Here is a 57,671-nt window from a genome sequence, read left to right on the forward strand (position 1 = left end):
GCTGTGGGCAGGGGGTTGACGGTGATCTTTACCACTGTAGGTGCTCCGTCACATGTGCTTGTCCGCGGTGTAACCGTATATTCAACAATTTGAGGAGTATTCGTAAGATTAAGTAACGGCTGTGCAATCACAACGCCACTCCCATCGGAATGACCCGTTACATTTTGGTTAGGAGATACCACCCAGCTAAAAGTGGTTCCTGCAACATTATTGGGGTTAACTAAATTAACGCTTGTGGCTTGTCCACTACATACCGATTGGCTAATATGGTCGGCAGAAACATCCGGAACAGTATGAACTATAAAAGTAAATGTATTACTTATTGAAGGATCAATACAACTTCCCGAATAAACCAATCGTTGGTAGTAAGTAGTAGAAGTTAATATGGGATGTGTATAATCTTGGTTTGTTTCACCCTGAAGATCAGAATAATTTATTCCATCTATAGATACTTGCCATTGATAGGAATAACTGCCATTGCCACCTGTTGGAATAGATCCAGTTAAAAGCTCACTCGCTGCTGCACCGCACGATGATGATGTGCCAGATATCCTGTTATTCTTGATCTCGGGAAAATCATTAATTATGACGGTATTAATAATAGGTCCGCAATCCACCTCGGCGTCATGAAGCTCTAATTGATACGTTCCAGCCTTTAAACCTGCAGGATTTGGGAGATTAGAAGTAAATCCATTAGGTCCTGTCCAGGAATAAGTAAAAGTGCCACTTCCTCCACTTACGTTCGAAAGGATAGCGCCATCGCTGCCTTGATAACAACTCACGTCTTCCTGGACATAATCAAATACAATTAAAGGTTTTTCTGTTATAACAATAGGTACCCATCCTGTGCTACAACCTTGTATCGCATCGGTGACATTTACATAATAAACCCCAGCTCCCAATGAATTTCTTACTGGCAATATGTTGGACACATCGTCTTGCCACTGGTAAGAGTAATTGCCGCTGCCACCTGTAGGATTCACACTGATCGTCCCGTTTCTGGCGCCAAAACATTGTTGGTCGTTTACTGTGTTGGCAACTAATAAAAACGGGTATTTATTCTTTATTGTCAATAAGCCCTCGTCTGTTTGATTGCCGTCACTCACTTCATAGGTAATATATAGCGGACCTTCAAAACGCTGGCCAGCCGTCGGGATAAATGTAAAATCACCGTTTGACTGTATTGTTACAGTTCCTTTCGCTGTATTATATCCTCCTTTTATTTTAAAAGTTAATGGATCGTTGTCTGCATCGCTATCCGGATTACCTACCGGCCCTGCCACACTGCCAGATAATGATGTCGCGCATTCGGTAATTTCATAAACATCATCAACTGCAACGGGTGTGTTATCATCGTCCAGTATGGTTAAAATATGTTGCGGTATCGCGCCGATAATAGCTTTATTGTTATCGACACTTATTAGTTTAAAAGTGACGGTTTCGGTGTTTTCTACGATCGCATCATTTACCATGTTAAGCAATACAGTTGCTTCTGATTGGCCTGGAAAAAATTCAACATAACCTGATGTACCAGCGCTTCCTGAAGGAAAAGTGTAGTCACCATTGATAACTGCCGTTCCGGGCGATGTGGAAAAATTAACCTTCGTATATGTAGCTGCCGGTGCGGAAAGTTTTATTTTGATTTCTGCGGTCGTTGTCTCGTTTTCTCTTTTCTGGGAGGCCGCTAATTCAAATGTAACCGAAGGAATAGGTGTGTCATCATCGATGATCAAGCCATCTGCCTTATCCGTGCTTATGTTAATTCCGGATGTGTGAATTTGTACGCTGAAAGCTTCGTCATATTCTGCGATATTATCCTGCAATATGGGTATAAAAATATCGACATATTCGTCTCCAACTTGAATAGTCGACGAGCCAGTGGGATAACTGTTAGAAGGGAAATCTTGGGTATTGGCTACGGTTGAAGCTGCAGACTGACTAATAACATTATAGGTAAAAGTAAGGGCTGTCGTTTTGTCTATTGTTCCGCTTGGCCCTGGGTCGCGACTCACTCGAAAATAGAATGGAGTGGTAGAGCCGCCTGTTCCTTCAGCCTTCACAGCATCCAACGGTTTTATGTTGATACTTATTCCCGGGCAAATTCCTCTCGTTACTTTAACTTCGTCAGTACATCCGGCATAATCTGATTTTAGTAAAAAATAATAATCGCCATTTACAATCATACCGGAAATGTCACCGGAGGTTGCATTAAGTCCGACATTAACGGGGTTACCGGGTTTTGCCTCCCAATGATAGCCAGTGCCGGCATCACCCAGATCGTAGGTGGTTTGAAATGAGCAGATCGATGCATCATTGCCGGCATTACCAATCTGATCACGGGTAACAGATGTGGTTGATTTACATCCTGCGGCGTTGTAAAGCTCAAAAACATAAACACCGCGCGCGGTCATTCCAGTGATGTGACCAGCATTGTTAATTGTTGCGTTTGCCGGCCCTGATAAAAAGCGCCAACTCTCAGATGGTTTAGCAGCAGCAATATCTGTTGTGGTCGAACCATTACAAATCGAAACATTAGGAGGTGCAACAGTTTGTTCAAACGCATGTACTGTTATCTCTTTTTCCGCGGATATACTACAATCTTCACCTATTAAATTAGTTGGATCAGTCGCTATTTTTACCCGGTATTTATCACCGTCCATAGTGAGATTTATAGGAATATTTCCATAAACCGCGGTATACACATAGTTTTGATTCTGACTATCGTATTGTGGATTTCCCTGTTTGGGCGCGGATATATCTGTCCAGGTAGTTTCTCCTGCTTTTTTGCGTTGAAAGATGTAGTAAGAATAGGTATTGATAGAGGATTTTATTTGTGCCTCCAAAGGCAAGGTTCCATAACTGCAGAAAGGAGGATCTAATCCAGTTGCAGGATAAGTTATATCCAAACCACATATAGCCATAGAAATATCATCCAGTCCAAGGTCATTGCCCGTTGGTATACTAGTTGCATTGTCAATTCGCAGATCAATAGTTGCCGGGGGATTTGGACCTGAATACCATAAGCCACCAACTTTAACCCACTGAGGAACGTTATTAGTTGCCGCAGTTGAATAGGCAATCTTCCCGGAAGTTGCGACGTGTTCTCCGTTAATGAAAAAACTTATGTTTGGTTCTGAGCCCGGATTGTTTTGTGCTGCATATGTATTACCGGGGAGAACATTAATAACCCAAGCCGAAAATTCATACATGGTATTAGGACAAACAGCAATGGAATTGGCTCGATAAAAAGTGGCTCCGACAGAAGTAGACGGTGAAGCACCATTAACAACCATGAAATAGCCACCATCTCCGGTATGATCAGAGGCAATCCAATCGTTTTTTAAACAATTTTTTTGTGATGTAAAAGGCACACCAATTGTTTTAAGAAACGTATATGTGCCCTCCGGACCTAAACCTCCACTTGCCGATGCATAAGTATATCCTGTTAATTCGGGATGAGGATTGCCTAAGTTTTGTGGGGGGGACGCTACATTACTTCCGTTATTAATACAATTTACTGTTGTACTGGGAACGATGTATGGCTGACTAAAAGTACCTGACGCACCTAATAAATTTGGACCTAATTGTGAGTTTTGACATATTGAAGATGTGCTGTTAGTTTTAACCGGTATGGTATATATCGCTGACGACGCGGAAGATAGACCTTGATTGTCTTTTACCGAAAACTTAAAAACAACGTTGCCGGGAGATGCACCGGTTACGTCATATTTCAGGTTTTTTGCATCAGCTGGTGTAAGAACTTGATTTAAAAGAACTAAAGAACCGTTAAGGTATAATTTCCCCGCTGTCGGCAATTGGGTAATTTTAAATGAACTAATTGAACCATCACTGTCATACCCGGAAAGAGGAAGAATACTTACCAATCCCGAAATATTTTGAATAGGAAAATTGAAAACATCAGTGGCTTGAGGCGGTTGATTTACAATTGGCGGAGGATTTACGGTTACGACCACATCATAAACCGCGCTCGCACAACCATTTGCAGTTAAAGTATATTTATACGTAACGTTTATCGGCGCTGTAGTGGTATTCACTAACGTTTCACTTATACTTCCAGATCCGGCCCCTGCAGTGTTACTAATTCCTGCAACAGCTGCCCTTGTCCATGTAAATGTTGTTCCAGATACAGAGCTAACCGGCGTATAATTAAAAACGGCATTACTTGCAGTGTTAGGAGGACTTACGGAACTTGTTAGTTTAGGAATTGGGTTTATAGTGACCGCGACATTTTGTTTGTTTACTTTAGTCAGATTGGTTAATGTAAATTCATAGTTTAAAGTAACCGGCGAATTTGTTGTGTTAACAAGCGATTCATTGATAGACGGTCCTATACCCGTTGTCGCAGGATTGGTTATTCCGGCCACAGCATCCCGTTTCCAGGTAAAGGTGGTTCCAGCGCGGCTAGTAGCGAAATAATTAAATGTTTGGCCACTACAAATGGAAGCGGTTAGGGGACTTGTTAATAGAGGGTCGTTATCGTCATCCGCTATTGTGTAAATGAATTGGGTTATCGGGCCTAAATCAGTAATGTTGCCGTTTGCATTAGTAAGATTAAAAACAATGGTTTCATCGTTTTCCTTCAGATTGTCATTAAATATTATCAGATTAAATTCAAATTCGGCCGAGGCTGGCAAAATCCCGTTAAATCTAATTTTCTTACCAGGAGGCTCATTGGTTATCTCGTAATCGACTCCCCTTGTAGCGGTCCCTCCAATTGTATAATCGATATCTACACCTGTTAAATTTGTGAGGTTTCGGAATAAAATCACTTTTACCCTGGAGGTAGTAATACTCTCAAATTGAACGTTTGATGACACGGCAAAGGATGCCTTCTGCTTTCCGGTACTGCTGTAATCTTCGAAGATGTTAATTGTATGTGTAGTAATAGCACCGAGTGTCGCATTTGTCGGTGTCCCTAAAGAGAGTTTAAGATTTTCATCAGGCTCTTGATACGGTAGATTATTTTTTATACTAACTGTAATAATTTTTTTAGTCTCTCCAGGGTTAAATACAACAGGGCTGGTACCACTTGAAATTGAGTAATCAGCCCCGTCTGCCGTTCCTGATAGAGTATAAGGAACGACTACGGAAGATGCAGACGGTTCGCTTAATGTCAGGGCTATGTTGACTAGATTGGGCTCAGCAATCTCCATAACATTCGTCTGAATTATATCGAAAGAAACGGTCGGTGTTGCAAAAAACCAGTGTTTAGGTGAAAAACCTTTTGGCTTTATCAAGTAAAAAGCGTCTGATTTATCCGAAATTCGCGTTGATTTTACTATTAGGGGACCTGCCGTAGAAACGCAATCGCCAAAAAATAAAAATATAATCCCTAATAAACTAAAGGCAATGCTTTTGCAATGTCTCATTTAATTGTGATAAGTGTGGTTTTAAGGCGTTATTCAAATTGTGCGATTATGTGCTATGAAGTAATTTCTCACAATTGCACATGAATCGATACAATATTCACAAAACAATATACGTTAAAACCTATTGTTTTGATTCAAAAAATATTTTTTTAATGCGACTAATATTCAAAAGGTTGGTGTGAGTTGCGTTTTTCAGTTTCAATAAATCGATTAAACTCTTCCTATATTCTAATTTTTTAAACTGAATTTGATTCGTGAAACACCTACTTAAGGCGTTTTCGTCTTTCAACTCTACGGCTATTTTTTTATTTTTGTAAGACATGCGAAGACGCCTGTCATACATCGTATCATTCTTATTTCTTCTTGCCTTTAGCTTGCAGGTGCTCCTTCCTGCGTTGACAGTAATGGTGGTAGAGGGGAGTGAGTTAAAACAATCTTTTGAAAAGGATGTGAACGCCGGCAACAAGACTGAGGACTCGGAGGCAGGAAAGGAAATACGCGAGCTTTATCTGCATACCGATTTGCTGAAATTACGCCTGCCTGTTTACCGGGTAATTAATATTCATTCTGTTTCAAACGATCAGCACCGCAGTCCTTCGTATTTCCCGGCAGTTCCAACTCCGCCGCCCAACCGGATGATCTGACCCTTCAAGATCATTAATTTTCATTTTATCAATATTAATTTTTTCTTATGACTAAGTTTATAAAGGTCACTTTGTTGGCCATTGCTTTATTTTCATTCAACCATCTTTCAGCCCAAACGTTAAATGACTCTCAGCTGAAACAAAATATTGTACCAATAGAGAATCCATTATCAGTAATTAGCCGGATCAATCCGGTTATCTATCAATATAATGTAGACGAGTATCCGAAGATGAATTTACCAAAGGGAAAGCAAACAGGATTTTTAACAGAGAACCTGAGTGCTCTGGACGCGAACCTGGTAAAGAAAACCGCACACATGGTACCTGCGGGGAAGAACTCCTTTAAAAATGTCCAGGTAGATGAGGTCAATCTTCAGGCTTTAATTCCTGTTCTTGTTGGTGCGATCCAGGATCAGCAGAAGCAGATCGAAGCTTTAAAAAGTGAGCTTCGGTCTAAAACAAGCAGTAAATAATAGGTAGAGAGACTGTTTCGAAAGAGACGGTCTCTGTTACATTGTTGCCTGGTCTGAGTTTGCGCTCTTAGGCATCCAAGCCTTGGCAGGCCCTTATAATGTTTACATCAGTGGGTTGACATTCTTCCATTCTGCGCCTGAAAAAGGGCTTATTTCGGCGGTAATTTTTTTATCTGTAGTAAGATATCAGAGATTTTCTCCGGTAATTTTTCATTAAATATCTGTATGTAATCCGATGTTTATCCGAAGAAAATCCGAAGAAAGGAGAGATTTAAGACCTATCTCGCTACCATTACCCAGCCTGAAAGTGTGTTTTTTCCATTGCGGGGATTGATGACATAATAATAAGTACCTACAGGAACTTGTTCGGAATTCTTTTTTCCATCCCAGGGTTGCGAATAGCCGGTTGAGCTAAATACCTGCATACCGTAACGGTTATAAATGTTAACGGTTACACCGGGGTATGAATCTAGGTAATTAATAGTCCAGACATCGTTTACGTTGTCACCATTAGGTGTAAATGTGTTCGGAATTATCACATCGGGTAGAACCTTAACCACGATCTGGTCAGAAAGCGTACAGCCTTCAGCAGTAGTGATGGTAACGGTATAAGTAACGTCTTCAGTCGGTGAGGCGGTTGGATTTTTTATGTCAGTTCTGTCGAGCCCCGTTGCGGGCGACCAGCGATAAACAAGGTTGTTTCCTTCGGCGGTTATATCAAAGGTTTTTTGTCCTCCCTTTAAGATGTAAAGTATGCCGCCTGCTTTGAGTTGCGGTGCGAAAACTTTCACCTGTTGGCCATATAAGTCGCTCTGGCAGCCTGTTGAATTAACAATGCTAAGCTGCGCATTATACGTACCTATTTGCGAATAAGTGTGCTGAAACGGCTCGCCCGAATTACGTGTTAAGATCGTATCTCCCAGATCCCAGATCCAGGAAGTAATGGCTCCTTCGGGTGTTGTTGACTGGTCGCTGAAAGTTACCGTATTGCTGGTGCAGGTGCCATCTGCTGCCATGAACATTGCTTTTGGCGGGTCTTTGATGTGTGCAGTTCTTATTGCTGGATCACCAGAGCAACCGGTGCCATTATCGACGATTAATTTTACCTGGTAGTCTCCCGAAATTTTGAAGCTGTGTTTAGGATTTTGATCCGTTGATACTTCGCCATCGCCAAAATCCCAAAGCCAGCCAAGGATAGGCTTTCCGTTAGATACGGTTTTGTCGATAAAATCAATAGGTGTATTTGGACAAGTTGCCAGCGGCTGTTCAAAAGCAACGACGGGCGGATCGTATACGTCGAAGTCAAAAGAGAGTTCCTGCCCGCCCTGGTTGCATTGATTTGCATCAAGATATTTAGCCGCGATTCGTATCGTTCGCTTTCCGGGAGTTTCGAAAACTTTGGTTTTGGGAAACAAGTATTGGTAAAGAATACGGTCGCCGCGGGTAATTGGCAGTGCTCTTGGATTTGTTTGCACCACTCCAGGATCATTTTCATCAAACCTCCAGGTTAATTCCGCCGCTTCGTCGGGCAGGATGAGCTTAAAGTTAAAGTCTTCCCTGGTACAAGCATTGGTTAATTCAATCTCTGTATTGGGTCTTATCGCGGTGATAGATTGAATTGATGCTAAATTAGTCCCTGCCGAGTATGCATACGATTCGAATGTTCCGAATCCATAAGCTATAGCGTTGAAACCATCGTCGGCTGTCAGGTTGAAATTATTAGTGCCATAACGGTTCAGGTTGAGCTTTAAGTAGGAGTAAGCGGGGTTGGCTGCAACCGGTGTAAAGCCTGCCGTCGGGGGCGCGCCGTTGATTTTAAAACTGGCAGCTGCGGCGGTCTTTATCAGAACATTGAGATATTGCTCCTCTATATTTTCACGCCGCGATGAGTAAACAGTGATATCTTTAATGTTGTATTCGATTGGGTTAAGAATTACCATGTCGGGGTCACTTAACCCTCCGCCCGCGCAGGATTGCGTCAATGAATATTGGGCAACGGCAACTGGTTTGCTGCTTGTTATAAATAGTGGTACGTTGCTCGGCTGGTTCGGCTCATAAAAGTTACCGCTGTTTAAGGTGCCAACGAGATTGCCGTTAACACGAACTTCTGTACCATTTTCCCTGGCGAGTACACGGTAATAATCTCCGAATATACGGGCATTAAGCCCGCCGGAGCTTTTATCGCTGAACGGAATAAATCCATAAGTTGAACCCCAGCTTTCAACCGGGTAATTTTGCTGGTACAACGGATCCGACGACGGTTCTCCGGCGCAGGAACCTATCAAAACATTTGTATGGCCACTAAATAATGCAAATCGTTTACAGGAAGAGGTAGTTGAATCTACAACCACTTCCGTACCGGTTAAATCATTATAAGAAGTTAATTCGTAAACATCGCCAGCCTTGTTTAATAATACGCCGCCGCTCACCAGGTCAGAACCGCCTTTCCTGATTCTTATGCGCGTATCTGGTTCCGTTGCCACAACGATAAGATAATTTGAGCCGCCGTCACGGTTGGGGAAATTATAATAGTTCATGCTGAAATATTGCTGTCCCATCGCCTCAACCGGTAGAATCAAAGAGGCGGCGGACCGGGCACCCGCGAAGATGTGACCGTAAACGACAATTTTTGGCTGCCCCGGATCTACTGTGATATGAATCCCCCGGTTTAAAACCTGGCCCGCCTCGCTTTCATCAATATATGCTGCGTACCTGGGAATTGGTATTTCGGTAACCGTGTTCGCCTGAACAGAAAATGGACGTGTGTAACTGCCTACCTGGATTTTTCCTGATGAAGCTTCCCGGCTGGTGACAAACAATGAATAGTCCGCGAGCCTGTTCTGACTTGGGACATGGGTTGGGAAAACTGCATAAAACTCGTCGCCTTCGTTAGAGGAACTTTGGGCCGTACTTATTCCGGGCAAAGATCCGACAATCATTAAGCCCAATATAAACCTGACAAGACTTTTGTAAAAAATGCTTCCCAAAGTGATACAGTTTATAATGTAAGATGTGGTAGGTTGTGAGGCAGGATATTAGGTTAGCTAAATTTAACCATAGCCAAAAGTAAAAGCAAGAGAAATGATGTTGCAAATTATAATGTGTATCATAATGAGAAACCGTTCTTTTGCAAACTTTATAAGTTTCTCTGTATTTTAGTATAATCAAGCTGAGCACTATGAAAACTTTTACAGACTTAGAGCAGGGACGGCCGCGGGAGGATTCAGAAATTTCTGAAAAATTCAATACTGTATTTATAGTAATGATTTTAGCGTCCGTTTTTATTGCTAGTCTCACCGCTTTTGTCAATTAGCCGTATCATTAATTTCCTTCTACATACTTAGTATTCTAATAATTTCTCCTATAATTGAGGCTGCCTTAATTCTGAATTATTAATGAAGGTCTCCATTATAACCGTAACCTACAATGCTGAACGGTTTCTTGAAAAGTGTATTAAAAGTGTTTTATCGCAATCTTATCAGAATATTGAGTATATTATAATTGATGGAGAATCTACCGATTCTACATTGTCCGTCATTGAGCCATTTCGTAGCCATATACCAAAAGTTATTTCAGAAAAGGATGACGGCATGTATGACGCGCTTAACAAGGGAATCAGTCTTGCACAGGGAGATATAATTGGTATTTTAAACGCAGACGATTTTTTTGCATCAGATGATGTTGTGGAAAAAATTGTGCAGAGTTTTGAAAAAAGCGGGGCAGAGGTGCTTTACGGTGATCTGGATTACGTTGATCAGTTCGATACAAATAAAATATTGAGAAAATGGCGCACCAAACGCTATTTCAAGGGTGCTTTTCAATGGGGATGGATGCCTGCTCATCCAACTTTTTACGCAAAAAAATCCCTGTTCGAAAATTATGGTGCTTATAATCCACAATTCGGGAGCGCCGCGGATTACGAGCTGATGCTTCGTTATATGCATAAGTTCAAGGTTAAATCGGTTTTTTTACAGGAAGTATTGGTAAAAATGCGAAACGGCGGTATGAGTAACAGTTCTCTCGGTAACAGGATAAAGGCAAATAAAAAAGATCTTTTGGCAATGAAAGTCAACCAGATACAATTTCCTCTATTAGCAGCCATTATGAAACCGCTTCGGAAAGTTCCTCAATTTATCGGCTTTTAAAAATTAAAGGCAACTTCTTGATTAATTAGCACGTACTAGCCTTAGTTATTGTGAATTTGTGTGAATTACGGGGAATTTTTTTCACAGGACTGAGAACTTATTGCAAGTTATTTAAAGCTAAAATGCGCCCTTCATTTTGAATCAGCTTTGGCGCGGTTTTAGAATAAAGTCGACATATAATTTTTATGCTACAATACATCTCCTCGTCTGAAACCTTCAAATACATTACAATTGTTTTGTTTTCAATGGTGCTGGTATTTCTTTCAATCCCGTCTATTATCCACGTTGCGCAACAACGTTCGATCTTTGACGATATTGATGTCGAAAGAAAAAATCATAGCCATGGTATTGCAAGGTTAGGCGGGGTAGCGATTTTTTGCAGCTTCATGATCACCTGCCTCCTCATCTCAAATATCAACGGATTGAGTGATGTTAATTATCTACTTACAGCTTCAATGGTATTATTTGTTGTTGGTTTAAAGGATGATATGTGGGGTGTTAATCCAAGCACAAAATTCGGGATGCAGTTTATCATCGCGGCGATAATTGTGATTCTGGCGAATGTACGCCTGACAAGTTTTTACAATATCTTTTTTATTCAGGACTTGCCGTATGTACCCAGCGTGGTGTTCTCTATGCTGGTTATCATGTTTCTTACCAATGCCTTTAACCTGATTGACGGGATTGATGGCCTTGCAGGCACTACTGGACTTATCGTTAACGCAACGCTGGGATTGATGTTCGCACGGATGGGGGAGATTAGTCTTGCCTGTATCGCCTTTTCACTGGCGGGAGCGTGTATCGGTTTTTTACGTTATAACCTCACACCGGCTAAAATATTTATGGGTGATACAGGCTCGTTGTTGCTTGGATTTGTATCTGCGGTACTTTGCATCAAATTTATAGAGCTTAATAAAACCGGTGTTAACCATGCGTTTGTTTATAAATCTGCCCCGGCAATTGCAATGGCAGTTTTAATCGGCCCGATATTCGATGCATTCAGAGTGTTTTCGATTCGTCTCCTTAAAAGAAAATCTCCGTTTTCAGCGGATCGTAACCATGTTCATCATCGCATGCTTAACATCGGTTTTAATCATCTTCAAACAACAGGTATACTCGGCGGATTTAATGTTTTAATGATTTTCATCGCGCTCGGATTCCGGGACATCGGCAACTTTTGGTTAATAGCCCTGCTGTTTTTTATCTGTGTGCTGTTCAATTTGTTTTTGACTTTTTTTGTGCGGTCGAAAGAACGAAACAGCTATTCATTCAATAACTTCCTTTGGTAAACTTTTTTGAGCGGAGGCAGTTTGTAAGTTATGAAATCTGCTGAAGTAAAAGTTAATGATATTCTCGTTAAGTATATAGTGAAGCCGGTTATAGAGCCGGCTTTTTCTTTGGTTTTTGTCCACGGTTTTCCGTTTGATAAATCAATGTGGCATGATCAGCTTGCCAACCTTCCCGTTAATGTCCAGGGTATCGCATATGATGTAAGAGGACTTGGTGAATCAGAATCGGGGAGCAAGTTTGTAAATATGAACGTCCTTGCTGAAGATCTGATTGGTTTTATTAAAGCGCTCAATTTAACAAATGTGGTGGTTTGTGGTATTTCCATGGGCGGTTATATTATTCTAAGGACATTGCAGCTTGAGCCAAAATGGTTTAAGGCGATAATCCTTTCGGATACGACTTCTTTTGCTGATACGAACGAGTCGAAGCTTAATCGTTTTGCAGGTATTGAAACTTTGCAAAACAGCGGAACGGAGGTTTATGCGGAAAATTCACTTAAAAACCTTTTTGCAAAATCTACTTTCGATTCGCAACCAGGAGCGGTATCAAAAATCAGGGAAGCTATCTTTAGAAATTCGGTGGACGGTATGTGCGCAACATTGCTTGCGCTGGCTTCAAGAACCGATACCACGGATGTGCTTGAACGAATTACAGTGCCCACTTTGATTATGCGGGGTGAAGAAGATCAAATCATAAAATCTGAACAGGCGAATGATCTGCACGAAAAGATTGGCGGCTCTGAATTGGTTATAATTCCTTCTGCGGGTCACTTGCCCAACCTTGAAAATGCCAGGGCCTTTAACAGTGCAGTAGCGAACTTCTTAAGCAAAAATTTTCTACTGGCATCCGGATAAAACAATTCTTATGAAAATTGTTATTGGCAGTATGACTAGTATTGAACAATTGCTTGATGAAAATAAGCTGGTTTATCTCACTGATTCTGCACCTGGAATCAGCCGGGTAAAAAAAGGGGCTGAGTTCATCTATCTCGATAAAAAAGGCGAAAAAATAACCGATGAAAAACTGCTTAAGCGTATAAAAAGCCTCGTTTTGCCTCCCGCATGGACAAATGTGTGGATTGCGCCCAAGGCGAATGCGCATTTGCAGGCAACGGGGATTGACCAGGCAGGCCGGAAACAATACCGATATCACCAATCCTGGTGCCAGTCGCGAAATGAAAACAAGTTTTTTCACCTGCTCGAATTTGGAAAAAACCTGCCCGATATACGCCGGACGCTCGAATCGGATATAAAAAGGAAATCGTTCGATGAAAGGAAAGTGCTGGCTATTTCCGTGAGTTTTATGGCAAAAACACTTGTCAGAATAGGCAATGAATCATATAAGCAGCTTTACGGAAGCTATGGACTAAGCACACTCCGAGATAAGCATGTTAAAATTTCGGGTTCTAATTTGAAGATATCATTTAAAGGAAAAAAAGGAGTGATGCATGATATCGACCTGAAAGATAAGCGCCTTGCTAATCTTGTAAAGAAATGCCGGGATATTCCCGGGCAGGAACTTTTTCAATATTACACCGCGGCAGGTGAACACCGTTCTATCGATTCTGGTATGGTGAACAATTATATCAGGGAGATAACCGGCTGTGACTTTACTGCCAAAGATTTCAGAACCTGGTCTGGAACAATGGAAGCATTACGTAATTATGCTGTTTACGAGTACCCGGAAAACGAAACGAAGCGCAAAAAAGTAACTGTCGCCGTATTGGATGAAGTCGCGAAAAAGCTTGGTAATACCCGCAGTGTCTGTAAAAAATACTATGTTTTTCCGGCACTCACAGAAGCGTATGAGCACGGCGATCTTGAACCTTTTCTGAAGAAGATTCGAAACAATTCGCGCCTCACTGCTGATGTGGGGTTAAATGCTGATGAAAAAGTCTTGTTAAGTTTCCTCAGATCAGAGCAAAAGAAAAAAGCTGCGTAACATTAAACGTCTTTAGGTTTAGAATTTTGATCACCAGGTTTTACCGGCTGTTCTTCCGTCTCATGCCGTTTAGCAACGTTGCCGAAGTTCGCGTTATCCTGGTCATAAGTTTTATCGTCGGGTTTAACAACAGCTTCGTTATCGTCTTGCGGGTGTTTTATTTTCTTTTCGCCTGAATCTTTTGGTTCGAATTTTTCTGGTTTATCGCTTTGATTATTGATCATCGTTTTTCTTTTACAAACTTGCTGTGGCGGAAAATGTTTGCTTCCTATAAACTGTTGCAACGCTTCGTCGTTGAAGTAAAATATACGTTTTCCTGACCAGCGATCGCTGAAAAAGTAATAGCTTTGCCTCATTGAATATAGTATAATGAGAGTCGCTATTAATGGGTTTGGACGGATCGGGCGGAATGCACTGAGAGCTCTTTTGGAGAAAAAAGGTGTGGATGTTATCGCTGTAAATGATCTTTCCGATACCCGGACGCTCGCACACCTTTTTAAATATGATTCTGTTCATGGAATATTTAACGGCGAGGTATTTTCTGATGACCAGTCGCTTTTTGTAAACGGAAAAGCCATCCGGGTATTTGCAGAAAAAGATCCCGCCAAACTGCCATGGTTGCAGCTTGATATCGACATTGTCATCGAATCAACCGGTAAATTCCTTAGCAGGGATCTTGCGTCAAAACACCTCGCAGCAGGCGCGCATCAGGTAATTATTTCAGCCCCTCCGACAGATAAAAGCATCCCAACAGTTGTTCTGGGTGTAAATGATAAGGATATCGATCTCACGGAATCCATTTTATCAAATGCGTCATGTACGACGAATAATGTTGCTCCAATGGTAAAAGTGCTCCATGAGAACTGGAAGATTATCGACGGATATATTACAACCGTTCATTCAATGACCGGCGATCAGAGCCTGCATGACGCCCCGCATAAAGATTTAAGAAGAGCAAGGGCGGCTTCGGCATCGATTATTCCAACAACAACTGGCGCTGCAAAGGCCATCACAGCAATATTTCCGCAATTGGAAGGAAAACTTGGCGGTGCGGGAATCCGCGTTCCGGTGTTAAACGGCTCATTAACCGACTTTACCTGTATACTTGAACATCAACCGACCGTTGAAGAGATTAACGCAGCTTTCAAAACAGCATCGGAAACGAGTCTGAAAGGTATCTTAAAATATACGGAAGATCCAATCGTATCTGTGGATATAATTGATAATCCGTATTCATGCACATTTGATTCATTATTGACATCGGTAGTCGGCGACCTGGTAAAGGTTGTAGGATGGTATGACAATGAATCGGGGTATTCCAATCGCCTGGCCGACCTGGTACAGAAAATCGCTAACCATAAAGCCGCTTCCACACTGGAAGAATCGCATATAAAATGATAAAATTTATTTCAGGAGAAGATACTCTTCACATTCGGAATCAGGTATTACGGAACAACTTATTAACGCCACAGGAATGCATTTTTTCGGGGGATGATGAAGCCGGATCATTCCATCTCGGTTATTTTGATGATGAAAAACTGGTTTGCATCGCAACATTCCACAAGCAGAATATAGTTGAACGTCCCGAATTGTTTCCTCAGGTTTCCAGTCATTTAAATAATGACAATAAAAACGTTTACCGTTTACGGGGAATGGCAACGCTGCCGGAGTATCGTGGAAAAGGAATCGGAAACCAATTAGTTAATTTTGCAATTGTATATTTACGCGGCCAAAAAGTAAACGATTTGTGGTGCGACGCCCGAAAAGTTGCTTACCGGTTTTACAAAAGCCTGGGCTTCGAATTCATCTCCGAGGAATTCGAAATCCCGAATATCGGCCCGCATAAAGTAATGTATCTGAAAATTCAATAATTACACTTTCAAAATGAAAACAATCGACAATCTTAACTTCTCTGGAAAAAAAGCTTTGATACGCGTTGATTTCAACGTTCCGTTGGATGAAAACTATAATATTACCGATGACAACCGGATTCAGGGCGCTTTGCCAACAATTAAAAAGATATTAAAAGACGGCGGTTCTGTTATCCTGATGTCGCATTTAGGCCGGCCAAAAGACGGACCGACCGAAAAATATTCGTTAAAGCATATTGTGAAACATTTATCGGATGTACTGGGCGTTGACGTGCAGTTTGCAGACGATTGCATTGGTGAGCAGGCGAAAGAAAAAGCTGCCAATCTGAAAGCGGGTGAAGTTCTGTTATTGGAGAATCTTCGCTTTTATAAAGAAGAAGAAAAAGGAGATGAAGCGTTCGCTGAAAAGCTTTCCAAATTAGGCGAAGTTTATGTGAATGACGCTTTTGGTACCGCTCACCGCGCTCATGCTTCTACAGCAGTTATCGCCAAATTCTTCCCTGACGCAAAATATTTCGGCTACCTGATGGCCGCTGAATTGAATAATGCAGAAAAGGTATTAAACGGTGCCGAAAAGCCTTTCACAGCGATCATGGGTGGCGCAAAGGTTTCTGATAAAATTGAGTTAATCGAGCAATTGCTTGGGAAAGTTGATAATCTGCTTATCGGCGGCGGTATGGCTTACACGTTCTTTAAAGCGCAAGGTGGAAAAATTGGCAATTCACTGGTAGAAGCTGACAAACTCGACCTGGCGTCAAGCCTGATTGAAAAAGCGAAGGCAAAAGGTGTGAAACTGATCCTTCCGGTTGATTCGATTGTTGCAGATAAATTTTCGAACGACGCGGCCACAGATATCGCCAAAAACGATGATATAAAAGATGGCTGGATGGGATTGGATATCGGTCCGGAAGCCGTTGAGCAATATGAATCGGTGATCGCAAGTTCAAAAACGATCTTATGGAACGGTCCGATGGGCGTTTTCGAAATGAGCAAGTTCGAATCGGGAACAAAATCAGTAGCCGAAGCAGTTGTAAAAGCGACAAAAGATGGTGCATTCTCATTGATCGGTGGCGGCGATTCTGCTGCAGCAGTGGCGAAATTTGGATTTGAAGATGAAGTGAGTTACGTATCAACCGGTGGCGGTGCGCTGCTGGAATACATGGAAGGAAAAGAACTTCCGGGAGTTAAGGCAATAAACGACTAAGTAATAAATCAATAAAGCATCAGAATCGCCGGCTTAATTTAAGCAGGCGATTCTTGTTTACGCGCATTGCGTTGGTGTACTAATATTTTAAACCTTATCCGATAAATTATCGGACGTGCCGAAAAAACCGCAACACTTTCAGAGCAAAACGTAACCGCTTGTTGATTTCTGCCGCGCCTGCCATTTTTAAAATTATCTTATCTTTCGCGTTATTTCAAAAAGAATCAAACAAGCTGCAAATACATTCAATGAAAAAAAATCTATTCCTTTTTATATTAATTATCGCCGCTCAATTACGGCCGGCCTTTTCCCAAACTGACGATGCGGCTTTCGTAAAAGAGAATTACCAAAAGTTCGAATACCAAATACCGATGCGCGACGGGAAAAAGTTATTTACCTCAGTATATGTACCGAAAGACAGGTCGCAGAAATATCCCATCATGATGGATCGCACACCTTATAGTGTTGCGCCTTATGGAAAAGATGTTTACAAGCGATCCCTCGGGCCGTCCGAGCTGTTTTTGCATGACAAATTTATTTTTGTTTACCAGGATGTTCGCGGCCGTTGGATGTCCGAAGGGATATATGAGGAGATGACGCCGCAAAAACCTGCCTACAACTCTCTGAAAGATGTAGACGAAAGTACAGATACTTACGACACCATCGATTGGCTTGTCAAAAACCTTCCCAACAATAGCGGAAAAGTAGGTGTGTGGGGGATTTCATATCCCGGTTTTTATACCACAACATCATTGATAAGCCGGCATCCTGCCCTGGTTTGCGCTTCGCCGCAGGCACCAATCGCCGATTTATACCGCGACGACGCTTATCATAACGGCGCTTTCATGCTTGCCGCTAATTTTGGTTTTTATCCTTTTTTTACCAACAGGCAAGATAGCATACCAACACAGCGGCGAGGCTCGTCTTTCGATCCGGGAACGGAAGACGGTTATTCCTTCTACCTGCGTGCAAATAATCTAAAAGATCTTAACACAACGTATTACAAAGACAGTATTCGTTTGTGGAACGAGATGGTTGATCATCCGAATTACGATGAACACTGGCAAAAACGTAATGTGCTGAATCATTTGAAAAATATTAAAACAGCCGTTCTGGTGACTGGTGGGTGGTATGATGCTGAAGATCTGTATGGAGCGATTAAAACCTACAAAACTATTGCAAAAAACAACCCTGCCACACCAGCCTATTTTGTTATGGGGCCATGGGTACACGGGGGTTGGGCGAGGGGAGACGGTGACCATCTTGGAGATGTTGACTTCGGCCAAAAAACCGGGCCATTTTACCGCCAGGATATTGAGTTTAAATTTTTCAGCCACTATTTAAAGGGGACGGCGGCTTTAGATCTTCCAAAGGCAATCATGTTTGAAACTGGAACAAATCAGTGGAAGAAGTATGACACATGGCCGCCCGCAGAAGCCAAAGAAGAGAAACTGTTTCTGATTCCTGGCGGAAAGTTGTCATTCTCCGCTCCAACCCAAACGGCAGCATTTGACGAATATATTTCGGACCCCAATAAACCGGTGCCATTTATTAATTCGACAGATATGGATATGAAACGGGAATATATGACAGCCGATCAACGCTTTGCTTCATCAAGGCCCGATGTGCTTACTTATCAAACGGAAGTTTTAGATCATAATATTACAATTGCAGGTGACATCTGGGCAAATCTGAAGGTGTCGATTACTGGAACCGATGCTGATTTTGACGTGAAAGTGATCGACGTTTACCCGGATTCAGCCAAAAATAATCAGTATACCGGAAAAGATGTATACATGTCGGGCTACCAGCAAATGGTACGCAGTGAAGCGATGCGCGGAAAGTTCAGAAACAGTTTTTCCAAACCAGAACCGTTTATTCCTGGAAAGGTAACGCCGGTAAATTTTGAACTGCAGGATGTGCTTCACACTTTTAAAAAAGGTCACCGGATTATGGTGCAGATACAAAGCACCTGGTTCCCGCTAACCGACCGGAATCCACAGCAATTTCTTGATATACCAAAAGCAAAAACGTCTGACTTTAAAAAATCCACCAATCGCGTTTACAGCACGAAAACACAGCCAAGTTTTCTTACTGTACGAACACTGAATTAGTGAGTTAGCAATACATACACAAAAGCCGGCCAGTATGCCGGCTTTTGTCGTTTTTAAGGTGAAGTGGGAAAAATAATCTTGTTGAAAACTTTTTGTGGGGAAAAGTGGTAGTATGTGGAAATAATATATTTATTTTTACATAAGATTTAATGGATAAAACTATACATGTCCCACTTCTTAGGAGAGTTTGATTGTAAGCTTGATGCTAAAGGCAGGTTGATGATACCATCAAACCTGAAAAAGCAACTTCCTGATGCAGAGAAGGATGGGCTTGTAGTGAACCGTGGTTTTGAGAAGCACCTGGTGGTTTATACCCGCAAGGAATGGGATAAGATCGTTGATGATTTGTCCAAATTGAATCAATATGAAAAGAAAACCAGGGAATTTATAAGGTATTTCACTCGTGGCGCTACTGAGCTTTCGCTTGACGCCTCAAATCGCGTTTTGTTCCCCAAGGCTTTATTGGATTATGCTGGAATCGGTTCTGAAGTAGTTCTATCTTGTCAATTTAACAAGATAGAGGTGTGGGATAAAAACGCCTACGATAGCCAGATGGATAACGAACCTGAAAATTTTGCTAACCTGGCCGAGGAGGTGATGGGTAATCTGGGAAGGAGGATCGATGAGTAATTACCATACCCCGGTTATGTTGCGTGAATGTATTGATGCGCTGGCTATTAAGCCGGATGGTGTGTATGTTGATGTGACTTTTGGCGGCGGCGGTCATTCACGTGAAATTTTAAAACACTTAACTGAAAAGGGCAGATTGCTGGCTTTTGACCAGGACGTAGATGCCCAGCAGAATATTCCAAACGATGATCGGTTAACCTTTATAGATCAGAACTTCCGCTATTTGAAAAACAACTGCCGTTTACACGGGGCTCCAACCGTTGATGGTATTCTGGCTGATCTTGGTGTTTCGTCACACCAGTTTGATCAGCCAGAGCGGGGGTTTTCTACGCGTTTTGATGCAGACCTGGATATGCGGATGGATCAGCAATCGGCTTTGACTGCCAGGGAAGTTGTTAATAATTACGGAGAAGATCAGCTTCATAAGATTTTTGGTATTTACGGCGAGATTCAAAATGCAAAAAGCCTCGCCCGTTCTATTGTAACAGCGCGGCTGAATCAGTCAATTGATACGATAGTGGATTTGAAATCGGCAATTGTTAATCATATTCCCAAGGGAAAAGAAAACAAATATCTGGCGCAGGTTTTTCAGGCGCTTCGTATCGAAGTAAATCAGGAACTCGAGGCTTTGCAGGATTTTTTAAGCCAGTCGGTGGATGTTTTGAAGCCGGGCGGGAGATTGGTGGTAATGTCTTATCATTCTCTTGAAGACAGGCTGGTAAAAAATTTTATTGCTAAAGGGAAATTTCGCGGAGAGGTGGAAAAGGACTTTTTTGGCAACGAAATAAAGCCACTTGTTGCAGTATCGCGAAAAGCCATTACAGCAGGTGAAGAAGAAATTAAGTTAAATAACAGGGCACGGAGTGCGAAGCTCAGAGTTGCTGAAAAAATAATAAACAGTCGGAGAGACTAATTTTTAAGGTATGAGTAATCGTTTTAAAAACGAATTATTTGAGGGGGAAGTGGAGCAGGAAGTTCAGTCTGAGTTGAAAAATGAAAAGACTGAACTTCCGCGAAACTTCGTGACGAATTTTTTTTCTGACGGTTTCATTTCTAAAGATTACGCTACGCAGATGCTGCCTTTTATCATTTTTCTGGCCTTCTTGTGTATGATATATATCGGTAACAGGCATTTCGCCGAAACCAATATCAGGAATATCGACAAGGTTAGTAAAGAGGTGAAGGAGCTGAGTTGGGATTTCAAAACGCTGAAGGCCGAACTAATGCTTAAAAGCACGCAGACAGAAGTTGCCAGGCGTGTGGATACTCTGGGATTAAAAGAGCCGGTTGAACCGCCGGTAAAGATTGTTTTAAACGAACAGGAGCAATAATGAATATTCGTACCGACATATTGTTGCGTGTATACATCGCCTTCGGGTTGATTGTTTTGTTTGCGTTTGCCGTAGTGGCGAAACTGTTCCATGTACAGTTTGTCCAGGGGAAAAAATGGACGGCAATGGCCGACAGCCTTTCAACAAAATATGTAAATGTCGAAGCTGTTCGGGGTAACATTTATTCTGTTGATGGAAGTTTGCTGGCTACATCGGTGCCAGAGTACGAATTAAGAATGGATCTTCTTGCCGGAGGTATTGAAAAGGACGATGTTTTTTATGAGAAAGTTGATTCACTTGCCTATAAAATGTCGGCTTTCTTTGGTGATAAATCTGCAAGGCAATATTCCCGTATGCTTCGCGAGGCGCGCCGCGAACGCTCGAGGTATTTTCTGATCAGGCGCAAGGTAACGCATAACGAGCTTTCAAAAATTAAGAAATTCCCGATTTTCAATTTGGGAAGATATAAAGGCGGGTTGATCACTGTTCAGATGAACAAGCGAATACTGCCATTTCAAACTTTGGCGGCCAGAACGATCGGGTATAAAAACGAAAATGTTCAACCTGTCGGTTTGGAAGGCGCTTACGGCCGTTATATTGATGGTGAAACAGGTAAGCGCCTGATGCAGCGTATTGCTGGTGGAATCTGGATGCCGGTAAATCGGGACATCGAAATTGCGCCGAAAGACGGAGCGGATATTATTTCGACAATTGATATCAATATGCAGGATGTCGCGCAAAATGCATTGTTGAAGCAATTAGAAAAAAGTCAGGCTGATCACGGTTGTGTGGTGATGATGGAAGTGGCTACCGGCGAGATCAGGGCTATAGCGAATTATACAAGAACTGTTGACGGCGATTATAAGGAAAAATTTAATTACGCCATTGCCGGCAACCAGGATCCTGGGTCAACTTTTAAGGTCGCATCGTATATGTCGTTGCTAGAAGATCACAAGGTTGATACAAATACCCGTGTCGAAACTGGTAATTACAAAATACCAGGGCACCTTATCAAAGATTCGCACGGAAGCATCGGCGTTGTGTCGGTGAAAAGAGCCTTTGAGGAGTCGTCAAATTCGGCGGTTGCAAAACTGATTAATACGGCATATCATGATAATCAATCACAGTTTACTGACCACCTGTATGAGTGGGGTTTGAACGAGAAGTTAGGCCTTCAAATACCCGGGGAAGCGCAACCAGTTGTTAAAAATCCCAAAAACCGGAGCTGGAATAAAAATATGACATTGCCGCAAATGGCTTATGGTTATGAGATGCAGCTTACGCCACTCAAAATGTTAACATTTTATAATGCGATTGCTAATAACGGTAAATATGTCTCCCCTATATTTGTCCGCGAAATTCGAAGGTTGGGTAATACCGTTGAGCAATTCAAAGCCAGGGTCATAAATGATAAAATATGCTCTGATGTGACGTTAAAGAAAATGAAGGAGATGCTTGAAGGCGTTATTACGGAAGGAACGGGAAAAGGAATTATTTACAATCCGGCGTATAAAATCGCGGGCAAAACTGGTACCGCGCAGGTTGCAGACGCTAACAAGGGTTATAAAGCAAAGAAACAATACCAAGCATCATTTTGCGGCTATTTTCCTGCCGACAAGCCGAAATATTCGTTGATCGTTGTGATCAACGACCCTAAAAATGAATACTACGCCGCATTGGTAGCAGGTCCTCCTTTCCGCGAGATAGCTGATAAAGTTTATGCCAGCGATCTGGACCTGTATGAATCACCTGTGCGGGAAAAGTTCGTCGGAAATACCAAGATGCCGTCATCGAAACTTGGGTCAAAGCACGCTACCCAGCAGGTTTACAGCGCTTTTGGAATTAAAGCTTTTTACGCTTCCAATAATACCAACTCGATAGATACTAACAATGGCGTTTACATTAAGGATGTTGATTACAGGGAAGGTAGTGTGCCAAATGTTGTGGGTATGGGATTGCGGGACGCCTTATTCGCAATAGGCAATGCCGGACTAAAGCCTGTTGTAAAAGGAAGTGGAAAAGTTGTGAGCCAGTCGGTAGCTCCCGGGATGAGAGTTGGAATGCATTACCCCTTACAAATTGAGTTACAATGAAGCTGCTGAAAGACATATTGTTCGGAGTTAATGTGCTGGAAATTCTGGGGCCCGAGTCAGCTGAAATATCTGAGATCATTTTCGATTCGCGTAAAGCGACACATGGAGTTTTGTTTGTAGCTGTAAGAGGTACGGTTACAGATGGACATCAATATATCGGTCAGGTTATAAATGAGGGTGTTAAGGCTATAGTTTGTGAAAGCGCACCTGGCGATATACAGCCTGAAATTACCTATGTGCTGGTATCAAATTCCGCTAAGGCGCTGGGGGTAATGGCATCGAACTTCTATGACCAGCCATCGGCGAAACTGAAACTTGTTGGTGTTACCGGAACCAACGGGAAAACGACAATTGCAACCCTGCTCTACAAGCTTTTTATTGAGCTGGGTTATAAAACTGGTCTCCTTTCAACGGTAGAAAACCAGATTAACGGAGTAATTATCCCGTCAACGCATACGACGCCGGATCAAATCGCTTTGAATGCCTTACTTCATGACATGGTGACCGCAGGTTGCGATTACTGCTTTATGGAAGTAAGCTCCCATGCCGTAGCTCAATCACGCATCGAGGGATTGTATTTTACAGGTGCGGTGTTTTCAAATCTTACACATGATCATCTCGATTTTCATAAAACTTTCAGTGAATACCTGAAAGCAAAAAAAGCTTTTTTCGATGGCCTAGACCGTTCGGCTTTTGCTTTAACGAATGCCGACGACAAAAACGGGGCGGTCATGCTGCAAAATACAAGGGCGCATAAAAAAACATACGGCTTGAAAAATCTTGCCGACTTTAAGGGAAAGCTGGTTGAAAATCATTTTAGCGGGCTGCTTTTAAATATCGACGGCGAAGAAGTCTGGTTTAAACTGGTAGGAAGTTTTAATGCCTATAACTTACTGGCTGTTTACGGTGCAAGTATGCTGCTGGAACAGGACAGGAACAAGGTTTTGACAATTCTTAGTCGTTTAAGCGGGGCGGAAGGCCGATTTGACTATGTCTCCTCGGGAAGCGGAATAATTGGCATTGTCGATTACGCACATACTCCGGATGCCGTTCAGAATGTTCTGAGCACGATTCACGATATCCGCAAGGGAAATGAGCAATTGATTACCATTATAGGCTGTGGCGGCGACCGTGATAAAACCAAACGTCCGGTTATGGCGCAAACTGCCTGCGACTGGAGCGACAAGGTTATCCTGACATCTGATAATCCACGAACTGAAGATCCGGAAGCAATTCTTGCCGATATGGAGGAAGGAGTAACTCCTAACAACAAGCGGAAGGTTCTTCATATTACCGATCGTAAAGAAGCTATTCGAACAGCTGTTCACCTTGCCAAGCCTGGGGATATAATTCTTCTTGCCGGTAAGGGACATGAAAAATACCAGGAAATAAAAGGAGTTAAACACCCTTTCGACGATAAAAAGATATTAAGTGAACAGTTAAACCTAATTACCCATCAGGAAAACTAAGCGATGCTATATTACCTTTTCACATATCTCAATAAAGAATTTCATCTTCCGGGATCGGGAGTATTTCAATATATATCATTCCGCACAGCGATGGCGGTTATCTTCTCATTGTTCATAACTACCGTTTACGGAAGCAGGTTGATCAGATTTTTGAGAGCCCAGCAGGTCGGTGAAACGGTTCGTAACCTCGGGCTGGAAGGCCAGATGCAAAAACAAGGCACCCCAACAATGGGTGGACTAATTATTTTGCTCGGTATCCTGGTGCCGACGTTATTGTTCGCCAAGCTGGATAATATCTATGTTATCCTGATGATCGTAACCACGGTATGGACAGGTATAATCGGCTTTGTTGATGATTATATTAAGGTTTTTAAGAAAGACAAAGAAGGCTTAGCGGGACGTTTTAAGATTATGGGGCAGGTTGGTCTAGCCCTTATCATCGGCTGGACAATGTATTTTCATCCTGATATCGTAGTCCGCCAACAGGTGACCTTGCCGACAACCAATACCGCGCCGCTTGAAGTGCAGCAGCGCGGAACCGATTATTACTTCACGCAGAACGTCAAGTCGACCAAAACAAACATTCCATTTTATAAAAATAATGAGTTCGATTACGCCAAGGTGCTGAAGTTTATCGGTCCTGGTTATGAGAAATATGCCTTGCTTGTATTTCTCATTTTTGTAATCGTGATCATTACCGCTGTTTCAAACGGTGCAAACATAACGGATGGAATTGATGGCCTGGCCACGGGAACATCGGCGATAATAGGGATTACCCTGGCAATACTAGCGTATGTATCCGGCAATACTGTAATAGCCGATTACCTGAACATTATGTATATCCCAAATTCGGGTGAACTGGTGGTTTTTGCGGGCGCGTTCGTTGGTGCATGCGTCGGCTTTTTATGGTATAACTCTTATCCGGCCCAGGTTTTTATGGGCGATACGGGAAGCTTAGCGATCGGCGGGATTATTGCCGCGTTCGCGATCATGATTCGTAAAGAATTGCTGATTCCGATTCTTTGCGGAATTTTCCTGATCGAAAATTTGTCTGTCATTATACAGGTATCATATTTCAAATACACTAAAAAGAAATTTGGGGAGGGAAGAAGAATATTTCTGATGTCGCCGCTGCATCACCATTATCAAAAAAAGGGTTATCACGAGTCCAAGATCGTTACCCGTTTTTGGATCGTCGGAATTATCCTGGCAGTTATCACGATTGTAACGCTTAAACTACGTTAATGAACGAGAAGAAACTCATAGCTATAATAGGCGCCGGCGAAAGCGGAACGGGTGCTGCTATTCTTGCTAAAAAGCAGGGCTATGAAGTTTTCGTATCTGATTTTGGAGAAATTGCGGAGGTGTACAAGCGGGAGCTTTCTGAGAATTCTATCCAGTTTGAAGAGAAAAAGCATTCGGAGGATACCATATTCCAGGCTGTTGAAGTAATAAAAAGTCCAGGTATCGCAGACAAGGCGCCGATAATAAAAAAATTGCAGGCCAGAAATATTCCTGTGATCTCGGAAATTGAATTTGCAGGCAGATATACCCAGGCTAAAATGATCTGCATAACTGGTTCGAACGGTAAATCAACCACGACATTGCTTACCTATCACATTCTAAAAAATGCCGGATTAAATGTCGGTTTGGCTGGAAATATCGGTAAAAGCTTTGCCAGGCAGGTCGCGCATGAAAATTTCGAATGTTACGTTCTGGAGATTAGCAGCTTCATGCTCGATAACATGTACCAGTTTAAAGCCGACGTTGCGGTTTTACTAAACATTACCCCCGATCACCTTGACCGATACGATTACAAAATGGAAAATTACATTGCTTCCAAATTGCGTATTGTTCAAAATCAGCAAGCTGATGACGTTTTTATTTACTGTGAAGATGATCCTGAAACGGTAGCAGCGCTTAAGCATTGCAATCTTAAATCAAAAGACTATCCATTTAGCATACAGAGCAAGCCTGTTGAAGGAGCTTATCTGGATAATAACCAATTAATCATTAACCTGAAAAATCAAAATCAATTCACCATGTCAATCAACGAACTAGCTTTACAGGGCAAGCACAACATTTACAATTCAATGGCTTCAGGAATTGTAGCAAAGGTGCTTGAGCTGCGCAACGAATCCATCCGCGAAAGCATGGGGAATTTTAAAAATATTGAACACCGGCTGGAGCATGTTGCCCGGATTTCAGGTATCGATTTTATAAACGACTCTAAAGCCACGAATGTCAATTCAACCTGGTACGCTCTTGAAAGTATGACGACAGATGTTGTCTTGATTCTTGGCGGAGTGGATAAAGGGAACGATTACAACATGCTGAAAGACCTGGTAAAGAGTAAAGTTCGCTCCATCGTTTGCCTTGGCAAAGATAACAAGCGTATTCACGATGCATTTGAAGACGACGTAGATGTAATCGTAAATACGTTTTCAGCTCATGAGGCCGTAAATATGGCCTACCATATGGCCCGTAAAGGCGACACTGTTTTACTTTCGCCGGCATGTGCAAGCTTCGATCTTTTCAGAAATTACGAAGATCGCGGCAACCAGTTTAAAAAAGCAGTAATGGAACTCTAAACGTATAAACTATGAATCAGCTTATACAAAACATGCTTAATAAGACCAAGGGCGATCGCTGGATATGGCTTATCGTGATCCTTCTTTCCATTTGGTCGTTGCTGGCAGTTTACAGTGCTACAGGAACGCTGGCTTATAAACGCGGTGTAGGTACGGAGGCTATCCTGATGAAGCACTTAATGTTTGTAGTGGGCGGTTTAGCGTTGATGTATTTTTCGCATTTGCTTGATTACAAGTATTACGCCGGAATTTCTAAGCTGCTAATGGTAATTACGATCCCATTGCTGCTGTATACTTTGCTTTTTGGCGCTAACGTGAATGAAGCGAGCCGCTGGGTTACTATTCCGTTGATTAACCAAACGTTCCAGACTTCCGATATGGCTAAACTGGCGCTGATTACTTTTCTTGCCAGGACCTTAACCCGGAAACAGGAAAATATCAAGGATGTAAAAAAAGCCTTTTTGCCGATTATGGGTTCGGTTTGCGTGGTATTTATTTTGATCGCATTAGCTAACCTTTCAACGGCTCTGATGCTGTTCGGCGTAAGTATTTTGCTGCTGATCATCGGACGTATCAGCGTAAAGCAAATTGCGATTGTCTGTCTGGGTGGCTTGGTGTTGCTTACGGCAGTGGTTTTTTTAGGGCCGCGACGTAAGACTTACGTATCCCGTATCGAGGTATTTATGCATCCCGAAAAGGCAGATCCTGATAAATCGTTCCAGGCAAACCAGTCGAAAATTGCGATTGCTACCGGCGGTATTATGGGTAAAGGGCCAGGCAATAGTACTCAACGTAATTTTTTACCGCATCCGTACTCCGACTTTGTTTATGCACTGATTATCGAAGAATACGGACTTGTCGGCGGTCTGGCACTCGTTGTTTTGTACCTGTTGTTTTTGTGGCGTTGCATATTGATTGTCACACAAAGTCCGAAAGCATTCGGTGCACTCCTTGCGGCAGGACTAAGTTTTAGTCTCACCATACAGGCATTTGCCAATATGGCGGTTGCCGTGGGTTTAGGACCTGTAACGGGTGTTCCGCTGCCTTTAGTAAGTATGGGAGGAACTTCGATCCTTTTCACTAGCGTGGCATTCGGAATTATTCTTAGCGTTAGCCGCGATATTGATGAGAAAAAAGCGGACAGCACAACATCTGATAAAGAAAAGAATAAAGAGAAAAAAGTAATCATTGGAGAAATTCCAGCGATGGCTTAATTGATATATGGCACTAAAAGTAATCATAAGCGGTGGAGGTACTGGCGGACATATTTTTCCGGCGGTTGCAATTGCGAATGCTTTAAAGCGTTTGCAGCCCGACATTGAATTGCTTTTTGTTGGCGCCAACGGACGAATGGAAATGGAGAAAGTTCCCGCGGCCGGTTACCAGATCATCGGTTTGGATATCCAGGGATTTCAACGGAAATCTTTATTGAAGAATTTGCTTCTTCCAATAAAAATCGTGAAGAGCTTATTAAAGGCCCGCTCTGTTATAAAAAATTTCAAACCCGATGCGGCTGTCGGCGTGGGAGGATATGCTTCCGGGCCATTGCTTTATGCAGCTTCCGGGTTAAAAATTCCGTACCTAATCCAGGAGCAAAATTCCTATGCGGGAGTTACGAATAAGTTGCTGGGGAAAAAGGCCGAAAAAATATGTGTCGCTTTTGATGGCATGGAAAAGTTTTTTCCGGCTGACAAACTGATCCTGACAGGAAATCCCGTAAGGAAAGATTCGGTTGATTTTGAAGGTAAGAAGGAAGAGGCCTTGCAGTTTTTTGAACTTTCCGCGGAGAAAAAAACAATTCTTGTCATGGGCGGCAGTCTTGGAGCCGGAACATTGAACAAAACTATGCAGGCCGGCCTTGCGAGGTTAATAGAAGCTGGAGTGCAGTTGATCTGGCAAACGGGCAAAGTGTATTACAAAGGAATCATTGAACAGTATGGAAATCAGCCAAAGGATCTGGGAATAAGGATCGTTGAATTTTTAAACAGAATGGATCTTGCTTACGCCGCTGCAGACGTTATTATTTCAAGAGCGGGCGCCGGAAGCATTGCTGAGCTTTGTATGGTCGCAAAACCATTGGTACTGGTTCCTTCGCCGAATGTCGCGGAAGATCATCAAACTAAAAATGCAATGTCGCTGGTCAGTAAAAACGCAGCAATATTGGTAAAGGATGCGAATGCTGAATCGGAGATTATTGACCTGGCGCTGGATCTGATTTTAAACGAAAAAAAAGGAGAGGTGCTGAGCGACAACCTAAAGTCACTTGCTTTGCCGGAAGCTGATATAATTATTGCAAAAGAAGTACTAAAAATAGCGGAAAGAAAAGTTGATTAGCCGAAGCGTAATGAAACTGGATAATATTGAAAAGGTATATTTAATCGGCATCGGTGGTATCGGGATGAGCGGACTGGCACGGTATTTTAAAAACCGTGGCTGCTTTGTTGCCGGTTACGACCGTACCGCAACGCCTTTGACAGATCGACTGATTGATGAAGGTATGGATATCAGTTTCGTTGATTCGGCAAAAAGCATTCCGGACGCTTTTAAAATTGCCGATAACGAGCGCGTTCTTATTATTTACACGCCGGCAATACCTGGCAGTTCGCCGATTTTAAATCATTTTAAAAACGCCGGCTTTGACCTGAAAAAACGTTCGCAGGTGCTGGGTATCATAAGTGAGGGAATGTTTACAATCGCTGTAGCCGGAACTCATGGAAAAACCACGACCTCCAGCATGGTCGCTCATTTGCTTCGTAGTAATGGAAATGATTGCACAGCATTCCTGGGGGGCATTGCAGCGAATTATAAAACCAACTTTTTAATCGGAAGCAACAATGTAATGGTTGTTGAAGCGGATGAATATGATCGGTCTTTTTTGACACTTCACCCGGATATTGCCATTGTAACAAGCATGGACGCCGATCACCTGGATATTTATGGCGATGTAAATCACCTGGAAGAATCCTTCAAATTGTTTGTTTCTCAAATAAAGGAGGACGGCGATTTGATTAACCACTCAAGCCTGCCATTAGTGAATGGGCTCACTTATTCTTCAGAAGGCAATGCCGATATAAAAGCAAAGAATATACGCATTGAAAACGGTAGCTTTTACTTCGATTTTGTAAGTAATGGTGTGCTTATAGAAAATATTCATATAGGCTTGCCGGGAATTCATAATATCGAAAATGCAACCGCGGCTATACAAGCGGCTTTGTTTTTGAAAATCGAACCGGCGGGAATCAAAGAGGCATTGGGCAGTTTTAAAGGGGTCAATCGCCGTTTTGAATATATCGTTAAGACAGACAAACATATCTACATTGATGACTATGCGCATCATCCGGAAGAACTGAGAGCTTGCATCACTGCAGTGAAAAGCTTATATCCTGATAAGAAGCTTACCACGATTTTTCAACCGCATTTGTTTAGCCGCACGCGTGATTTTGTTGGTGGTTTTGCAGAAGTGCTGGCAATGACCGACGAACTGATCTTACTTGATATTTATCCCGCAAGGGAACTTCCGATTGAAGGCGTCACGTCGGAAATGCTGCTGAATAAGATTAACCTGGCTGACAAGAGCTTGCAAAGTAAGGAAGGCGTATTGGAATATGTCCGTGACGCAAGGCCGGAATTGCTTCTTACGGTTGGTGCCGGAGACATTGATACATTGGTTAAACCTTTAAGAGACATTCTGAATCATGCTTAAGCGGATTAACTGGAAAGCGATTTTATTTGGTTTTATCTGGCTCGTTAGCCTAAGCGGACTTGTTGTACTCATGAGTTTCGTCAATGCTAAAAAGAACGAAGTGAGATGTACCGATCTTAAAGTGCTGATACCGGGTAGTGGAAACCTGGTTGAACGCACCGAGGTTGACAAAATTTTGCTTGAGAATCAGGGGCCGCTCGTGGGAAGGCTGCTTGAAAAAATAAACATTCAGCAACTGGAAAAGGCGCTGAGATCAAATCCGTTTATTGAAAACGCCCGGGTTTACGCCGATATGAACGGGGTGATTAGCGTGCAGGTAAGTCAGCGCGTGCCGGTTCTGCGAATTTTAAATTACACAAACCAGGATTTTTATATTGATAAAAACGGATTAAAAATGCCTGTCTCACCAAATTTCACTGTACCTGTGCTGGTTGCAAACGGAAGCATTATGGAAGATTTTTCCGGAAAAGTTGATACGCTTAAAACTAAAATAGCCCGTGGTCTGTTCGCAACGGCAGTTTTCATAGAAAAGGATTCGCTTTGGAACAGCCAGATAGAGCAGCTGTACGTAAATGATAAAAAGGAAATAGAGATGATCCCGAGAGTTGGCAATCACCGCATCATTTTAGGTGATGCTGATTCATTGGAAAATAAATTCCGGAACCTTATGGCATTTTACAAAAAAGCGCTTCCAAAAGTGGGATGGGATGCATATAAAACGATCAGCATAAAATATGCTGACCAGATTGTTTGCGTGAAAAATACGGCGGCTGATAGCGCCAGGATGGACAGCATGGCAGCCAATATAATTATCGATCAGCTTAAAAAGGCAAATGCCGCTGACAGTTTAAACGAGAAAAAAGATTCAACAAGTAATATAACGCATTAATTATGGAAAAAGGTGCATCTACACAGGCCAAAAGTTCCCCAATTGTAGTTGGATTGGATATAGGAACAACCAAAATTTGTGTAACCGTTGGACGCAGAAGTTCGCACGGAAAAATTGAGATTTTAGGAATAGGAAAGGCGGAATCGGCCGGCGTTACACGTGGTGTTGTGTCAAATATTCAAAAAACTGTTCAGGGTATTTCCCAAGCAGTTGATGATGCCAGCTCGCAATCGAATGTAGACGTGAAAATTGTAAATGTTGGTATTGCAGGACAGCATATCAAAAGCTTGCAGCATCGTGGAATTCTGACAAGGAAGGACCTTCAGAATGAGATCCAGCGGAAAGATATTGAAAAGCTGATCGAGGACATGTATAAACTGGTGATGCCTCCTGGAGAAGAGATCATCCATGTTTTGCCGCAGGAATTTACCGTGGACAATGAGCCGGGAATTAAAGATCCGATCGGGATGGCAGGCGTACGTCTTGAGGCTAACTTTCATATCATTTCGGGGCATGTAAGTGCTGTTAAAAACATCCTGAAATGCGTAAGCAATGCGGGATTGGAAACCCAGGAGCTGATCCTTGAGCCTCTGGCCTCCTCCGAGTCGGTATTAAGCGACGAAGAAAAGGAAGCTGGCGTTGTATTGGTTGATATTGGTGGTGGCACAACTGATTTAGCCATTTTCCACGAAGGCATTATTCGTCATACGGCCGTTATTCCGTTCGGTGGAAACAGTGTAACGGAAGATATTCGCGAAGGTTGTTCAGTAATGCGTAACCAGGCTGAATTGCTGAAAACTCGCTTTGGTTCAGCTTTGGCCGATGAAAATAAGGAAAATGAAATTATCTGCGTTCCGGGATTGCGTGGCCGCGAACCAAAGGAAATCTCTGTAAAAAACCTTGCCTACGTTATCCAGGCACGGATGGAGGAAATCATCGAACACGTTTATTACGAAATCAAAGCATCAGGTTACGAGAAGAAATTGATTGCGGGTATCGTGATCACTGGTGGAGGCTCACAACTAAAGCATTTACCACAACTTGTTGAATATGTTACGGGATTAGATTGCCGCGTCGGTTACCCAAATGAACACCTCGCAAAGAATGAAACCTTGCCAAAAAATATTTATGAAGATTTGAGAAGCCCGATGTTTGCAACCGGTATCGGTTTGCTCATTAAGGGGATACAAAAAGCTGAGGAAGTGGAAGAAATGCTGAAACAGCCGGGTGTTTATATGGAGAAGCAAAAGCCTGTTGAAAAGAGTAAAAAATCGTTTGGCTTGTTTGATAAATTACTCCAAAGCGGTGCCAAATTTATCAAGGACGATATCAAGGATGAGGATTATATCCGATAATTTTCAACAACAGGAAAGTTTTCAACATTCTTAACAATTGTGGAAAACCCTTGTGCAAAATTCTCTAATATTACGTTTGGAAGATAGTACACATGAACGAAATCTACTTAATTCATTATTAACGATATGCAGTTTGAAATGCTCAAAGAAAAATCATCGATCATCAAAGTGATCGGTGTTGGTGGTGGCGGTGGCAATGCCGTTAATCATATGTACAGGCAGGGGATTACCGGTGTCGACTTTATAATTTGTAACACCGATGCCCAGGCTCTTGAGTTAAGCCCGATACCTAATAAAGTTCAGTTAGGTGCAAGTTTAACAGAAGGAATGGGTGCCGGATCTATACCTGAGGTTGGGAAAAACTCTGCTATTGAGAATATTGATGATATTAAGCAGATGCTTGGGAACAACACGAAAATGTTGTTTATCACTGCCGGAATGGGCGGTGGAACAGGAACCGGTGCAAGCCCTATTATAGCTAAAGCAGCTAAAGAACTTGATATATTAACCGTCGGAATTATAACCACCCCGTTTTCATTTGAAGGAAAGCGCCGTAAACTACAAGCGGAGGAAGGCTTAAATGAATTCAAGAAATATGTGGATTCATATCTGGTAATTTCAAATGACAGGTTGCGTGAAATTTTTGGAAATCTTACGCTTAGTTCCGCGTTTGCTGAAGCTGATAACATTTTAACTACGGCCGCGAAAGGAATCGCAGAGATCATCACCATTCCCGGTTATATAAACGTCGACTTTAAAGATGTTCGTACCGTGATGCAGGAAAGCGGAGTTGCTATAATGGGTAGCTACTCGGCTGAGGGTGAAAGCCGTGCCTTGCGTGCGGTTGAAGGAGCGCTTGCTTCACCGTTGTTGAAGGATAATGAAATTGAAGGCGCTCGTTATATTTTATTAAATATCAGTTCAGGGTCGAAAGAAGTTTCGATGGACGAAGTGAGCATCATAACAGATTATATCCAGCAGGAGGCAGGTTTAGCTGCTGATCTGATCTGGGGAAACTGTATTGATGAAAATCTGGGTGAAAAGATATCTGTAACGATTATCGCTACCGGATTTCAAACCAAGGAAGAGCGTGAAGTTGAAAAGAGCCAGCAGCGTAAAGTTTCGATGCTGACACCGGATAATACGCCGCTTATTAAACCGGTGCACAATTCATTTATTGAAGAAGCACAGCCGGAGAAGGCAGCCGAGCCGGTATTGAAACCCCAGGTTCGTGAACCTCAGGCGGATCTATTTGGTGGCGGTTATACTTCACAGCCAGAGCCGGTAAAAGCTGATAACGAGCGGGTAGTAAAGCATAATCTTATAGAGGAAGAAAAAGAGCCTGTCGCGCCGGTTGAACCAGTGTTTGAATTTGGTTTGAAAATTACTGAATCAGAGTTTTCGTTCAGCGAGACTATAAACGAAGTAAAGGAAGTCGAAACTCCAGGATTCGAGTTCCAGCAACCCGAGCCGGAATTGCCAACACCGCAGGCATATAATCCTGACGAAAATAAAACTGACGAATCGATCGAAGAACAGCTTCGGAAATCTAAGGAACGTATTCTTCGCCTGAAAGATTTGAGCATGAAGTTACGTTCTGCAAATGGCTTGCAGGAGCTTGAAAATGAGCCAGCATATAAACGCAAGCAAATGTCATTACAGCAGGTGCCGCATTCATCGGAATCGCAGGTTTCACGTTTTACTTTGTCTAACGAAGAAGGGATTACCGAAATCCGCCCTAATAACTCTTTTCTGCATGATAATGTAGACTAATTATCACAACAAAGAAGAAGCCTTTACAAACATTGTAAGGGCTTTTTTAGTATTTATATCTAGGATTGTGAACCAGTTTTGAAAACGGTTTATTTTTATGTAAAGTAATAAATCGTAAATTTGCATTCCTTTTTTATTAACTTAAATAACAGAGCGTTGGATTTATTCGAAAAGATTTCTAAAAATATGGGCCCTCTCGGCCAGCACCTTAAATGGTCTCATGGATATTTTTCATTTCCTAAGTTAGAAGGTGATATAGCCCCTCATATGAAATTTCGGGGAAAAGAACATTTGGTATGGAGCCTGAATAATTACCTTGGTTTAGCAAACGATCCGGAAGTGCGCGAAGCGGATGCTAAAGCCGCTGCAGAATTCGGGATGGCTTATCCAATGGGTGCGCGCATGATGTCGGGTAACTCAAACCACCATGAGGCGCTTGAGAAAGATCTTGCCGAATTTGTAGGTAAACAGGATGCGTTTCTATTGAACTATGGTTACCAGGGAATGGTTTCTATCATTGATACGCTGGTTGATCGCAATGATGTAGTTGTATATGACGCTGAGTCGCACGCATGTATCATAGACGGCGTTCGTCTGCATATGGGTAAACGTTTTGTTTATCAGCACAACGATATCGACAGCTGCCGCAAACAGCTTGAAAGGGCTACAAAACTTGTTGAACAAACTGGGGGCGGTATCCTTGTAATCACCGAAGGTGTTTTTGGAATGTCAGGAGCGCAGGGGAAATTGAAAGAAATTGTCGATCTGAAAAATGAATTCAATTTCCGTTTGCTTGTTGACGACGCGCATGGATTCGGTACAATGGGAAAAACAGGAGCCGGTACACACGAAGCCCAGGATTGTATTGACGGCGTTGACGTTTATTTTGGAACGTTCGCAAAAGCAATGGCCGGGATTGGCGCGTTTGTCGCGTCGACAGAAGATACTGTTAATTACCTTCGTTATAATATGCGTTCTCAAACCTTCGCTAAATCATTGCCAATGCCAATGGTATTGGGATTACGTAAGCGTTTGGAACTATTGAAAGGTCGTCCGGAGCTTAGAGAGCGGTTGTGGACGGTAGCTATGGCATTACAGAAAGGATTACGTGAAAAAGGTTTCGATCTTGGCGCTACGAATTCGATGGTGACTCCGGTATTCGTGAAAGGCGAATTGAGTGAAGCCACAGCGATCACTATGGATCTACGTGAAAATTACGGTATATTTTGTTCAATAGTAGTTTATCCTGTAATTCCTAAAGGCCTGATTGAGCTTAGAATAATTCCAACAGCTATGCACACGCTGGAAGACGTTGAACGTACAGTAAGCGCGTTCTCAGAGGTAAAAGAGAAATTAAATCAGGGCTTTTATAAAGAGATGAATCCTGCGTTAAGCGTGTAATCTGAATAAAGATACAGAACCCGGTCCAGGCCGGGTTTTTTTGTTTTCGGTTGATAAAAAATGTGGAAAAATAATTGATAATGGGACTTTATTTTATAAAAGGAACTATTTCTTTTTACAAAAAAAGCCTTTACATTAGCTTAAAGCATTAATTAACAAAACCTCATCAAACTAAAGAGTAACTGAAAATGAAAAAATTTAATGAAGTGAAAAGCCTGATTGCCAGCCTTGAAGCTGATGCCGACAAATTTTACAACAAAGGTAACAGTGCAGCAGGAACGCGTGTACGAAAAGGCATGCAGGATTTAAAAAACTTGGCTCAGTCTATCAGACTTGAAGTTCAGGAATCAAAAAACAAAGAAACTGCAAAGAAATAGCCAGTATCAGATATAAAAGTAAAATGCCCGTTATTGCGGGCATTTACTTTTATAAGAATTTTACAAGTTCCTTCGCAATGAGCTGGGAAGTTTGATCGCTAGCCGGTACCAACGGCAGACGTACGAAATTTTTACATATTTCCCGTTGCTGTAATGCAGCTTTTACACCAGCCGGATTTCCTTCCACAAAACACAAACGGGTAATTTCAAGTAAGTCGAAATGTGCCTGCCTTGCTTCAGCAAATTTTCCGTCCAGGCATAAATTAACCATATCAGAAAGTACTTTAGGTAAAGCATTGCCGACAACCGAGATAATTCCCGCTGCTCCCATAGCTATCAGGGGCAACGTCACCGGGTCATCACCCGAAATAAACAGGAAATCCTCTGGCTTATCTCTAAGAATCTCACTGAACTGTTCGAAATTTCCAGCAGCCTCTTTTATGGCGATGATGTTGTCAAAGTCATGAGCAAGGCGTAAGGTTGTTTGCGATGTCATATTTGAGCCTGTTCGTCCCGGCACATTATAAAGTATGACAGGAAGCTCTGATGCCTCGGCTATTGCCTTATAATGCTGGTAAATGCCTTCCTGCGTTGGCTTGTTATAATAAGGGCTTACAGAAAGCACCGCGTCAAAGCCAGCGCTGTCAAAGCCTTTAATAGCGTCAATGATTTCGGTTGTGTTATTTCCACCAATTCCGGCGACAATGGGAACACGGCCCGCAACTGTTTCTGAAGTAAAATCCCAAATGTCCTTCTTTTCTTCCTTAGTTAAGGTAGCGGTTTCGCCGGTTGTGCCTAATGACACCAAATAGTTTACACCCCCGTCAATCTGGAAGTCGATAAGTTTTTTAAGCCCCTGGTAATCAACGGAGCCATTTTCGTTGAACGGAGTAACTAGTGCGACTCCGGTTCCATAAAATTTGTTCATTTGGTTTATTCAATTATAGCCGAACTGAAAATCGGCGCGCAAATTTAAAGTATTATTTAATCATCTCTAAAACATCCTGCTCGGAGATAATAGGAATGTTTAATTTATTTGCTTTTTCAAGCTTTGATGGGCCCATGTTATCGCCTGCTACAACGTAGTTTAATTTGCCTGAGATACTGCTAAGAATTTTTCCGCCATTCGATTGGATCAGTTCAGTAAGTTCTTCTCTGCTGAAACTTTCAAATACACCGGATATAATAAATGATTTTCCTTCCAGCTTATCGCTCGCCAGCACCACCGGTTGATCATCCGATTCAAATTGCAGTCCTGCCTGCCTTAATTTTTCAACCTGCTGGAGATGTTTGACATCTTTAAAATACTCAATGATACTTTCTGCGATCCGATCTCCGATCTCGTCAACGGATGTAAGTTCCTCAAAACTGGAATTGATCAGACTATCGATATTCCTGAAATAAGAAGCGATCTTTTTAGCTACGGTTTCGCCGACGTAACGGATACCCAGTCCGAAAAGAACTTTTTCAAAAGGCATTTGCTTGGAAGTTTCGATACCTTCCAGCATGTTACTGATGGATTTCTCACCGAACCGTTCCACGTTCTTTAGATCATCACGCCGTTCATAAAGCGTGTACAAGTCACTGATATGCTCGATAAGGCCGTTGCGATAAAAGGCTTCGATGGTCTCATTACCTAAACCGTCGATATTCATTGCCTTACGGCTTATGAAATGCTGTATTTTTCCAACGATCTGAGGCGGACAGGCTTCATCGTTTGGGCAATAATGAACTGCTTCGCCTTCTTTGCGGATGAGGTCTGTTCCGCATTCCGGGCAACAGGATGGATAGACCATTTTAGTTGCTCCGTCAGTTCGTTTCAGTGTATTCACACTGATGATCTTCGGAATTATTTCACCACCTTTTTCAACAAATACGGTGTCCTTCTCGTGAAGATCGAGTCTTTCAATTTCGTTAGCATTATGTAAGGTAGCGCGTTTTACGGTTGTTCCGGCTAACAAAACCGGCTTCAGGTTGGCAACCGGAGTTACAGCACCGGTTCTGCCGACCTGGTAGGTAACGCTTTCCAAAACTGTTTCTACCTGCTCGGCTTTGTATTTGTAGGAAATAGCCCATCTTGGCGACTTAGCCGTAAACCCAAGTTCATGTTGCTGCGCGTAGCTGTTTACTTTTAAAACAATCCCGTCAATATCATAGCTAAGATTAAAACGATTCTTGTCCCAGTAATGAATAAAGTCTAATACCTCATCAATGTTTTTACAAAGCTTGTTGTGTTCGCAGACATGAAATCCCCAATTCTTAACTGTATTAAGGCTTTCCCAGTGTGTTTTAAACAATTGCTTTTCGGTATAAAGGAAGTATAAAAAGCAGTCAAGTGGTCGACGGGCAACTTCCTTCGAATCCTGCAGTTTCACGGTGCCAGCGGCAAAGTTTCGTGGATTAGCGTATGGAATTTCACCTTTTTCGATTCGCTCATTATTTAACCGTTCAAAAGCCGCACGGTGCATAAACACTTCGCCCCGGATTTCAAATTCATATGAATAACCGCTGCCTTTTAGCTGCTTGGGAATTTTGTTGATGGTCTTGATATTGGTTGTTACATCGTCGCCTTTCGAACCGTCGCCCCTGGTTACCGCTCTAGCTAGTTTCCCATCCTGGTAAGTAAGACTCATCGACAGGCCATCGAACTTTAACTCACAAACATACTCAAAGTCGTTGCCGATGGCTTTACGTACCCGTTCATCAAAATCCTTTAAATCTTGTTCGCTGTAAGTGTTTCCCAGCGATAGCATGGGCCACCGATGTTTGACTGTTTTAAACTCTTTGGTAATCTCGCCGCCAACTTTTTGCGTTGGCGAATCCTCATTCTGAAATTCGGGATGATTTTTTTCAAGCTCAGCCAGTTGCTTCAGTTTCTGGTCGAATTCAAAGTCAGAAATTGTTGGCTGGGCAAGTACATAGTAATTGTAGTTATGCTGATTAAGTTCAATAACCAGCGCTTCCATGCGGTCTTTAATATCAGAAATCGACATGCAACGAAGATAAATATTTCGTTATGATTGTGTGATGTAAACTTGAATTTAGCAGTTCTGGAAACCCACTTAAAACGTTTGCAATGCCGATGAAAACGAACCGTTCGGCAATAAATCGGAAGAAAGGTAATTATTCGTTTGTTTTTAATTCGCGTCTAGTGCCAGTTCAAATATATAGTTCATCACTTCTTAGATTCGCATGGTAAATTGCATTTCCACTTTGAATATCTTTGCCGGCAGTAAATTTATCGTCTAGCACAAACTTTTATGTTTAAAGCCTTTGGGCAATTGCCATCCGGTTCCAGGTTAAGCCGTATTAAAAGATCGCCTCATTATAGGTCAGGTGCGTTTCAAAATCAGGAACCAACGGATGTGATGCTGAAAACCGCATCGTTTTTCAAAGTAATGCTTGATTTTTTAAACAAGCCGAAAAATACACAGCCATCGGCCGAACTTCCATCCGTTAACACAGATTTAAGAAAGCTTGAGAACGGCAAAATCAATATCGTTTGGTTTGGGCATTCTTCTTATCTGCTCGATGTAAATGGCATAAAATTGCTTATCGATCCGGTTTTTAGCGGGCATGCGTCACCGTTTGATTTTTTTGGAAAAGCTTTTCCCGGAAGCAATACTTACCAGGCTGATGACATGCCTGATCTGGACGCCGTTATTTTAACGCATGATCATTATGACCACCTGGACTATGAGACAATTTTAAAGCTTAAATCCAGGACCAGGCATTTTTTTACCTCACTTGGCGTTGGTTCTCATTTGGAATATTGGGGAATAAAACCGGCTTCGATAACCGAACTGGATTGGTGGGAAAGTGTAAAAATTACTCATTCTATCGAGCTTACAGCGGCACCAGCCAGGCATTTTTCAGGTCGTGGGATAAAACGGTTTCAAACGCTCTGGTCGTCTTTTATCTTGAAAGCCGGGGATTCAAAAATCTTTCTTGGAGGCGATTCTGGCTATGATGACACTTTTAAGCAGGTTGGCGAAAAGTATGGACCGTTCGATATTGCTTTGCTCGAATGCGGGCAATACGGGGATAGCTGGCCCTATATCCACATGACGCCGGAAGAAACCGTTCAGGCAGCCATCGACTTAAAGGCACAGGTTTTGATGCCTGTACACTGGGCGAAATTTACACTGGCGCTTCATTCCTGGCATGATTCCGCTGATCGTGTAACGGCTGAGGCAAAAAGGAAGAATCTAAAAACTACTACACCTTTAATTGGCGAAATTGTAACACTTCACGAATCTTATCCCAACAAGAGATGGTGGGACATTAATCATTAATCTCCGATTCTATCTGGTCGAAAATTAACTGGTAATCTTTTAACAAGACCTCCTGGTAAGCATTAAAAGTATCCGTTAATTGTGATTTCTGAGCAATCGTAAATGGCTTGTTCCAAAGGCGCATGCATATCTTTTCAAGCGCGTAGGTGATACTTTCATAGTCACTGTAAGAATGAAGATAGGCTGAGGAAATAAACTCTTCAAAAAAGTCAAAAAAACTGTTCGTGTGAAAAATCTGGTTAACCTTTAAAAAATTGTCGACTTTCTTGCTGTTTACGGAAGCGATTAATGTGTAAAAGTTATGTGCATCCAGTTGATTTTGTGTGATTAATAGACTATCAAGCATGAGTTCCAAACCTATATGCGCCAGGAATGAGGGGCGAACGGGAGAGTCGGTAATTAACGGCGCGATTGCCGTTCGTATTTGCTGCGTGTGCCTGTAGAAAAAATCCGAAGAATGGAAGTAAGCGTCTACGGCTAGGTGCCGGTTCCATCCTTCTAAAATGTTATTCAGATCCTTATCTGCCCGCAGAGCTGCATGATGACGGTTGGGGTGGATGACCCATTTTTTGTTCGCATTTTTTAGAAGGTCAGGCAGTACCATTCCCAGTATCCTTTCGGGATTGGTCACTTCGCGATCAAAATAGTAATGCGACAAAAAGTTCATTAGCTGCAATATACGAATTATATAGCTATAATGCCCTGTAACATAGCGTATTGTAAAAGTATGATGGTTTTTGCATCGTTAATTTTACCGCTTTCAAGCGCTTTTTTTGCATCCTCAAATGTTAGTTCGAGCGTTTCAACATCTTCACCTTCATTCTCCAGTCCACCGCCGGCAGAAACGTTTAAATCAGGGCTATACCGCCCCACATAAAAATGCATTAGTTCGGTCAATGACGCAGGCGACAAGTATGCTTCGTATATCTTCCTGATTTCAGAAATACGGTAACCGGTTTCTTCTTCTACTTCACGGATAATGGTTTGTTCCGGAAGCTCGCCTTCATCGATTAATCCCGCACAAGCTTCGATCAGCGTTCCATCATTGTGCTGACGCAGGTATACCGGCAACCTGAACTGCTTGGTAAAAAGAACGGTCTTACGGGATTCATCATAAAGCAAAATACTTGTACTGGCTCCGCGCCGGTAAACTTCCCGTTTCTGGCTTATTTCCTTGCCCTTGGAATTTGTTCTTTTAAATGAAACTTCCTCGAGCTTGTACTTTTTATCACTTAGCGTTTTGGTATCAGTTATTTCAATTCCGGCCATGACTTTATAACGTAAACGAACGGTATGGGGTTTTAATTGATTCTCCTATCTTTGCAGCCTTAAAAGCAATTATATCGTATGAATTTTGTTGAAGAATTACGCTGGAGAGGCATGTTACAGGATATCATGCCCGGAACGGAAGACGAACTGAATAAAGGAATGGTTTCCGGTTATATCGGGTTCGATCCAACAGCTGATTCATTACATGTAGGGCATTTAACACAGATTATGACGCTGATCCACTTTCAGCGCGCCGGCCATAAGCCTTACGCTTTAGTGGGAGGTGCTACCGGAATGGTGGGCGACCCGTCAGGGAAATCTGCCGAGCGTAATTTGCTTTCAGAAGACGTGCTTAATCACAATGTGGCGCGCCTGGAAGATCAGCTTAAGAAATTCCTCGATTTTAATTGTGATACCAACAGCGCCGAAATGGTCAATAATTACGATTGGTTTAAATCATTTAATTTCCTTGACTTTATCCGCGACGTGGGAAAGCATATTACTGTAAATTACATGATGGCAAAAGACTCCGTTAAAAAGCGCCTGGAGGGCGAAACGGGCATGTCATTTACCGAGTTTTCTTACCAGTTGGTTCAGGGTTATGATTTTTACTGGCTCTGGAAAAATAAGGATTGTAAAGTTCAGATGGGCGGTTCCGACCAATGGGGAAATATCGTGACCGGTACGGAACTGATTCGTCGTAAAGATTCGGGAACTGCTTTCGCCATTACTACACAGCTTATCAAAAAAGCCGACGGTACGAAATTCGGTAAAACTGAAAGCGGTGCGGTTTGGCTGGATCCAAAAAAGACATCACCGTATAAATTCTACCAGTTTTGGTTAAATGCCAGTGATGACGATGCAAAAAACTGGATCCGGATATTCTCGTTAAAAACTAAGGAGGAAATCGAAGCAATCGAAGCCGGACATACCGTGGCGCCACACCAGCGTGCTTTGCAAAAGGCATTAGCCGAAGAGATAACCGTTCGTACTCACTCTGAGGAGGCGTTGAAAACGGCCTTGAAAACATCCGATTTTTTGTTTGGAAATGGATCCCTCGAGTTCTTAAAAGACCTGGATAATGAAGAGGTTTTAGAAGTGTTCGACGGCATTCCGCAATATTCTTATGCAAAATCTGACTTGGCCGATGGTATCAATGTCGTAGATCTGCTCGCTGAAAAGTCGGCAGTATTTGCCTCAAAGGGCGAAGCAAAAAAAATGATCCAGGGTGGTGGCGTTTCGGTAAATAAAGAAAAAGTAACCGGACCTGATCAACTGTACAACACAGATGACCTGATCAACGGCCGATTTATTGTCGCACAAAAGGGTAAGAAAAATTATTTTTTATTAATAGCCGACTAATTGCCTGATAAACAATCAATCCCGCCAGATGTTATTAGCTGTACATCTAACAATACAGCTATGAGCACATCAAATCAAACGCACGATCATAACAAGATCAAAGCCTGGGCGGAGGAGCGTGGCGGCGTTCCTGCAAAAATTAAAGGCACTGGTAAGGATGAAGATGAAGGCGTACTGCGTATTCATTTTCCTGATAAAAGCAGTGACGATGATAATTTTGAAAAGATAGACTGGGATGATTTTTTCCAGAACTTTGACGACAACAAACTGGATTTTCTTTACCAGGATAAGAAAGCTGACGGCGAAGAAAGTACCTTTCACAAATTCGTAAAGCGTCAATAACTAATGAATAAGGCAGTCGGAAAGGCTGCCTTTATTGTACCAGCAAATTACAACCGCGTATATCGCTGTTATCAAAGCGGCCCAAAACTTCAAAGCGGCCGTCTTCACGCAGTTTTCCTAAGTCCTGTGTGGCGATAAAGGAACACGAGTTAATATTTGCCAGGTCGATTACATTTATTCCACCCGTAGCGCCGGTGCCAAGAATACTTAACGGATCATTTGTGTCACGTACCAGGACCTTCATCCAGGCCGGGCAATGAAATATCCCATCACCCAATGAATATGCCTGTGATAGAAGTTCTGTCATTCCGTATTCCGAGTGTATAGAAGGAACGCCAAAGCCTTCGCACAAAATTGCGTGCAGCTCTTCCCGGATCATTTCTTTTCTCCGTCCTTTCATTCCGCCGGTTTCCATAATTACAAGTTCAGGAAAATCGATCGAATAGGTTTCAATAAAATCCAGCAGGGCAAATGTTACGCCCATAAGAATAGTTGGCGTTTTTGAGTTTTTCAGCGACTGTAGAATCTCAAAAAGCTCCTGGTGATTATATAAGAAATATCCGCTTTGCGAATGGCCGCTTTCCCTTATCAGATCATCAATCATGTATATCAACGACGATCCCTCACGCTCCAGGTACGAAGGCAACAGCGCCAGGAACGCAAAATCTTTAATGTTGCCGTAAAATTGCTTAAATCCTTGTCTGAAGCTCTTAATATACCAGGAAACATCCGACACAAGATGGCGGCTTTGCGACGTGCCCGTAGTGCCGGAGCTGGTAAAGATGACTTCCGCAGAATTATTAGTTGATACAACCTGGTGATTCTTGAAAAACTCGATAGGCAGAAACGGAATGTCCCCGATCGACTTAATCATTTGAGGTTTAATTCCCAGGTTAGTTACGAAGTCGCTGTAAACCTTGCAATGTTTATACTGGTGAAAAAATACCCGCAAGGCGAGTTTTTCGAATTCTTTATGAGATTTGATTGAAAAAATTTCTTCCTGAGTGATCGTGTTCACCCTGCAAAGATAATTGTTAGGCTTTATTCGAAGCAGTTTGTTTAGGTAAAAGCTGGCCAGCATAATACCCGGCCAATCCGGAAAATCCGGCGACCAAAGCGCCCAATAAACAGCTTACTAACAATATCGCTATCCAGCTAAATTTAGTGTCGGGCAACATAAATAGCTGCGCAACTCTGTTGGCCAGTATATTTTGATTGGGAAGTGTCTGATACAGGCAAACGGCCAGCCAAAGGATAAATATGGCCCAAAACGCGGCTCGAAAAGCAATTTTTGAGCTTGTAGCCAGCCACGCAGACAAAATAAAGCTAACGATGGCGATCATCCACCAGGGTAAAAACAGCTGTAATAAAAATGAGGATGCCAGTATCAGAACAAATAGTTTCATTTGCTTTTTAGATTTACAGTTCGAATTATTTTTACAGACTTTTCGCCTGGTGTTTGCATGAAATGTAAGGTATTTAGTTTCCCTGTCATCCAGGTGTTCACCATATCGTCATAATAAAAACTGCCCGGATTGCCCGATTGTCCGCCCGGGTAAACGCCATAACCGGTTGAAGTTTTTCCTAACGCCACAACCATCCGCCACGAAGGGCCATGATTATCACTCATCGCGTTGATTGAAGCGGAAGAACCTCCATTCAGTATTTTTTTCGAACCGAATCCTGGCATCGCCGCAAGATGATTTATTGGCCGGGATTTGACATTACCCCATTCCCAGGACTTTCCGATCGGCCCAAATTTTCGCTCAAGACTGTCAACGGCGAACTTGAATGATTTTTCGATATCATCCTGCATAGTTTCTTTTTGCGGGGTATGAATATTGTCGAACCATTTGGAATTCGGTTCCTTCAACAGGAGCTGAACCATTCTCGCACGCAAAGGAAAACGCATGGGCAGATCCGTGTCGTCAAAATCATCTTTCCATATTTCCAGTTTCAAAGCCGCTTGCCATATTTCAAAAATGCTGGCGCCGATCTCTCCGCTGTTATAAAATTTATTCCATTTTCTCACGCGATAAAAAGCTTCGCCTTCGCTGGCAGAAAGATTCTCCCGGTTTACGTTCGATAGGAGTACAGGCATCATATTTTCAGCAAGAACGCTGTAATTGTCATCCTGCATCAATCTCATTGAGTCGATGGTCGCCTTGTCCATAACGGTCAGCTTTCGGTTTATTCGCTGTGCCCGGTCATTTGGCGCATATTCCCACCCCAGGTAATAGGGATAAGTTTGATCAGTTAAAACCTGGTTCGCCGAGCTGACGAACTTCCGTTTCGGATTTTTAACAGTCGGGTTTTGCTCTACCGGAATACGCCCCTGCCAGTCGTTAACCGGGTTTGAGCCGTCGAGCAGGAATTTTCCCTGCTCTTTCCATTTAATGGGAAAGTAGCCATTGGAAGTGATGGCGATATCGTTTTTGTTATCCGCGAAAGCGAAATTTTGTGCGGGCGACGAGTAATAAGTTAAGGCCTTCCTGTAATCTTCATAATTTTTGGCGCGGTTGAGGTAATAGAAGGTTGCCACGTCGATGTTTGGAGCGTCGTGAGCGATCCAGCGCAGAGCATAACCCGTCGGAACATTTTGTGCCCGGCGGAGCTGTTTTGGTTTTTGCTTATCGAGATAAACCACCGGCCCGTGGTTTGTATAAATAACAGTGTCCTTAATCGTTTTTCCTCCACGAACTGCAATCGTTTCGATCCGCCTTTTTACATTAAGCCATTTGTTGTCATATTTGTACTGGTTTTGGCTGGCATCCTTAAACGTTACGCTGTACCAGTCTAACACATCCGAACCGGTATTCGTAACGCCCCAGGCCACATCCTGGTTGAATCCAATCACTACGCAGGGCGACCCCGGCAATGAAACGCCGTAGACATTCATTTGCGGAGTATGTAACTGAACCTGGAACCAGATCGATGGAAGGCTCAGATCGAGGTGCGGGTCGTTGCAAAGAATTGGTAATCCGCTCGCTGACTTTTCTCCAGAGATTGCCCAGTTATTACTGCCAATGCCTTCACGACGTTCCGCAGTATGAACATCAGTCGTATTTAAGGGATAACCGGCCGGCACAACAGGTGATTTGATCGGTTTGAAATCCCATTTAATACCTTTTGGAATGATCGGATCGTCCTGGAACGTTACATCGGGGAAAAGATTTGTTGTAACATCTTTGCCGAATTTTTTCAGGATATTGCTCATGTAAAATTCATCAGAACCTCCCGCCAGTGTTGCCGACATCATCTTAAGAAGGTAGGCAGTGTTTATTGGTTTCCACAGCTCTGGATTGTAATCGAGTATTTTAAATTCAATTGGATAATTCTTGGGGCTCAACGAACGTATATAACTATTCACACCGTCTGCGTAGGCGTTTATTATAGCCTTCATTTCAGGGTTCTTTTCAAGAGCTTTCATCAAATTTTCGGCTCCGTAACCCATACCCATTCTTCGCTGATATTTGTCGAGTTCTATCGCCGCGGGCCCAACAACTTCACTAAGTCTTCCGGCTGCAAAACGCGTCTGAAAATCCATTTGCCACAGGCGATATTTCGCTGTAATGTAACCTTGCGCGTAATAAGCATCATAGTCGTTTTGCGCAAATATGTGCGGAACAAGATGTTCATCGAAAACAATTTCGACATTTTCTTTAAGCCCTTTCATTGCTAAATTTTCGGAACCGTTAATTTCTCCTGGTTCAGCATTTTGCCAGAAACCTGCAAATGGGTCAAGAAAACGCAGAAGCGGGGGGATTTTGCCAAATTTTGTATTTAAAACGATTACCAAAATCAATGCAAAAACAAAGAAAGCAGCGGCTTTGACGATTTTCATACTGATAATTTGTGTTAAGATATTTAAAACATTTAGTATGTCATAGCCATTAAATTGAAAGGCTGTTTCTTTCAGGGATTCAAAAACTTGGCAGTCAGATTGTTATCGAAAAGCTTAAATTTATAAGCTAATATCAATTAAAGTCACAAAAATTGATAAAATTGTAGCGTAAAGAATTGACTATGGATGAATTGAACCCACCTGCAGCACCTGATGTAAATCCCGAATTAACAATCGATCAACTAGATGACGGTATTCAGCACGTAAATAACCCGATTGTCGGCTTAACAGCGATCGAAAAGAAATACCTTACTAAAATTGTTGAATACTCTCAAAATAATAACAATTTCTATTTTTCTGATGGCGTAGCTAAAGTAGAAGTTAGAGTGGTAAGCGATGAAATAATCAGGATCAGGCTCGCTCCGCACGGTGCTTTTTTGGAAGAATTCTCTTATGCAGTCCCCGAGAACACCAAGCGCGTCACCGTATTTTCATTTCGGGAAGACGAGAAAAATTACCGCGTATCTACCAATACGGTAACCTGTATCATCGACAAAGAGACGTGCCTGATCTCGTTCGCCGATAACCAGGACGTGATAATTAACCAGGATCAGGCTCCGATGCACTGGGAAGAAAACAGTGATTTTGGTGGTTATTACGTGTACGCTACAAAAAAGGCGAGCGCTGAGGAAAGCTTTTTTGGGCTGGGGGATAAAACTGCCAACTTCAATTTACGTGGAAAGCGCCTTGTCAACTGGAATTCGGATACCTATTCATTCGCTAAAGACCAGGATCCCTTATACCGGTCGATACCTTTTTACATAGGCCTTAGCGATGAAACCGCGTACGGCATTTTCTTCGACAATACATTTAAATCTTACTTTGATTTTGCTCATGAAGACAACGGTAAAACGAGTTTCTGGGCAGACGGCGGGGAGCTGCAGTACTATTATATCCATGGTCCGAAAATGATGGACGTAGTTAAACGTTATCATTCGTTGACAGGTACACATCCAATGCCGCCGTTATGGGCCCTTGGATTTCACCAATGTCGCTGGAGCTACTATCCGGAAAGTAAAATAAAAGACCTGGCACGCAATTTTAGGGAACGCAAGATTCCTTGTGATGCCATTTACCTGGATATCGATTACATGGATGGCTACAGGTGTTTTACCTGGAATAAAAAATACTTCCCGGATCCTAAACGAATGGTTAAGGAACTGGCAGACGACGGTTTTAGAACGGTCGTTATTATTGACCCGGGAATTAAAGTGGATGATAATTACTGGGTTTTCCGCGAAGGAAAGGAGAAGAAATATTTCTGCCGCCGCTGTGACGATTACTTTATGGAAGGCTATGTATGGCCCGGACGATGTCAGTTTCCGGATTTTACAAATCCTGAAGTTCGCGATTGGTGGGGAACATTGTTTGAAGGATTGGTTGACGCCGGTGTTGCGGGTGTATGGAACGATATGAATGAGCCGGCCGTTTTTGGTTCAGGAACCTTCCCGGTTGATGTTCGCCATAACTTTGACGGCCATCGCGGATCACATCGTAAAGCGCACAACGTGTACGGCATGCAAATGGTTAGGGCGACCTATAATGGCTTGAAAAAACTATATAAAAACAAACGGCCTTTCACAATAACACGCGCCGGTTATTCGGGAGTGCAGCGATATTCATCAGTTTGGACTGGTGACAATGTTGCTTCCTGGGAACACCTGAAGTTAGGAAGCGTTCAGTTGCAGCGTCTTTCCGTCTCAGGAATATCATTCTGCGGAACTGATATCGGCGGTTTCAGCGGCGAGCCCGATGCCGAGCTTTTTACACGTTGGATACAGTTCGGAGTGTTCTCGCCCTTCATGCGCGCACATTCGGCCGGAGACACCCGCGAACGCGAACCATGGAGTTTTGGCGAGGTATACGAAGCGATAAACAGGAAATTTATCGAGCTGCGCTATCGCCTTCTTCCCTATATTTATTCTGCTTTCTGGGAGCATCACAAATACGGTTTTCCGATTTTACGTCCAGTAGTAATGCTTGAGCAGGAGGATAAAACCAATCATTACCGGGAAAATGAATTTACATTCGGCGACAAAATACTTGTAGCACCTGTTACTGAGCCAGGCATTCAGCAGATGGTTGTATATCTGCCGAAAGGAAAATGGTATGATTACTGGACACACGAACTGATTGAGGGTGGCCGGGAAATAACTGTTGCAACTCCGCTGGACAGTTTGCCAATCTTCGTAAAAGCGGGATCTGTAATTCCTGAATCACCGCTTATGCAATACGTCAACGAATTTGAGGTTGATGAGTTTATGTTCCAGGTTTATTACTCTGATTACGAAGTCAGGTCTTTTTATTACGAGGACCATGGCGATACGTTTGCATACGAGCAGGATATCTACATGGAAAAGAAATTCCTTGTCAATGGAGACGCTACCTCAATGACCATCAAGCAATCTATCGAAGGTCTGTTCACGCCAAGATATGAAACTTATGATTTGAAAATCATCAGTCTTCCTTTTACGCCTTCTCGCGTGATAATTGACAACCGCGATTATACAGGGTCATTGGAAGTTGACGACTTGCATCGTATTCGGATTCAGGCGAGTAAAAATTTCAGGAATATTCAGATATTGGCTTAAAATATGGTTACCGACAAACATTTTACGGTAAAACACTATTCCATTAATAGCCAGTAAAACCTCTAAATGAACCTTAAAAAAAACCAGGCTGTAAAGGCCTCCAAACCTGTTGAGCCGGTTTCACGCTTCAGCGATTTTGATGTCGACTTGTTTAAAAGCGGCAAGCATTTTAAACTTTATGAAAAGTTTGGATCGCATGTAATTGCGCATGAAGGTGTAACGGGTACGTATTTTGCCGTATGGGCGCCCAATGCGAAAATCGTTTCCGTGATGGGCAATTTCAACGGTTGGAATAAGGCTGAACACCAGTTATTTGTCCGTTGGGATGGATCGGGTATTTGGGAAGGGTTCGTGCCGAATGTAGGAAACGGCGAAGTTTATAAATATTATATTACTTCCTTTGATGGCACTGGCCACGAAAAAGGTGATCCTTTCGCTTTGAAGTGGGAGGAGGCTCCTGCTACTGCATCAATTGTTTGGGATACATGGTATGAGTGGAAGGATAAAGAATGGATGGACACGCGTTATGAAGTTAACGCGCTGAACAAGCCTTTTTCCGTTTATGAGGTGCATTTTGGTTCTTGGGCACGTAGTCCTGAATCGCCTGACCAGTTTTTTAGTTATCGCTTAATGGCGGATAAACTCGTTCCGTATGTAAAGGAAATGGGTTTTACACACGTCGAATTTCTGCCATTAATGGAACATCCGTATTACCCTTCCTGGGGTTACCAGATAACAGGGTATTTTGCGGCATCTGCCCGTTACGGTAGTCCGCAGGATCTGATGTACCTCATTGAACAGTTCCATTTAAACGGTATCGGCGTAATTATGGACTGGGTGCCGTCGCATTTTCCTGGAGACGCGCACGGCTTGTATAACTTTGATGGTACACATCTTTATGAACATGCTGATGTTCGTAAGGGATTCCACCCCGATTGGAAATCATATATCTTTAATTACGGACGCAGCGAAGTGCGGTCTTTTCTTATCAGCAATGCACTTTTCTGGCTGGATCGTTATCATACTGACGGTTTGAGGGTAGATGCCGTGGCTTCCATGTTATATCTCGACTACTCGCGTAAAGAAGGGGAGTGGATACCTAACGAATATGGAGGACGTGAAAACCTGGAAGCAATAAGCTTTTTGAAGGAGTTGAATATAGCCGTTTATGGTAATTTCCCTGATGTGCAGACTATTGCCGAAGAGTCGACGGCATGGGGAGGGGTAAGCAAACCAACGTTCCAGAGCGGGTTGGGCTTTGGCATGAAGTGGATGATGGGTTGGATGAATGATACCCTGGACTATTTCAGCGAAGATCCGCTGCACCGGAAATACCATCACCGCAGCATTACTTTCAGTACCGTTTACGCGTTTACAGAAAATTTCATGCTCCCTTTGTCCCATGACGAAGTGGTGCATGGGAAAAAATCACTTCTTTATAAAATGCCAGGGGATGAATGGCAACAGTACGCCAATTTAAGGTTGCTGTTTAGCTACATGTTCACCCATCCCGGAACAAAGTTGCTTTTTATGGGCGATGAATTCGGGCAGAGCAGTGAATGGAATTTCTCCAATTCTCTCGACTGGCATTTGCTTGAATTTGAGCCGCACCTTGGAATCCAGGAACTGGTAAAAGGGTTAAATAAATTGTATCGTACAGAGCCCGCCTTATACGAGCGGTCATTTTCTGCAGATGGCTTTGAATGGCTTGATGTAAATGACGCTGAAAATTCTGTCCTGGTTTACGCGAGGAAAGGTAACGAAGAGTCGGACGAACTGGTTATTGTTTTAAACATGACGCCTGTTGTGAGGGCTGACTATCGCTTTGGCTTGCCATCAGGTGGAAACTGGAAGGTGATTTTTAACAGCGATGATAAGAAATATTACGGCAGTGGGGCCGATCTGAAAGAATCGTCGGCTGCCGACAGTATTCCCTGGATGAATAAGGTTCATTCCATGACAGTTAATTTGCCGCCTTTGGGAGGGATTATATTAAAAAAGGCCTGAGTTCACGAATCAAAGTATGAACCCGGGGTTTTCGCTGGCCTTTATCTTGATCTTCATTAACACCTCCATAGATTCGACCTTCGCTTTTGCTTCATTTACTTTTGGACCGGAAAAAAGCTCATCAAGTGTCATGAAAAACAATTCTTTCCATCGTGAGAAATGGCTATCGGTAAGTGGGACGCGCCGGTTCAGCTCAATATGCGTACGTACTGGATTGCCTTTGTAACCTGTTTTGGCAAATAGAAGCGTTTCCCAAAAATTGTACATTATGGGAATGTGAGTATCCCAGTTGAAATTTTCGGCCTTATTGAAAACAGGGCCTAGTGTTTCATCCGCCTGAACCTTTGTATAAAAGGAATCGATTAGGATTTTTATGTCTTCGATTGTCTTTAGGTCATGCTTCATCAATGAGTGCTTTAATGTTTTGCCACCATTCCAAATGATAAAATGGCGCCGATCAGGTTCAGCAGCGAGTGAGTGAGTATTGAAAGCCGCAGGTCGCGGGTTTTAACGACAAGATAGATCATTGGTAACAGTGCCAGAAACAACGTCAGGTAAATATAGGGCTGCCAGAAATGGTAAAGCGAAAAAAGTAAACAGTTTACCAGGAAAGCATATTTTCCAAAACCTTGCATCCGCGGGAGCAGATAGCCTCGGAAATATAATTCTTCGATATAGGGTGCCATAAAGCCGTTCAGCACTAAATTAAATATCAGCGTAACAACGATCTTATCATGAGAGTAGCCGTGGAAATCCTGGACCGTATACCATGAAGGAAGCCAGTTTGAAAGTTTGGCGGTAATCAGATTGCTTACACGCTGAGTTATTCCCCAAATAATAAAAGCGAAAATCACCAGTCCTGAAGAATATAAAATCAATCTCACTAACGGCAGCTTTTCTTTAAAACCATTGAGGTCGGATATATGGGATTTTTCTTCTAACCGCTTTGCCGCCCGCATATGAAAAAACAGGATTGGAACGGCGACCACGATAATGGATAACAGCATTCCAAATTGAGGCGGAAACCCGTACTTAATCGCGAGCGGGGCAAAAATGACAAACCCGGCAGTGATCAGTAAGCCGGGATACAAATGGTAGATGATAGCTTTAAAGTTTTCTAACTGTTTCATTTAACTTGTTTATCGTCAGTTGGTTACTAAATCTACAACTTCTCTCACAAGTCTTCAGCGGTTTGAAAAATTAATTTGCTATCGACTCCTGGCAAACGGAATGATAAATGGCATTCCAGAGTTCAATCCGGGCCTGCAGGGATTCTTTTACATACTTTATAGCCTCGTTCCATTTATTTCCGTCCTGACCGCAGAGTTTTTCGGTCATCCGGTAACCAAGATGTGAGTGATGGTCGCCGTCAACTTCGATATGACGATGCAGGTAGTAATTTAAAATATTAACGTCGTCCGACTGCCGGCTTAGCTTATTTACAAATGATATGAACATACCCGGAATCAGGTCTTCACGTCCGAAAGTGAAAGCAGCAGCTTGTATATGAACTTTTTTAGTTGAAATGATTTCAAAGGTCTTATTAACGAAAGCCGCCGTGTGTTCCGGAACTAAGCAAGCTGTAAGAGCTTCCGCTACGGATTGTCCATTTTTCAGACTATCGATAAACTGGTTAATTGTGTTTACTGATGCGCCGGCCTGTTCCATCGCCTTGATATAAAGTTCGAAATGACTGCTTCGGTTTCCTTCCTCATCGATATCGCTTTCCTCCCCTGCAACTATCTCGTTGATCAGGTAACGGGTTTCAGCATCACCGACCGGTATCCAGGGAACATTAACGCAGGTAAGTTCTCGTTGTAACGTTTTCAATAGCGACATGAAATCCCAAACAGCAAAAATGTGATGCTCCATGAAAATCTGCAGATCCGCCACCGTTTTTATCGATGAATAAACCGGGTGATTAATTAGCTGCTGTCTTAATGGTTCAATCTCGTGTTTAAGTCTGCTGATATGTTCTGACGTCATTTCCTTGCAATTATCCTGCAAAAATAAAGCACTCGTGGCATTACGTAAGGAAGATTTCGGTCATATTTATGTAGCAAACAATCTGCCGTCAGGCTTTGGTGAGCAGGTTTAGAAATGTCCTGTCAAGCTTGTGCCCGTACCAGTTTTCGTAATCTACATCGCTTCTTCCCGAATCCAATACCCCAAAATCGCCGATAAAATTCCATATTGCGAAACCGATTTTATTCTTAGACAGAATATCAGTTACGTCACTGAACCAGGCAATGAAAACATCATGTGGTGTTTTATTCCAGCACCCGCATTCACCGCAATGTACGCCGACGCCCTGCTTCGAAAGATTAATCCATGGCTGATAATATTCTTCCAGCATCTGTCGGCTTAAGTATTTGTCGCCCACTTGTCCCGGCCATTTGGGCAACGGCAGGTTGTCAATATCTTTATTCGCCCAGGGCGCTTTATAGTGTGATATTGCGTGAGGGTAATATCCCCTGCAGCTTTGCGCGATATTCAGATCGACGATTTCCGGAATTACTGAGTTACCTACATTATTCCCGTCTGCTATCACCAGGTGCTTTGGATTTTCTTTTCTGATAGCCTCTGCAGCTGCTTTGGCAACTTTTCGGTATATGTCGCCAGGTACTGCACTCTGCTTTGAATGCTGATCGTTCATATCTTCGCGCATGCTTGGTTCATTCAGTAAATCAAAACTTATCTTCTTATCTGAGACGTTCTTGAATCGCTTTGCCCACATTGTCCAGTGATAGTAAAAGGCTTTCTGAGCTTCTTCGTCTGTCCACAGGTTATAAGGCTCATGGAAGCCTGCGTTAATGCAATATCCGGGTGCACGATGAAGATTCAGGCTTACATGCATACCGTATTTTTGAGCCGTGGTAACCAGTTCGCTTATCTGGTCGACAACTTGTTCATCAATATGGTAAACCTCTTCGGCGGTAATGTTCCTGCTGCGGTCAAATTTCAAATAGCAGGGATAAGCAATTGGTATACGAACAAAATCAAATCCCCAATCCTGCATCCATTTTAAGTGTTCTGCGGTAGTTTTTTGTTTTCCTGAGGGCACGTTAGGGGAGAAGTAATCCAGCAGGTTAAACCCTTTCCATGCAGGCAGCGGATTTTGCGGAGGAAGCAAAAAATTCTCTGTTCCGTATGTTAGTTCGGATAAGCCTGCGGCAAGCGAAACCAAGCCTGCTGTTTTAATAAAGTTTCTGCGTTGCATAACATCGTATTGGTTTAGAATGATTGGTTAAGCCAATTTACTCAGGAAATGGTTATGCCTGCAATACGATTTTATCAGAACATGCGAAGATTCAAAGAAAAGATAAACAAAAAAACCTTACCGCAAGGCAAGGTCTTTATGTTTGAACGCTGATTATAAACCTGATTGAAATGGATACCGGCATGTGGCTAATGCCTGTGCAGTATGAATGAAAAGCAGGGCTACATTTGATAGTAAATTAAACTTATATTTCCATAAGCCTCACTGATCCATTAGTCGTTTATAATTACTCACGTTTGTTAATTGTTAAATTATTTAGATCCAACCAGCTGAACCAGGTCGATCAGTTTGTTTGAATAACCCCACTCGTTATCGTACCATGAAACAACTTTCACGAAAGTGTCGCTGATAGCAATACCAGCTTTCGCGTCGAAGATGGAAGTACGTGCATCACCAAGGAAATCCTGGGAAACCACTTCGTCTTCAGTGTATCCCAAAATGCCTTTCATTTCGCCTTCTGAAGCTTCTTTCATTGCTGCTTTGATTTCTTCGTAAGTAGCAGGTTTCGCTAAACGCGCTGTTAAATCTACCACAGAAACGTCAGGAACCGGTACACGGAATGACATGCCTGTAAGTTTGCCTTTCAGTTCAGGGATTACCAGGCCTACTGCTTTAGCGGCACCTGTCGAGGAAGGGATAATGTTCTGGTAAGCACCGCGCCCGCCTCTCCAGTCTTTGTGAGATGGGCCGTCAACTGTTTTTTGCGTAGCGGTAACGGCGTGGATGGTACTCATTAAACCTTCAGCAATTCCCCATTTATCGTTCAATACTTTAGCTACCGGAGCTAAACAGTTTGTAGTGCATGAAGCGTTTGATACGATATGCTGATCGGCTTTCAGTTCTTTGTGGTTAACACCCATCACGAAAGTAGGAGTATCATCTTTCGCGGGAGCTGACATAACAACTTTTTTAGCACCGGCATCAATGTGTTTTTGAGCATCGGCCTGTGTAAGGAATAAGCCTGTTGATTCGATTACAACTTCGGCACCAACTTCATTCCATTTAAGGTTAGCCGGATCTTTTTCTGCAGTAACGCGGATGTTTTTTCCGTTAACAACCAAATGTCCGCCGTCAACGCTCACTTCGCCTTTAAAAATGCCATGAGTTGAATCGTATTTTAGCATATATGCCATATATTCCGGATCAACCAAGTCGTTGATTCCTACCACTTCGATATCACTTCTTTCGATGGCAGCTCTGAAAGCCAGGCGTCCGATACGGCCGAAACCGTTGATTCCAATTTTCATATCTGATTAATTTTTATTGATGTAATAATTTAAAACGTTGTTAATAGGTGCTTTTAATACCGTTGAAACCTGAAGTCCATGCTTTTGCGCGGTGTCCTTCAGCAGATTTTCAAAAGTAAAAGCTACTGTTCCTGCAAAATGTATTTTTTCGCCCGGGTGCTTTTCACTTAATGGAACAATACATTTGTTCAGAAAAGAGTTAAAGCCCTCTGTGACAATCTGTCTTACATACTTATTGTCTTTGTTATCTCTCAGGAAGCCTGAAAAAGAGCTCAAAAATAACACAGGCTGAGGATTTCGGTACACTTTTTCTAAAATTTGCTTGCGGTCAAGCCCATATTTTTGATGAAATTTCTCCCGGAAGTCCATTGGCATGGTTTGAGTCAGAAAATTCTTAAGCAATTTACGTCCTAACCAGTTCGACGAACCCTCATCACTAAGCACAAAACCCAGGCCGTAGTTGTTTTTTTCTATCTTTTTTCCGTCATAATATGCAGCATTTGAGCCACTGCCGATAATGCCTACAATGCCGGTAGTGTCTCCGCAAGTTGCCAGCGCAGCGGCTTTCAGGTCATGCTGAATGCTCACTTTGGCGTTTCTGAAAAACGTTTTTAACGCATTGGCGATTACCTGTCTGCGCTCTTTGGATGATGCGCCTGCACCAAAAAAATAGATTCTTTTGATACGCTC

General features: G+C 42.6%; 46 protein-coding genes (1 of these 46 running past the window's edge). 30 read left to right on the forward strand and 16 right to left on the reverse strand.

Annotated features, from left to right (window positions below; all coding sequences use genetic code 11):
• Positions 1-5,174 (reverse strand): PKD-like domain-containing protein (locus tag GS399_RS17405; RefSeq protein WP_202409495.1); only part of this gene is annotated, 5,174 nt, incomplete at its 3' end.
• A 536-nt stretch (positions 5,175-5,710) separates the two neighbouring features.
• Here GS399_RS17405 and GS399_RS17410 point away from each other — a divergent pair.
• Positions 5,711-6,034 (forward strand): hypothetical protein, encoded by a 324-nt coding sequence (locus GS399_RS17410; RefSeq protein WP_160845937.1) that lies wholly within the window; start codon positions 5,711-5,713, stop codon positions 6,032-6,034.
• Positions 6,035-6,081: 47 nt separating this feature from the next.
• Entirely contained in the window at positions 6,082-6,507 is a 426-nt protein-coding gene (locus GS399_RS17415) for a tail fiber domain-containing protein (protein WP_160845938.1), read from the forward strand.
• A gap of 278 nt (positions 6,508-6,785) precedes the next feature.
• On the opposite strand, the gene GS399_RS17420 is transcribed toward GS399_RS17415, so the two are convergent.
• On the reverse strand, positions 6,786-9,494 hold the full coding sequence (locus tag GS399_RS17420; protein WP_237487986.1) for a PKD domain-containing protein: 2,709 nt from the start codon (positions 9,492-9,494) through the stop codon (positions 6,786-6,788).
• Between the two features lie 408 nt (positions 9,495-9,902).
• On the opposite strand from GS399_RS17420, the gene GS399_RS17425 reads away from it, so the two are divergent.
• The 4 genes from GS399_RS17425 to GS399_RS17440 all read left to right on the forward strand — a co-directional run bounded on the left by GS399_RS17425 (position 9,903) and on the right by GS399_RS17440 (position 13,883).
• Entirely contained in the window at positions 9,903-10,652 is a 750-nt protein-coding gene (locus GS399_RS17425; protein ID WP_160845940.1) for a glycosyltransferase family 2 protein, read from the forward strand.
• A gap of 185 nt (positions 10,653-10,837) precedes the next feature.
• On the forward strand, positions 10,838-11,941 hold the full coding sequence (locus GS399_RS17430; protein WP_160845941.1) for an MraY family glycosyltransferase: 1,104 nt from the start codon (positions 10,838-10,840) through the stop codon (positions 11,939-11,941).
• 30 nt (positions 11,942-11,971) lie between these two features.
• Positions 11,972-12,796 (forward strand): alpha/beta fold hydrolase, encoded by an 825-nt coding sequence (locus GS399_RS17435; RefSeq protein WP_160845942.1) that lies wholly within the window; start codon positions 11,972-11,974, stop codon positions 12,794-12,796.
• 10 nt (positions 12,797-12,806) lie between these two features.
• On the forward strand, positions 12,807-13,883 hold the full coding sequence (locus GS399_RS17440; RefSeq protein WP_237487987.1) for a DNA topoisomerase IB: 1,077 nt from the start codon (positions 12,807-12,809) through the stop codon (positions 13,881-13,883).
• Positions 13,884-13,885: 2 nt separating this feature from the next.
• On the opposite strand, the gene GS399_RS17445 is transcribed toward GS399_RS17440, so the two are convergent.
• Positions 13,886-14,239, reverse strand: coding sequence for a hypothetical protein (locus GS399_RS17445; protein ID WP_160845943.1), 354 nt, complete (start codon positions 14,237-14,239; stop codon positions 13,886-13,888).
• A 13-nt stretch (positions 14,240-14,252) separates the two neighbouring features.
• On the opposite strand from GS399_RS17445, the gene gap (GS399_RS17450) reads away from it, so the two are divergent.
• The 19 genes from gap (GS399_RS17450) to GS399_RS17540 all read left to right on the forward strand — a co-directional run bounded on the left by gap (GS399_RS17450) (position 14,253) and on the right by GS399_RS17540 (position 36,684).
• Positions 14,253-15,281 carry a type I glyceraldehyde-3-phosphate dehydrogenase gene (gene gap, locus GS399_RS17450; RefSeq protein ID WP_202409496.1) on the forward strand — a complete coding sequence of 343 codons (1,029 nt, stop codon included), beginning with the start codon at positions 14,253-14,255 and terminating at the stop codon, positions 15,279-15,281.
• Positions 15,278-15,754, forward strand: a complete 477-nt coding sequence (locus GS399_RS17455; protein WP_160845944.1) for a GNAT family N-acetyltransferase — start codon at positions 15,278-15,280, stop codon at positions 15,752-15,754. The genes gap (GS399_RS17450) and GS399_RS17455 overlap by 4 nt, the downstream gene beginning before the upstream one ends.
• Positions 15,755-15,767: 13 nt before the next feature.
• The gene (locus tag GS399_RS17460) at positions 15,768-16,958 is read left to right on the forward strand and encodes a phosphoglycerate kinase (RefSeq protein ID WP_160845945.1); all 1,191 of its coding nucleotides are present in this window, start codon (positions 15,768-15,770) and stop codon (positions 16,956-16,958) included.
• Positions 16,959-17,206: 248 nt separating this feature from the next.
• The gene (locus GS399_RS17465; protein WP_160845946.1) at positions 17,207-19,072 is read left to right on the forward strand and encodes a CocE/NonD family hydrolase; all 1,866 of its coding nucleotides are present in this window, start codon (positions 17,207-17,209) and stop codon (positions 19,070-19,072) included.
• Between the two features lie 165 nt (positions 19,073-19,237).
• Complete coding sequence (mraZ, locus tag GS399_RS17470) at positions 19,238-19,702, forward strand: division/cell wall cluster transcriptional repressor MraZ (protein WP_160845947.1); 465 nt, start codon at positions 19,238-19,240, stop codon at positions 19,700-19,702.
• A complete protein-coding gene (gene rsmH, locus GS399_RS17475; RefSeq protein ID WP_160845948.1) occupies positions 19,695-20,615 on the forward strand; it encodes a 16S rRNA (cytosine(1402)-N(4))-methyltransferase RsmH in 921 nt (306 codons plus the stop codon). The genes mraZ and rsmH overlap by 8 nt, the downstream gene beginning before the upstream one ends.
• Positions 20,616-20,625: 10 nt before the next feature.
• Positions 20,626-21,033, forward strand: coding sequence for an FtsL-like putative cell division protein (locus GS399_RS17480; RefSeq protein WP_160845949.1), 408 nt, complete (start codon positions 20,626-20,628; stop codon positions 21,031-21,033).
• Positions 21,033-23,126, forward strand: a complete 2,094-nt coding sequence (locus tag GS399_RS17485; RefSeq protein ID WP_160845950.1) for a PASTA domain-containing penicillin-binding protein — start codon at positions 21,033-21,035, stop codon at positions 23,124-23,126. Before GS399_RS17480 ends, GS399_RS17485 begins: the two co-directional genes overlap by 1 nt.
• Complete coding sequence (locus GS399_RS17490; RefSeq protein WP_160845951.1) at positions 23,123-24,595, forward strand: UDP-N-acetylmuramoyl-L-alanyl-D-glutamate--2,6-diaminopimelate ligase; 1,473 nt, start codon at positions 23,123-23,125, stop codon at positions 24,593-24,595. Before GS399_RS17485 ends, GS399_RS17490 begins: the two co-directional genes overlap by 4 nt.
• Positions 24,596-24,598: 3 nt before the next feature.
• The gene (gene mraY / locus GS399_RS17495; protein WP_160845952.1) at positions 24,599-25,840 is read left to right on the forward strand and encodes a phospho-N-acetylmuramoyl-pentapeptide-transferase; all 1,242 of its coding nucleotides are present in this window, start codon (positions 24,599-24,601) and stop codon (positions 25,838-25,840) included.
• Complete coding sequence (gene murD, locus GS399_RS17500) at positions 25,840-27,186, forward strand: UDP-N-acetylmuramoyl-L-alanine--D-glutamate ligase (protein WP_160845953.1); 1,347 nt, start codon at positions 25,840-25,842, stop codon at positions 27,184-27,186. Before mraY ends, murD begins: the two co-directional genes overlap by 1 nt.
• Before the next feature lie 11 nt (positions 27,187-27,197).
• On the forward strand, positions 27,198-28,400 hold the full coding sequence (locus GS399_RS17505; protein ID WP_202409497.1) for an FtsW/RodA/SpoVE family cell cycle protein: 1,203 nt from the start codon (positions 27,198-27,200) through the stop codon (positions 28,398-28,400).
• A gap of 7 nt (positions 28,401-28,407) precedes the next feature.
• Complete coding sequence (murG, locus tag GS399_RS17510; protein ID WP_160845954.1) at positions 28,408-29,520, forward strand: undecaprenyldiphospho-muramoylpentapeptide beta-N-acetylglucosaminyltransferase; 1,113 nt, start codon at positions 28,408-28,410, stop codon at positions 29,518-29,520.
• Positions 29,521-29,530: 10 nt separating this feature from the next.
• Positions 29,531-30,889, forward strand: a complete 1,359-nt coding sequence (gene murC, locus GS399_RS17515; protein ID WP_160845955.1) for a UDP-N-acetylmuramate--L-alanine ligase — start codon at positions 29,531-29,533, stop codon at positions 30,887-30,889.
• Complete coding sequence (locus GS399_RS17520) at positions 30,882-31,778, forward strand: cell division protein FtsQ/DivIB (RefSeq protein WP_202409498.1); 897 nt, start codon at positions 30,882-30,884, stop codon at positions 31,776-31,778. Before murC ends, GS399_RS17520 begins: the two co-directional genes overlap by 8 nt.
• Positions 31,779-31,780: 2 nt before the next feature.
• Complete coding sequence (gene ftsA / locus GS399_RS17525; protein WP_160845956.1) at positions 31,781-33,133, forward strand: cell division protein FtsA; 1,353 nt, start codon at positions 31,781-31,783, stop codon at positions 33,131-33,133.
• A gap of 126 nt (positions 33,134-33,259) precedes the next feature.
• Complete coding sequence (gene ftsZ / locus GS399_RS17530; protein WP_160845957.1) at positions 33,260-34,906, forward strand: cell division protein FtsZ; 1,647 nt, start codon at positions 33,260-33,262, stop codon at positions 34,904-34,906.
• A gap of 156 nt (positions 34,907-35,062) precedes the next feature.
• Positions 35,063-36,307, forward strand: coding sequence for an aminotransferase class I/II-fold pyridoxal phosphate-dependent enzyme (locus tag GS399_RS17535; RefSeq protein ID WP_160845958.1), 1,245 nt, complete (start codon positions 35,063-35,065; stop codon positions 36,305-36,307).
• Between the two features lie 188 nt (positions 36,308-36,495).
• Entirely contained in the window at positions 36,496-36,684 is a 189-nt protein-coding gene (locus GS399_RS17540; protein WP_160845959.1) for a BF3379 family histone-like protein, read from the forward strand.
• 49 nt (positions 36,685-36,733) lie between these two features.
• On the opposite strand, the gene dapA is transcribed toward GS399_RS17540, so the two are convergent.
• On the reverse strand, positions 36,734-37,612 hold the full coding sequence (gene dapA / locus GS399_RS17545; protein WP_160845960.1) for a 4-hydroxy-tetrahydrodipicolinate synthase: 879 nt from the start codon (positions 37,610-37,612) through the stop codon (positions 36,734-36,736).
• Between the two features lie 52 nt (positions 37,613-37,664).
• Positions 37,665-39,677 carry an NAD-dependent DNA ligase LigA gene (gene ligA / locus GS399_RS17550; protein WP_160845961.1) on the reverse strand — a complete coding sequence of 671 codons (2,013 nt, stop codon included), beginning with the start codon at positions 39,675-39,677 and terminating at the stop codon, positions 37,665-37,667.
• 267 nt (positions 39,678-39,944) lie between these two features.
• Between ligA and GS399_RS17555 the strand changes: the two genes are divergently transcribed.
• Entirely contained in the window at positions 39,945-40,979 is a 1,035-nt protein-coding gene (locus tag GS399_RS17555) for an MBL fold metallo-hydrolase (RefSeq protein WP_160845962.1), read from the forward strand.
• On the opposite strand, the gene GS399_RS17560 is transcribed toward GS399_RS17555, so the two are convergent.
• Entirely contained in the window at positions 40,969-41,646 is a 678-nt protein-coding gene (locus GS399_RS17560; RefSeq protein ID WP_160845963.1) for a hypothetical protein, read from the reverse strand. The genes GS399_RS17555 and GS399_RS17560 overlap by 11 nt on opposite strands.
• Before the next feature lie 17 nt (positions 41,647-41,663).
• On the reverse strand, positions 41,664-42,248 hold the full coding sequence (locus GS399_RS17565) for an NUDIX domain-containing protein (protein WP_160845964.1): 585 nt from the start codon (positions 42,246-42,248) through the stop codon (positions 41,664-41,666).
• A gap of 78 nt (positions 42,249-42,326) precedes the next feature.
• Here GS399_RS17565 and tyrS point away from each other — a divergent pair, with 78 nt between their 5' ends.
• A complete protein-coding gene (gene tyrS, locus GS399_RS17570; protein ID WP_160845965.1) occupies positions 42,327-43,610 on the forward strand; it encodes a tyrosine--tRNA ligase in 1,284 nt (427 codons plus the stop codon).
• A 60-nt stretch (positions 43,611-43,670) separates the two neighbouring features.
• On the forward strand, positions 43,671-43,952 hold the full coding sequence (locus GS399_RS17575; protein WP_160845966.1) for a hypothetical protein: 282 nt from the start codon (positions 43,671-43,673) through the stop codon (positions 43,950-43,952).
• Positions 43,953-43,983: 31 nt separating this feature from the next.
• On the opposite strand, the gene GS399_RS17580 is transcribed toward GS399_RS17575, so the two are convergent.
• From GS399_RS17580 to GS399_RS17590, 3 genes are read right to left on the reverse strand one after another with little or no spacing between them, the layout of a single operon-like run.
• Positions 43,984-44,970: a LuxE/PaaK family acyltransferase gene (locus GS399_RS17580; protein ID WP_369410132.1), complete on the reverse strand. Its 987-nt coding sequence runs from the start codon at positions 44,968-44,970 to the stop codon at positions 43,984-43,986.
• A gap of 16 nt (positions 44,971-44,986) precedes the next feature.
• A complete protein-coding gene (locus tag GS399_RS17585; RefSeq protein WP_160845968.1) occupies positions 44,987-45,358 on the reverse strand; it encodes a hypothetical protein in 372 nt (123 codons plus the stop codon).
• Complete coding sequence (locus GS399_RS17590; RefSeq protein ID WP_160845969.1) at positions 45,355-47,796, reverse strand: penicillin acylase family protein; 2,442 nt, start codon at positions 47,794-47,796, stop codon at positions 45,355-45,357. The genes GS399_RS17585 and GS399_RS17590 overlap by 4 nt, the downstream gene beginning before the upstream one ends.
• 182 nt (positions 47,797-47,978) lie before the next feature.
• On the opposite strand from GS399_RS17590, the gene GS399_RS17595 reads away from it, so the two are divergent.
• Entirely contained in the window at positions 47,979-50,447 is a 2,469-nt protein-coding gene (locus GS399_RS17595) for a glycoside hydrolase family 31 protein (RefSeq protein WP_160845970.1), read from the forward strand.
• Between the two features lie 66 nt (positions 50,448-50,513).
• Positions 50,514-52,454 (forward strand): 1,4-alpha-glucan branching protein GlgB, encoded by a 1,941-nt coding sequence (gene glgB / locus GS399_RS17600; RefSeq protein WP_160845971.1) that lies wholly within the window; start codon positions 50,514-50,516, stop codon positions 52,452-52,454.
• Positions 52,455-52,463: 9 nt separating this feature from the next.
• Here the strand turns inward: glgB and GS399_RS17605 are convergent, their stop codons facing one another.
• The 6 genes from GS399_RS17605 to GS399_RS17630 form a co-directional block, all read right to left on the reverse strand.
• A complete protein-coding gene (locus GS399_RS17605; protein WP_160845972.1) occupies positions 52,464-52,859 on the reverse strand; it encodes a group III truncated hemoglobin in 396 nt (131 codons plus the stop codon).
• An 11-nt stretch (positions 52,860-52,870) separates the two neighbouring features.
• Positions 52,871-53,584, reverse strand: a complete 714-nt coding sequence (locus GS399_RS17610) for a CPBP family intramembrane glutamic endopeptidase (RefSeq protein ID WP_160845973.1) — start codon at positions 53,582-53,584, stop codon at positions 52,871-52,873.
• 70 nt (positions 53,585-53,654) lie between these two features.
• The gene (locus tag GS399_RS17615; protein ID WP_160845974.1) at positions 53,655-54,440 is read right to left on the reverse strand and encodes a DUF3050 domain-containing protein; all 786 of its coding nucleotides are present in this window, start codon (positions 54,438-54,440) and stop codon (positions 53,655-53,657) included.
• Positions 54,441-54,528: 88 nt separating this feature from the next.
• The gene (locus tag GS399_RS17620; protein WP_160845975.1) at positions 54,529-55,674 is read right to left on the reverse strand and encodes a glycoside hydrolase family 5 protein; all 1,146 of its coding nucleotides are present in this window, start codon (positions 55,672-55,674) and stop codon (positions 54,529-54,531) included.
• Positions 55,675-55,985: 311 nt separating this feature from the next.
• A complete protein-coding gene (gap, locus tag GS399_RS17625; protein ID WP_160845976.1) occupies positions 55,986-56,981 on the reverse strand; it encodes a type I glyceraldehyde-3-phosphate dehydrogenase in 996 nt (331 codons plus the stop codon).
• Between the two features lie 6 nt (positions 56,982-56,987).
• A protein-coding gene (locus tag GS399_RS17630) for a hypothetical protein (protein WP_160845977.1) crosses the window boundary here: on the reverse strand, positions 56,988-57,671 show its 3' portion. It continues 165 nt past the right edge of the window; only the last 684 of its 849 coding nucleotides appear in the window; the start codon falls outside the window, past its right edge; its stop codon occupies positions 56,988-56,990.

The sequence above is a fragment of the Hufsiella arboris genome, assembly GCF_009834875.1.
GTDB lineage: Bacteria > Bacteroidota > Bacteroidia > Sphingobacteriales > Sphingobacteriaceae > Hufsiella_A > Hufsiella_A arboris.

Coding starts and splice junctions, on each gene's coding strand:
- ftsZ (WP_160845957.1), top strand. CDS start 33,260: ATGCAGTTTGAAATGCTCAAAGAAAAATCATCGATCATCAAAGTGATC.
- GS399_RS17430 (WP_160845941.1), top strand. CDS start 10,838: ATGCTACAATACATCTCCTCGTCTGAAACCTTCAAATACATTACAATT.
- GS399_RS17435 (WP_160845942.1), top strand. CDS start 11,972: ATGAAATCTGCTGAAGTAAAAGTTAATGATATTCTCGTTAAGTATATA.
- glgB (WP_160845971.1), top strand. CDS start 50,514: ATGAACCTTAAAAAAAACCAGGCTGTAAAGGCCTCCAAACCTGTTGAG.
- GS399_RS17575 (WP_160845966.1), top strand. CDS start 43,671: ATGAGCACATCAAATCAAACGCACGATCATAACAAGATCAAAGCCTGG.
- GS399_RS17460 (WP_160845945.1), top strand. CDS start 15,768: ATGAAAACAATCGACAATCTTAACTTCTCTGGAAAAAAAGCTTTGATA.
- GS399_RS17480 (WP_160845949.1), top strand. CDS start 20,626: ATGAGTAATCGTTTTAAAAACGAATTATTTGAGGGGGAAGTGGAGCAG.
- GS399_RS17590 (WP_160845969.1), bottom strand. CDS start 47,796: ATGAAAATCGTCAAAGCCGCTGCTTTCTTTGTTTTTGCATTGATTTTG.
- gap (WP_160845976.1), bottom strand. CDS start 56,981: ATGAAAATTGGAATCAACGGTTTCGGCCGTATCGGACGCCTGGCTTTC.
- GS399_RS17540 (WP_160845959.1), top strand. CDS start 36,496: ATGAAAAAATTTAATGAAGTGAAAAGCCTGATTGCCAGCCTTGAAGCT.
- murG (WP_160845954.1), top strand. CDS start 28,408: ATGGCACTAAAAGTAATCATAAGCGGTGGAGGTACTGGCGGACATATT.
- GS399_RS17615 (WP_160845974.1), bottom strand. CDS start 54,440: ATGACGTCAGAACATATCAGCAGACTTAAACACGAGATTGAACCATTA.
- GS399_RS17555 (WP_160845962.1), top strand. CDS start 39,945: ATGTTTAAAGCCTTTGGGCAATTGCCATCCGGTTCCAGGTTAAGCCGT.
- GS399_RS17465 (WP_160845946.1), top strand. CDS start 17,207: ATGAAAAAAAATCTATTCCTTTTTATATTAATTATCGCCGCTCAATTA.
- GS399_RS17410 (WP_160845937.1), top strand. CDS start 5,711: ATGCGAAGACGCCTGTCATACATCGTATCATTCTTATTTCTTCTTGCC.
- mraZ (WP_160845947.1), top strand. CDS start 19,238: ATGTCCCACTTCTTAGGAGAGTTTGATTGTAAGCTTGATGCTAAAGGC.
- gap (WP_202409496.1), top strand. CDS start 14,253: ATGAGAGTCGCTATTAATGGGTTTGGACGGATCGGGCGGAATGCACTG.
- GS399_RS17605 (WP_160845972.1), bottom strand. CDS start 52,859: ATGAAGCATGACCTAAAGACAATCGAAGACATAAAAATCCTAATCGAT.
- GS399_RS17505 (WP_202409497.1), top strand. CDS start 27,198: ATGAATCAGCTTATACAAAACATGCTTAATAAGACCAAGGGCGATCGC.
- GS399_RS17440 (WP_237487987.1), top strand. CDS start 12,807: ATGAAAATTGTTATTGGCAGTATGACTAGTATTGAACAATTGCTTGAT.
- murD (WP_160845953.1), top strand. CDS start 25,840: ATGAACGAGAAGAAACTCATAGCTATAATAGGCGCCGGCGAAAGCGGA.
- tyrS (WP_160845965.1), top strand. CDS start 42,327: ATGAATTTTGTTGAAGAATTACGCTGGAGAGGCATGTTACAGGATATC.
- GS399_RS17610 (WP_160845973.1), bottom strand. CDS start 53,584: ATGAAACAGTTAGAAAACTTTAAAGCTATCATCTACCATTTGTATCCC.
- GS399_RS17565 (WP_160845964.1), bottom strand. CDS start 42,248: ATGGCCGGAATTGAAATAACTGATACCAAAACGCTAAGTGATAAAAAG.
- GS399_RS17415 (WP_160845938.1), top strand. CDS start 6,082: ATGACTAAGTTTATAAAGGTCACTTTGTTGGCCATTGCTTTATTTTCA.
- dapA (WP_160845960.1), bottom strand. CDS start 37,612: ATGAACAAATTTTATGGAACCGGAGTCGCACTAGTTACTCCGTTCAAC.
- GS399_RS17585 (WP_160845968.1), bottom strand. CDS start 45,358: ATGAAACTATTTGTTCTGATACTGGCATCCTCATTTTTATTACAGCTG.
- GS399_RS17620 (WP_160845975.1), bottom strand. CDS start 55,674: ATGCAACGCAGAAACTTTATTAAAACAGCAGGCTTGGTTTCGCTTGCC.
- GS399_RS17485 (WP_160845950.1), top strand. CDS start 21,033: ATGAATATTCGTACCGACATATTGTTGCGTGTATACATCGCCTTCGGG.
- mraY (WP_160845952.1), top strand. CDS start 24,599: ATGCTATATTACCTTTTCACATATCTCAATAAAGAATTTCATCTTCCG.
- ftsA (WP_160845956.1), top strand. CDS start 31,781: ATGGAAAAAGGTGCATCTACACAGGCCAAAAGTTCCCCAATTGTAGTT.
- ligA (WP_160845961.1), bottom strand. CDS start 39,677: ATGTCGATTTCTGATATTAAAGACCGCATGGAAGCGCTGGTTATTGAA.
- GS399_RS17560 (WP_160845963.1), bottom strand. CDS start 41,646: ATGAACTTTTTGTCGCATTACTATTTTGATCGCGAAGTGACCAATCCC.
- GS399_RS17520 (WP_202409498.1), top strand. CDS start 30,882: ATGCTTAAGCGGATTAACTGGAAAGCGATTTTATTTGGTTTTATCTGG.
- murC (WP_160845955.1), top strand. CDS start 29,531: ATGAAACTGGATAATATTGAAAAGGTATATTTAATCGGCATCGGTGGT.
- GS399_RS17425 (WP_160845940.1), top strand. CDS start 9,903: ATGAAGGTCTCCATTATAACCGTAACCTACAATGCTGAACGGTTTCTT.
- GS399_RS17490 (WP_160845951.1), top strand. CDS start 23,123: ATGAAGCTGCTGAAAGACATATTGTTCGGAGTTAATGTGCTGGAAATT.
- rsmH (WP_160845948.1), top strand. CDS start 19,695: ATGAGTAATTACCATACCCCGGTTATGTTGCGTGAATGTATTGATGCG.
- GS399_RS17455 (WP_160845944.1), top strand. CDS start 15,278: ATGATAAAATTTATTTCAGGAGAAGATACTCTTCACATTCGGAATCAG.
- GS399_RS17595 (WP_160845970.1), top strand. CDS start 47,979: ATGGATGAATTGAACCCACCTGCAGCACCTGATGTAAATCCCGAATTA.
- GS399_RS17445 (WP_160845943.1), bottom strand. CDS start 14,239: ATGAGGCAAAGCTATTACTTTTTCAGCGATCGCTGGTCAGGAAAACGT.